This window comes from Celeribacter persicus (assembly GCF_003050785.1).
Lineage (GTDB): Bacteria > Pseudomonadota > Alphaproteobacteria > Rhodobacterales > Rhodobacteraceae > Celeribacter > Celeribacter persicus.
The window spans coordinates 55,850-111,503 of sequence record NZ_QAOH01000010.1 but is presented as its reverse complement, the minus strand read 5'-3'; the positions used below and the strand labels follow the sequence as shown (position 1 = coordinate 111,503).

The following is a 55,654-nucleotide window of genomic DNA, read 5'->3' as shown; positions in this document are numbered from 1 at the left end:
CTCGATCCGCGTCGCGCCCGCGTCGATGGCGTTTTCCACCAGTTCCTTGACGGCGGAGGCAGGCCGTTCCACCACCTCGCCAGCGGCAATACGGTTGATCGCGCCTTCATCGAGCTGACGAATGACGGGACGGGGTTGATCTTGGCTTATGTTGCGTGCGGGAGAGTTCATGACACCAGAGGTAGCATGGACCCTCCCGATTCGACCATGAGGAAATCTCAGTTGGTCTGAAGCCCCTCGGGCGAGCCGACTACGACGAAAGTCAGGGTCTCGGGGTTGTAGAGCCGCTTGATCACCCGGTTCACATCCTCAAGCGTCACCGCATTAACCAGATCGTTGCGGGTCTTGATGTAATCCGGCGACAGCCCGTCCATCTGCATACCCACAAGAATGCGCGCGATGGTGCCATTGCCATCGAACCGCAACGGATAGGCCCCGGTCAGATAGGTCTTGGTCAGATCGAGTTCCTCCTGCGTCAGGCCGGTTTCGGCGAATTTCACCCATTCGTCCTTCACCACATCCACCGCCTCGGCAACAACGCGGTTGCCAGAGGAAAACTGTCCCATGATCAGCTCGGCATGATCGAAAGACACGAGATAGGAACCGACGCCATAGGTCAGTCCACGTTTCTCGCGCACCTCCTCCATCAAACGCGAATCCCCGTGTCCACCCAGAACCTCATTGGCGACATAGGCCGGGATGAAATCCGGATCGTCACGCTTGATGCCCTTCTGCCCAAAGAGCACCACCGATTGCGGCGTCTCGAAGGGCACAACGGTCAGCCCGCCATTCAGCGCAGGTTCGACATTTTCCGGCATATCCGCGCCGCTCTCCGGCAAATCACCCAGAAGATTGTCGAGCAGGGCCGAAAGCTCTTCGGCGGAAATATCCCCCACAGCCCCGACATAAAGCCGGTCGCGGGTCATCACACGATCCTTGGCGGTGAACATGTCCTCGGAGGTCAGGGCGTCGACACTCTCGAACGTGCCATTGTCATCGCTGCCATAGGGATGCGCACCGAAGGCCATCTTGTAGAACACCTCGGAGGCGATATCGCCCGGATCGGTCGCCTTCGAGCGCAGAATGGATTTGACCTGCCCCTTCACCCGCTCCACCGCATCCGCATCGAACCGCGGCTGCATGATCGCCTGACGCAAAAGCGCCATGGCCTGATCCCGGTTCTCGGTCAGAAAGCGCGCCGAAATGCTCACCGTGTCCATGCTGGCATTGAAATTGAAACTGGCGGCAAGATCGTCGCGCGCTCCGGCAAAGCCCTGCGCATCCATGTCGCCTGCGCCTTCTTCGAGCGTCGCCATCATCAGGTTGACCTCACCGCGCTTCCCATCCCGGTCGAGCGCAGTGCCACCCCGGAACCGGATTTCCAACGCGGTAAAGGGGATGGAATGTTCTTCCACGAGCCAGGCCTTGATCCCACCGGGTGTCTCGACGGTCTGCACATCGACAGCGGCCTGCACCGGCAGGGTGAACCAGATCAGCGCCACGAGGGCAGCAACAAAGCGTTTCATCCATCCGCTCCTTCATTCGTTTCAGGCATCAGCCAGCCGGTCACGGCGCGGCGGCGGTCGAACACCTCATGGGCGGCGGCCATAACATCCTCGGGCGTCACCGCCTGCAAGATGTCCGGCCAGGCTTCGATATCCTCAAGCGACAGCCCGAGGGCCAGCTCCTCGCCATAGCGACGCGCAAGCCCTTCGACATTGTCCTCGGCATAGATCAGATTGGCGCGCAGCCTGGTTTTCAGCCGCTCGAATTGACCCGGGTCGATGCCGTCCTCCATGAATTGCGCAACCGCGCCGTCGAGCGCGTCTTCGGCCTCCTGCATCGACACGCCCGGCGAGGGCACGATCACAAGGCCAAAGGTGGTGTCGTCGATGCTCGCCCCATCGTAATAAGCCCCCGCATAGACTGCGGTCTGCGTCTCGAAGGTCAGTTTGCGCGCGAGGTAGGAGGTGGTGGAATTGCCGCCCAGAAGCGAGGCGAGAATCTCAAGTGCTGCGGCCTTCCCCTGATCGCCCGGATCACGTTCCGGGGCCAGATAACTGCGCATCACGGAGGGTTGCGACACGCGCGCATCCGTCATGGTCATGCGTCGCTCCGCCAATTGCGGCGGCTCCTGCGGACGCACACGCTCGCCCAGACCCGGCGTCGGCTCCAGCGGGCCGTACCATTTCTGCGCCAACTCATGAACCTCGTCGGGATCGACATCACCCGCCACCACGAGAATCGCATTATTCGGCGCGTAATAGCGATGGTAGAAATTGAATGCATCGTCACGCGAAAGCTGTTCCATCTCCTGACGCCAACCGATGATCGGGATGCCGTAGGGATGATTGAGATATTGCGCGGCCCGCGTCTGTTCCCGGAACAGAGCGCTCGGATCATTGTCGATCCGCTGGTTACGCTCTTCCAAGATGACCTGACGCTCGGTCTTCACATCGTCCTCAGTCATTTCCAGATCGCGCATCCGGTCGGCTTCCATCTGCATCATAAGCCCCAGACGATCAGCAGCCACCCGTTGATAATAGGCGGTGTAATCCCAGGAGGTGAACGCGTTGTCAGACCCGCCATTTCGGGTCACGGTTTCCGACAGCTCACCGGCATCCAGATCGTCCGTACCCTTGAACATCAGATGTTCGAGGAAATGCGCGATGCCGCTTTTGCCGAGCGGCTCATCCGCGGCCCCGATCTTGTACCAGACCGTGTGGGCCACGACGGGAGCGCGGTGATCTTCGAGCACCACGACCTCCATGCCATTATCCAATTCGTAATGGCTTACCTCGGCAGCGAAAGCCGGGGAACTCAGCGCGATCAGCGCCGCTGAGACAGCGTATTTCATGAAAACACCCTTGTGCGTCAGAACTGGCTCACTCTTGCGCCAAAGCGCGCGCAGGACAACAGGGGCTGACGCGGATGTGAACCGAAAAGATCAGGATTATCTGAAGACCCGGCGTCAGTCTTGCGGCGGTGCGCTCGGCACCTGGATACCAAGGGCGCGCAGGCGCAGCCATTCCTCATAAGAATCGAGGGCAAACCGCTTGTAAGCGCGCTCATAGCTACCTCGCCCGGTGCGCTTTTTCGCATCGTCCTCGGCCAGATCCGCGCGGATCCTCGGATCGACACCGTAGCGCGAGGCGTAGCTCACGATGCCGCCATCGACACCCCCTGTCGGCACACGCCCGCCAAGGGCAACAATCGCATCGGCATTGGGCGTCGCATCGGTGCGGTTGCTCCCGCCGGGCGTCGGCACGGGCAGATCATTGTAGCTCGCAGGTTTCTCAAGCGGTTTGGCGGGAACGATGGAGAATTCATCCGGCCCGGTTTTCACCCGATTCGGCACACGTTCACGGCCTTGGCCACAGGCCACGAGGGCGGTGACAGCCATGAGGCACAAACCCGTCCGGAACACATTCGAGACCATGAAAACCTTCCTCCGCCAAATCGCGTCAGAGCATGTTTAGACGATGGGCGCGCCGAGGTCACGCCCGGTTTTTCGTTTCACCGGTGAAAAGGATGAGACCGAAAGCCCCTGCAAAGATCGCGATATCGGCGACATTGAAGGAATAGGGGTTGGAAAAGCCGCAACAGGACATGTTGAGAAAATCCGCGACCGCGCCGTAGACGATCCGGTCGATGGCATTGCCCAGCGCTCCGCCGATCAACAATCCGGCGCTGATTTGTCCCAGTCGGGAAAAACTCTCCCGCCGCACCCAGATCATCACCCAGACGGAAATCACCACGGCCAGAACCACCCAGCCCCAGCGCAGAAGATCACCATGGTCGGACAAAAGTCCGAAATTGGCACCCCGGTTCCACGCCATGTGAAACACGAGATAGGGGGGCAGAACGTCGATCTGCCCCACCGTCTTGAGATCGAGAAACTGGACCACGGCCCATTTCGAGAGCTGGTCGATCACGAAAGTGATCAGCGCTGTCAGGGCTGTGATCCGCATCGTTGCCTCTTAGTGACGGAAGTGACGCATGCCGGTCAGCACCATGGCCAGCCCGGCCTCGTTGGCCGCGTCGATCACTTCCTGATCGCGCATCGAACCACCCGGCTGAATGACACAGGACGCGCCCGCGGCAGCGGCTTCGAGAAGACCGTCGGCAAAGGGGAAGAACGCATCAGATGCCACGGCGGACCCTTTGGTCAGCGGTTCCGGCAGGCCCATGGCCTCGGCCATACGCTCGGCTTTCTTGGCGGCGATCAGAGCGGAATCGAGACGCGACATCTGCCCCGCGCCCACGCCGACGGTGGCCTGATTTTTCACGTAAACGATGGCGTTGGATTTCACGTGTTTCGCAACTTTCCACGCGAACAGCAGGTCTTTCATCTGTTCGGGCGTCGGCGCTTTCTCGGTCACGACCTTCAGATCGTCCATGCCAACGAAACCCGCGTCCTTGTCCTGAAACAGGTAGCCACCCGCGACCTGCCGGATCGTGTTCGGCTTCGCCAACACGTTCGGCAGACCTTCCGTGGTCAGCAGGCGCAGGTTCTTCTTGGCCGCGAAAATCTCTTTCGCCTCGTCACTTGCCCCCGGCGCGATGACAACTTCGGTGAAAATCTCGGTGATCGCCTTGGCGGTCTCCGCATCGAGCGCTTTGTTCAGCGCCACGATGCCACCAAATGCGGAGGTGCGGTCGCAATCGAAGGCATTCTGATAGGCCTCAAGCAGCGTCGCGCCCTTCGCCACACCGCAGGGATTGGCATGTTTGATGATCGCCACGGCAGGCGTCTCCGCCGGATCGAACTCGGCCACAAGCTCAAATGCCGCATCGGTGTCATTGATATTGTTGTAGGACAGTTCCTTGCCCTGATGCTGAACGGCAGTTGCCACTCCCGGACGCTCGGAGCCATCGACATAGAAAGCCGCCGACTGGTGTGGGTTTTCACCGTAACGCAGGGTTTGCTTGATCTGACCTGCGACCACGCGACGACGCGGGGCCTCTTCGCCAATCGCGTCAGCCATCCAGTTCGACACGGCGGCATCATAAGCGCCGGTGCGGGCATAGGCGATCTGCGCCATTTTCTGACGGAAGGCATAGGAAGTCTGACCACCGTTGGCGTCCAACTCGGCAATCAGCGCCGCGTAATCTTCGACATCCACCACGGTGGTGACAAAACCATGGTTCTTCGCCGCCGCACGGATCATCGCCGGACCGCCGATGTCGATATTCTCGATCATCTCGTCATAATCCGCACCCCGGGCCAGAGCCGCCTCGAACGGGTAGAGGTTCACGACCAGAAGGTCGATGCCGCCGATGCCGTGTTCTTCCATCGCGGCGACGTGCTCGGCATTGTCGCGCAGTGCCAGAAGTCCGCCATGAACGCGCGGGTGCAGCGTCTTCACACGCCCGTCCATCATTTCCGGGAAGCCGGTCACCTCGGACACGTCTTTCACATCAAGCCCCGCCTCGCGCAGCGTCTTTGCCGACCCGCCGGTGGACAGCAACTCGACCCCCTTGGCGGCAAGCGCCTTGCCCAGATCAACAAGGCCGGTTTTGTCGGATACGGAAAGAAGCGCGCGCTTCACGGGATAGAGATCGGTCATGGTGGCAGTCCATCTTTGTGGCGGTCAGATCAGGGTCTCGTCGTCCATCTCAAGATCGCGGAGCGTCGTCGGCGTCTCCTGCGCCTTGGCCAATGTCCAACGGACACGGGTCGCATAATCCATTGCCGCCGCAGATAGAACCACTTGTTTCGCCGCACGCGGCTTTAAGCGGTTTTTTTCGAGGTAAACCGACCGCTCAAGGCTCAATTTCGCGCGACCGTCATGGCGGAACACCCAAATCTCACCGGATTTAAGCGCCAGCGATACCGCAGCGCCCCCCATGTCCAGCTCCGCATCGACATCGGGATGCAGGTGAAAGCGCACCTGAAACGGAATGCCCTGAAGCTTGAGCTTGTCCATCATCCGGTCGAACTGCCGCTCATCGGTCTCGGTGATCGTCGCCAGAGTGTCCTCCCCGGCAATGCCACGCCCGTCTTTCGACAGTTCGATCTGGCGAATATGGGTGAGCCCGTGGGTATGTGCATAACCGTTGTGTCCGGCCACGAACCCCGCACCGTCCTCGCCTCCGCGCAGTTCAAGACGCACATCATCGGGCACATCGACAAGCAATTCGCGCAGATGCCCGCCGATCATCTTTCTGGCTCCGAGACGGGAGGAGGAGAATCCCTCGATCCCCAACGTCGAATGCGACGGCGTCGCCCGTCCCGCCCGCCGCCACTCGGGGCCGAAACTGCCACCCGCACCGCAATTCACGATCAGCGGCCTGCGCCCGGAGGTCAGCTCAAAGGCAAGCGTCGAGGCATGGGCATTGAACGAGGCCTCCACCTTCGGCGGGGGGGCGGCATCGACAATGATCGAGGTGCGCCCGGCCGAGAGCCGCAGGAACCCCATGTGCAATCCCTGCCCCGGTGGTGTCTTGTTGCCCGAAGAGGCCAGCGCATGATCAAGGCGCCCTTCGACCCCGCGCCCGCCACCATGAAACCGTGCAAGCCCGCCGTCGGAATGGCGCAGCGCGCGCAACGTCGGCGCGATGCGTTCAATCGCCGCCAGATGTGATTCCTCTGCGATCCGCCCCGCTTCCGATAGGGCCGCCGCCGCCCAGGTCAAAAGCGTAAAGACCTCCAGAAGCTCTTCCGGATTACGGGTCGGAATGCCGCCTTCGGCGTCGATCTCGCTCTCGCATTCCTTCGCAAGCGCCTTCACCGCCGGCGCGACATGTTCCTCCATGCCGACCAGCGACAGACCGGCATAGATCAGCCCCGTGAGCGCCTCGAAGCGTGGCAAACCCGGACTGGCCGTTTGCCAGCGACGCGAGAGGAAAATCGTCTGCTGCCCAAGCGTCTTGTAGAAGGCGTTCGACACCTCCGTCTCCTGCCCCGACAGGAAAAACAGCGCGTGATGAATCCAGCGAATGAGCCGCCGCCCGGTCAAATCGGGCGTCCAGCCCGGCCCCTTGCCGCGTGCGTAACGCTCCATCCAGTCCCTGATCCAGTCCTGCGCACGACGTCGGGCATTGTAATCGCCCACAGCGGCCAAATCGTCGAGCCAGGCAAAACCATGAATTTCCTCGACAAATCCAGATGCCGGGGCCTCGATATCCCAGATAGAGGCATTCGGCGCTTCGACCAGATAACCCGCAAACAGGAAATTGCCGCCGATCAGTTGACGACCCCGAGCAAAAGAACCGATGGATTTGGGTTCGGGCTGGGAGACGAAGCCCAACGCAGGTTTGGCACGCGCCGCACGCAGCGCATGAAACCGGTTCATGCGGCGGACGTTCTTCGCGCGCCAATCCTCGCTTTGCGACATTGCCTGCCCCAGCCTGTCGGTTCGTTTTCGTTGTCTACGAAGATAGCGGTCGCGCTTCGGGATGTCATCGGGAAATCCCGGATCTTCATCCCCGTCGCAGCACCGTGATGAAGAATCCATCCATCCCGCCACGCTCCGCCCAGTAATCCGGACGAGTGCGCAAACCCTCCGCGCCGATCCACTCCGGATCGACGCCGAAAATGTTCAGCGCCTCAAGATCGACTCTCAGATCGGGGTGGCGCTCCATCGCATCGCGCACCTGCTCCTCACCCTCGTCGATGAGCAAAGAACAGGTGCAATAGACCAGTTTTCCGCCGGGTTTGAGCATCCCCAGAGCGCGGTCGATCAGGTGTTCCTGCAACTCGAAGAGACCCGGAAAATCCGATCCATCCTTGACATGCGGCAGGTCCGGATGCCGCCGGATCGTGCCAGTCGCGGTACAGGGTGCGTCGAGCAGAATCGCATCGAACTCCGCCCCCTCGTATTCCAGCGCATCGCCAATGGCGATTTCCGCCGACAGGCCGCAACGCGCAAGGTTTTCCTGCACACGCGCCATACGCGACTCGGAGATGTCGAGCGCGGTGACCTGCGCACCCATGGCCGCCAGTTGCATCGTCTTGCCGCCGGGTGCGGCGCACATATCGAGCACCCGCGCACCTTTTTCGGGGGCGAGGATTCGCGCGGGCAAGCTGGCGGCGGCATCCTGCACCCACCAATCGCCTGCTTCGAAACCTTCCAGTTTCGTGACCTGCACCGCCGCGCTGAGACGCACGGAGCCGTTAGGCAACAGCTCACCTCCGAGCTTCTCGGCCCAGCCTTCGGGATCGGTTTTGACGGTCAGATCGAGCGGCGCACCCTTGGCCTGCACCGCCTCCATCGCGCTGACCACTGCCTTTCCGAAATCTGCCACCAGAGGTTTGCGCAGCCATTTCGGCATCATCGGCGCGGGCAGCGTGTCCCATTTCGCCTTCTCGCCATCGACCTTGCGCAGCACCGCATTGACCAGCCCCTTGAAATGACTGGACTTCGGACGCTCCTGCATCAGCGTGACATAGGCGTTCACAACCCCATGCGCGGCCTCTCCCATGGCGCAGATCTCGAACACACCAAGGCGCAGCGCGTTCATCACATGCGGCGCGGGACGTTTTGCGAGATGCGGCCCGAGCATCCGGTCACAGCGGTCAAGCACCCGCAAGGCCTCCGTCACGAGACGTTGGGACCGTGCGCGATCCTCGGGCGAAAGGCCTTTGGTCCGTTGCAAAAGCACTTCGGACAGGAGCCGTTTCTCCACGAGAACGGCGTCCAGAAGGGCCAGAGCGGCCCGGCGGGCGGCAAGCCCCGCAACATCGGATGATCTTGTTTTCATGGTCCAACCCCGTATATCACAAGGGCAAGCCGGACAAGATCATCCGAAAGGAACGCCCGATGAGCGACGATACTCCAGATCGCGATATTTCCCACCTGCCCCCCGCCGCCCAGCGCGCGCTGGCCGAAGCAGAGGAACGTCGCAAGGCCCGCGAAGAGACGGTCAAGGCCATGCCCACCGAGCTTGGCGGCCGTGACGGCCCGGAACCTGTGCGCTACGGCGATTGGGAGAAAAAGGGCCTCGCCATCGACTTTTAAAGAAAAACCCGCAGTCACCTGCGGGTTTTATTTTGAGTATTTCGACCAAGAAGAATCTCAAAGGCCCAGCACGTCGAGCATATCGTATTCGCCCGGCTTCTGCCCCTGCCCCCAGAGCGCAGCTTTCAAGGCGCCCTTGGCAAAGAGCGAGCGGTCCGAGGCCACGTGGCGAAGAATAATGCGCTCCCCCTCGCCCGCGAACATCACGTCATGCTCACCGATAATGTCGCCGCCACGGATGGCGGAAAAACCGATGTCACCCTTCTTGCGCGCGCCGGTGATACCGTCCCGCCCCGAGTCACGTACGTCTTCGAGTTTCACACCCCGGCCATCGGCGGCGGCCTCGCCCAGCATCAGCGCGGTGCCCGACGGCGCGTCCACCTTGCGGTTGTGATGCGCTTCGATGATCTCGATATCGTAATCGGCATCCAAGGCAGCCGCGACCATTTTTGTAAGCTTTGTCAAAAGGTTGACCCCAAGCGACATGTTCCCTGCGCGGATGATCGTCGCATGACGGGAGGCAGAGGCAATTTTTTTGAGATCGTCTTCCGTCATGCCTGTGGTGCCGATGACATGGACGCAGCGCGCCTGCGCCGCCAACCCCGCGAATTCGACCGTCGCAGCAGGTGCGGTGAAGTCGATCACGGCCTGCGCATGGGCAAAGACCGCAAGCGCATCATCCGTGACGGTCACACCCAGAGGCGCACCACCCATGGCCTCGCCCACATCGCGCCCGATCCAATCACTTCCCGCACGCTCGACCACTCCCACCAGTTTGCACTTGTCCGACGCCACAACGGTCTTGATCAGCATCTGACCCATGCGGCCTGAAGCGCCGGTGATGACAATGCCGGGAAGCTCGCTCATGTTCTTCACTCCTGAATTCAGTCGCGCGAGCTTTAGCGCGTGAAAGCCGCTTTGGTAAAGCCCGCTTGCATGAAAGGTCAATCGGGACTATCTCGCGCTCATGGCAAAACGATCTCATTCCGGCGGACCTTCGGGTTCGCACCGTACCCTTCGCGTGGGCGAAGCCATCCGACGCCGTCTGTCCGAGATGCTGTCCCGGGGCGAAATCCACGACCCCGATCTCACCGCGATGTCGATCACGGTGGGCGAAGTGCGTGTGACTTCCGATCTGCGCATCGCGACCGCCTATATCCTGCCTTTGGGCGGAAAGTCGGCGGGTACAGCCTTGGAAGCGCTGCGCCGTAATAAGGGTGAGATTCGTCATCAGATCGGTAAGGCGCTTGGCATCAAGCATACGCCGGAACTGAAATTCGAGTTCGACGACACGTTCGACCGGATGGACGCCACGCGCAAGATGTTCTCCGATGAACGCGTTCAGCGCGACATTCATCACGACGCCGAGTCCGACGAAGAAGAATAACGGAGAAAATCAATGGCCCGACGCAAAAAGGGGCGCGCGGTTCACGGTTGGCTGATCGTGGACAAGCCCGCCGGCATGACCTCCACCTCCGTTGTCAACAAAGTGCGCTGGGCATTCGACGCCCAGAAGGCGGGCCATGCCGGCACGCTTGACCCGGATGCAACCGGCGTTCTGGCCGTGGCTTTGGGCGAGGCAACGAAAACCGTGCCGTTCATCACCGAAGCGCTGAAATGCTACCGGTTCTCCGTGCGGTTCGGGCAGGCGACGAACACCGACGACGCCGAAGGTGAAGTGATTGCCGAGAGCGATGCGCGCCCGACGGATGCACAGATTCTCGATGCCCTGCCACAGTTCGAAGGCGACATCATGCAGGTGCCGCCGAAATTCTCCGCCGTGAAGATCAACGGGGAGCGGGCCTATAAGCTGGCGCGCGATGACGAAGAATTCGAGATTGCCGCACGGCCGCTTTATGTCGAAGAGCTGAAATTCATCGAACGCGTTGACGACGATCATGCTCTGTTCGAAATGACCTGTGGCAAGGGCGGCTATGTCCGCGCGATTGCCCGCGATCTAGGCGAAGCTCTGGGCTGTTTCGGCCATGTGGAATGGCTGCGCCGCGAATGGTCCGGGCCTTGGGATGCCGAGGACGGGATTTCCATCGCCGAGATCGACGAGATGGCCAAGACCGAGGCACTCGACGCCTATCTGCGCCCCGTCGAAGAGGGGCTGTCTGATCTCGATGAGGTGGTGTGCACACCCGAGGGCGCGACGCGTCTGCGCAACGGCAATCCGGGCATGGTTTACCCGGCAGATGGTGTCGAATATGGCGATGAGGTCTGGGCTTCGTTCGAGGGTAAACCCGTGGCCGTGGGGCGTTACAAATCGGGCGAATTACACCCGTCGCGGGTCTTCAACCTCTGATCCCTTGATTTACCGGGTCGGAGCAGCCATTCAAAGCGCATGATCACACGCACCCATACCAAGGGCGACGCGCCCTCCACCGCCGTTTACTCCGATTGCGAACGCTACCGTTATTCGCTGGTCCGGGTCTGGGAGCCGGAGGGACGCAAGGCCCTGTTCGTCATGCTCAACCCCTCGACCGCCACCGAAGTGCAGAACGATCCCACCGTGGAGCGCTGTGAACGTCGCGCGCGGGCGCTTGGGTTCGGGTCGTTTTGCGTGACGAATATCTTCGCCTGGCGCGACACCGATCCGAAGAAGATGCGGGCTGCCGCCGATCCTGTCGGACCGGAAAATGACGCGACCATTCACGACTGGGCGCTTTGGGCGGATCAGATCGTTTGCGCCTGGGGCACCCATGGCGCACATCTGGATCGGGGGGCGCAAGTCGAGCAGGTTTTGCGCAACACCGGGCGCGATCTCTATCACCTCGGCCTTTCGAAAGCCGGGCATCCAAAGCACCCGCTTTACATCGCCTATACTCAGCAACCTGAGTTGTGGCCCTGATCAGGCAGACAATGCTGTAGGGCTCACCTCGATCGTAACATCGTCGAGCGTGACATTAGGTGCGCCGTAGAGCACAGCCACCAGATCGCCATTGACGATCACCTGACTGGAGAGGCCGTCCTCGATCTGACTGACCTCGACATCGAGCGCCCCGTCATAGCTTTCATCCGGATCGAGAGTAATGCGCAGCATGTCCGCGCCCTCGGTAAAATCGGTGATCTCGGCATGACCGACATCGGCATTGACGTCGTAATAGAGCCAGAATTCATCGGCCCCCGCCCCGCCCGTCGCGGTATCCTCCGCATCCATCAGGAACATGTCGTCGCCATCGCCGCCATAAAGCGTATCTGCCCCCTCATCCCCCGAAAGCACGTAGGACGACCCCGTATCGTTGCCCGCATAGATCACATCGTCCCCGGTGCCACCCGACAGGATCGCCGCACCATCGCCACCATAGATCGTATCATTCCCGTCACCCGCGTCGACAATCGCCGCATCGTCGCCCGTGGCGATCACATCATCACCCGCGCCACCGGTAACGATATTCAACGTGCCCTCGGTCACGATCACCGGCATGCCATTGTCGTCAAGGGCCAGAGTCGCATCCGTGCCGCCCTGCATCGCGTCATCGGCCAGAACGAGAGTGTCACCCTCATCGCCCAGCACATGGTCCACCATGTTTCCGATCGGCATTCCCGTGGTATCGCCCGCATCCTCATCCGGGGTCAGCGCCACATCCTCCGGGCCGCCATCGGGACCGGCTTCATCCGGGATATCCGGATTGTTCACTTCGATCACCTCATCGGCGGGATCGCTGTCGGGACCGGCCTCGTCTGGAACGTTGGGATCATTCGGTTCGATCGCATCGAAATCACCGAGTTCTTTCAAGGCATAAAGGTTGCTCCCTCCCGACTCGGGATCAAGCACCTCTACGGAAATATCGTCCACGGGAAGAGTATCATAGCCAAGGAAAGACAGGGTGGTTTCATCCTCATCCGTGGCATAGGACAAGCTCACACCGGTCTCATTTCCCGCCCCGTCGGTCAGCGGCTCAACGATGAAGTTCCCCGCCAGACCATCATCAAGTGTCAGAGTGACGTGATCTTCCCCCTCGGTGAAATTGGCAAACAGCGTTTCACCAGCCCCGGTCACAACCGCATAATCCTCACCCGCACCGTCGGTCCCGCCGTTTTCCTCAAGCATTTCACCGCCTAGAAGCGTCGCATCCGCAACCGTGTCTTCATCAGAGGCGGAAAACGTCGGGCCGGCATCAGCATCTTCTGAACTGTCAGACAGCAAATCACCTTCTCCGGTTTCACCCGAAGACGTCTCGGTTGCACTATCGGGATTTTCTCCATCGTCAGCGACAGGTTCTTCGGAACCTGCGCCGATCACGGCCACTTCGTTTAAGGCGAACGCAGCCGGCACGAGTCCCATCAACGCCAAAGCCCATAACATACGCCCATACCTCGCAAATTCCACACCCGCGCCAACTATACTCCAGCCCTCTTCAAGCGAAAGAAAATTATCTGGAAAACTTTATCTAAACATCTGTTAGAAAAGGTTAATTTTCATTCTTTGAAAATATGCTTAAAACTAGAGGCGACTCGGACAGGTGGAACAGGACATGGCGGAACAGGAAAACGAGTTCTCGAAGGACATCAGGGCGCTGACAGAAGAGCTCGACAGGCTGAACAATCACAATTTCATCCGCATCCAGAATTCAAAACTGCGCATGATGTGGTTTCAGTTCCTGCGGGGGCTGGCCTTCGGTTTCGGATCGGTGGTCGGCGCCTCCATCGTGGTATCTATCGTCGGCTATATGCTCAACCAGATGGAGGTCGTGCCGATCATCGGCGACTGGGCCAAGCAACTGGCCAGTGAGATCCTGAGCGAAACCCAACGGGTCGAGACCGGGCAGTAAACCCGGCAACAACCGGAAAAAGCTTTCCTTTTCAGGAGAATCCGGTTAAACGCGCGCATTCCCGGTCAGAGCATCGGGAAGATTCTCCAAGGGCCCTGCTGGACGACATCCCGGCTTGCGCCATAACCCTTTGTTTTCGAAAGGAGACCCCGATGTCGATTACGGTTGAAGAAAAAGCACGCCTGATCAAGGAATTCGGCACCAAAGAGGGCGACACCGGCTCCCCCGAAGTTCAGGTTGCCATCCTGTCCTCGCGCATCGCAACGCTCACCGAGCACTTCAAAACCCACAAGAAAGACAACCACGGTCGTCGTGGCCTTCTCAAACTGGTCGCCCAGCGCCGCAAGCTGCTCGACTACGTGAAAGGCAAGGACGAATCCCGCTACCAGTCCCTCATCGAGCGTCTGGGCCTGCGTCGCTAAGCCAGCGGTTGCGCCACAGCGCATCCCATGGACCGCTCTGGCGATCCGCATGTTTTTCGAAAGGCCCTCTTCGGAGGGTCTTTCCTTTTGCGGGGATCGTACCTTTCAGATCAGTGGGCGCTGCACCACGTCCTCTTCCTCGATCAGAGCATAGCCCTGCAATTTCTCCCGGTCGAGAATGTGCAACTCGCCTTCGCTCCACTTGGCCACCCTGCGCGACCGTAACACACCCAGCGTCTTGTTGGTGTGCACCAGAGACAGGCCCAGCGCATCCGCCACATCCTGTTGCCGATAGGGCAAGGGCGCACGATTGCCGTTTGCCAGCCCGAGATGCGACAGCCGGTCGAACAGTTTCAAAAGCGCCCAGGACACGCGCTCAAGCCCCTTGCGCTGTCCGACCGTCACGAGGCTTTGCCCGAGAAACGCCTCCTCGGACGCCGCCAGCCACACAAGGTCATAAGCCCGCCCCGGATGGTTCTGAAACAAGCGCCAGAGATCGCTCCGCCGGAACGTACAGAGCACCATCGGCGTCGTGGCCTCCACCGAATGTGCCGCCTCGCCCATCACACCGGCCTGCAAACCGACGAAATCCCCCGGCAGGATGAAATTGATCACCTGGCGGCGACCGTTTTCAAGCGTCTTGTAACGCACGCCCATGCCGCTCAGGATGGTATAAAGATGTGGCGTTTCAGAGCCTTCAATCTGGATCGTCGTCCCCGCATCCACGCTCAGCTCGCCGCTTTTGAAACCCTGCGTGAAGGCAAGCTCCTGCTGGGAAAAGGGTAGAAAGCAATCTTTCTTGCGCAAGGGGCAATTTTTACACTCGACAGTCACACAAACATCCTCCGGCTATGTCGTAGTTTAATTCCCCAAACCGCATTTTGGTTCATTTTACAGATGATTTTTCCAAACAGGTTTGCCCCGCCATGTTCTCCCATTCCGCAACCCCTGCCGTTCAGAGCGAGGTTTTTCTAATCGTTGCCGAAGAATACGCGTTGGGAGAGAGCCTGCATCTGGCCCTGCTGCGCGCAGTACCCGGCGCAGAGATCTACCGGGTCGCAACGCCGGGCGAGGCGATTGTCACACTCAGCCAGCTGTCCCATGTAACGGTCGCGTTTCTGGCCATGCCCGCAGCAGAGGTGAACGCCGGAGTTCTGGAACTCAGACTGTTGCAGCGTGGAGCACGGATCGTGCTTCTGATCTCTGTGCCACCGCACATCGAACCGCGCTATGAAACACTATTATGGCCACAGAACCTGAGTGCACTGGTTGCTTTTCTGCGACCGACCGCTTCGGATCAGACCTGAGCACTGCTCCGCATCAGCGCGTCTCATCCACTTGCCGGATCAGATCCGCGAGCTTCTGCCCGATCACTCGCGAGCCTTTTTTCGAGGGGTGAATCATATCCGCTCCGTGAAAGGAGCGGTCGCCTTCGGGCACAAGTCGCGACAGATCGAGGAAATACACCCCGTCCATCGCCCGCACCATATTCGCCACCCGCGCTTCGAACGCATCGCCGAGCTCACGACATGAGTCGATCATCGAGTCGACCCCCGGGCTGCGCAGATAACCGAGGTAGACCACCCGCGCCCCTTTCTGACGGATCTCATGGGTCAATGCCGGAATCGCCCCCGCAGTTCCGCCCGCCGAAATCATCCGGTTCATCTTGCGCTCGCAGGCCCCACAACCACAGCCCAGCCACAGGTCATTGCCACCGCCATTGATCACCACCCAATCCACAGCTTCGCCGCGATATTGCTTGGTGATGTTCATGCCAATGGCGCCAGAAATCGGCAGGCCATACAGGATGCGCGCGCCCCCCATCGCCCGGTTTTCCACCGGCTCTCCCAGCACCCGTCCCAGCACATCGGCGATGGAATTGCGTGACACCAGATGCCAGGCCATCATGGAATCCCCAAGCGCCAGAATGCGCGGCTCGCCTTCCCCACTGTCGATCTGTGGTGCGTCGTTCGCAGGCGCGGCTCGGGAGGTAATCTCGCTGCCATTCGCAGACGCAATTTCACCGGACACGATCACGGCGGACATGGTCAGAAAAAGAAAGGTCAGGATGGATTTCATTCGGGCATGTAACATGGACGACGCTCTTTGCACTCTGGCGACAAAAAAAGATTCGGTGGCCCACCCAGCCTTATCCTTCAGCAATGCCACAGCGACCCGCCACATGTGAACCGAAAAATTTTCATTCCGACAAATAGTCAAATACTCTAATGTTCTTCATTCGTTTTGGATTTTTTACTGACAAAGTCGCCAAACAGTCCAGTTTCACCTTATTTGCATGAGCATTACAGTCTTTTCTTGTCTCGAAATGTCACATCTGCATGCTCCCGGAAAAATTCCAACAAGGGGAAAATATAATGGAATTTGGAGTCTGGGTCAGTCTGATCCTCTATTTCGTGCTGATGCTCGCCATCGGCTTTTATGCCTGGCGCAAATCCACGGACACGGCTGAGGGCTATGTTCTGGGCGGGCGCAATCTTCACCCGGCCGTTGCAGCCTTGTCGGCGGGGGCGTCCGATATGAGCGGCTGGCTTCTGCTCGGTCTGCCCGGCGCCCTTTATGCCTCCGGCCTGATTGAGGCCTGGATCGGCATCGGGCTTTTCGTCGGCGCGCTGATCAACTGGATCGTCGTTGCACCGCGCCTGCGCGAACAGACCAAGCGCTATGACAACAGCCTCACCATCCCGGAATTCCTCGCCAACCGCTTTCCAACCGCGGCCACCACGCTGCGCGTCGTCTCTGCGGTGATCATCGTGGTGTTCTTCGCGGTCTACACGGCCTCGGGTCTCGTCGGTGGTGGCAAGCTTTTCGCTTCGGCTTTTGACGGCTCCTATATGACCGGCGTGATCCTCACCCTCGGCGTGGTGCTGGCTTATACCGTCTTCGGCGGCTTTCTCGCCGTGTCGCTGACCGACTTCGTGCAGGGCTGCATCATGATGCTGGCACTGATCATCATGCCGATCGTCATCCTCACCACCGGTCAGGGCAATGGCGTCGAACAGGCCGCCGAACGTCTCGCAACCGAGGTCGACCCGAATTACCTCTCGATGACCCACGGGCTGACCCTCGTTGGCTTCCTGTCCACCGTGGCATGGGGCCTTGGCTATTTCGGCCAGCCGCATATCATCGTGCGCTTCATGGCCGTGCGCACCGTCAAGGAAGTGCCGGTCGCCCGGAACATCGCGATGCTCTGGATGGCGATCTCTCTGATCGGTGCCATCGGTGTCGGCATCTTCGGCCGTACCTACATGGAGCGCAACGGACTGACGCTCGAAGACCCTGAAACCATCTTCATCGTGCTCTCCGAACTGCTGTTTCATCCCCTGGTGACCGGCTTCCTCTTCGCCGCCCTTCTGGCCGCGATCATGTCCACCGTGTCTTCTCAGCTTCTGGTGTCCTCCTCCTCGCTGACCGAAGACTTCTACAAAGTCTTCCTACGCCGCAACGCCTCCGAACATGAGCTTGTGAACGTGGGCCGAGTCTGTGTTGCGCTCGTGGGTGTGGCCGCGATCCTGATCGCCTCCGATCCCTCATCCAACGTGCTGGGCCTCGTGTCCAACGCATGGGCCGGGTTCGGTGCCGCCTTCGGTCCGCTGATGATCCTGTCGCTGACCTGGAAACGCATGACCGGCGCAGGGGCCGTGGCAGGTCTCGTCGTCGGTGCGGGCACCGTGGCGTTCTGGATCATGTCCGGGCTCAACAAAAGCTTCATGGATCAGGGCCTCTACGAGATCATTCCGGGGTTTGTCGCCTCCTTCATTGCGATCCTCGTCGTCAGCCTGCTGACCAAGGATCGGGGCGAATTCCGCCCAATGGAGACACCGGCCGAATAACGGACGAAGCGATCCGGTCACAATCCTTTGAGAAATGCAAACGGGCGGCCATGCGTCGCCTGTTTTCCTGTGTTTCACGCACAACTCGCGACTTGGCGCAGCGGTCATTTTGCTGTATGCGGCTCAGCATCTGAGACGTAACGCAACAGACCCCGGCGTTGTGAAGGTAAGATATGGGGTCGGCGGCAATGGGGCCGCCAGATAAACGGGAGACCCGAGAGGGCTCGGGAGTGCTCCCCAGTAGGATACACTTGATGTTCAACGAAGTGAAAAAATCGATCCAGTGGGGCGAAGAAACCCTTACGCTGGAAACGGGCAAGATCGCCCGTCAGGCCGATGGCACCGTCATCGCCACCCTTGGCGAAACCTCGGTGATGGCCAACGTCACATTCGCCAAACAACAGAAAGAGGGCCAGGACTTCTTCCCCCTCACTGTTCACTACCAGGAAAAATACTACGCCGCCGGTAAAATCCCGGGTGGCTTCTTCAAACGCGAAGCGCGTCCGACCGAGAAAGAAACGCTCACCGCACGTCTGATCGACCGTCCGATCCGTCCGCTCTTCGTGCCGGGCTTCAAAAACGAAGTTCTGGTGATGTGCACGGTGCTGTCGCACGATCTCGTCAACGACCCGGACGTGGTCGCAATGATCGCCGCCTCCGCCGCCCTGACCATCTCCGGTGCGCCGTTCATGGGCCCGATCGCAGGTTGCCGCGTTGGTTTCGAGGATGGCGAATACATCCTGAACCCGACCGTCGACGACATGCAGGACCTGCGCAACAATCCGGACCAACGTTTGGACCTCGTTGTCGCCGGTACCAAAGACGCCGTGATGATGGTGGAATCCGAAGCTTACGAGCTGACCGAAGACGAAATGCTCGGCGCCGTGACCTTTGCCCACGAACAAATCCAGCCGGTCATCGACCTGATCATTGATCTGGCCGAAGAGAGCGCGAAAGAGCCATTCGAATTCCAGTCCCCGGATTACTCTGCTCTCTACGAGGCGGTCAAAGCCGCTGGCGAAGAGAAAATGAAAGCCGCCTACGCGATCCTCGACAAACAGGAACGTGTCGCTGCCGTCGCTTCCGTCAAGGAAGAGATCAAAGCCGGTCTATCTGAGGAGCAACTTTCTGACGCGAACCTCGGCTCCGCTCTGAAGAAACTCGAATCCAACGTGCTGCGCTCTTCTGTTGTGAAAGAAGGCAAACGCATCGACGGACGTGCGCTCGATCAGGTCCGCCCGATCACCTGCGAAACCGGCCTCTTGCCGCGCACCCACGGTTCTGCTCTGTTCACCCGCGGTGAAACTCAGGGCCTCGTCGTGACCACGCTCGGCACCGGCGACGATGAGCAGATCATCGACGCGCTGCATGGCAACTTCCGCTCCAACTTCCTGCTGCATTACAACTTCCCGCCGTACTCGGTCGGTGAAGTGGGTCGTGTGGGCTCCCCGGGGCGTCGCGAAATCGGTCACGGCAAACTGGCATGGCGCGCCCTTCAGGCCGTTCTGCCCGCCGCCACCGACTTCCCCTACACGATCCGCGTTGTGTCCGAGATCACCGAGTCGAACGGCTCCTCCTCGATGGCTTCCGTCTGTGGCGGCTCTCTGTCGATGATGGACGCCGGTGTGCCGCTCAAATCCGCTGTTGCGGGCGTGGCCATGGGCCTCGTTTTGGAAGACGACGGTGAGTTCGCGGTTCTGACCGACATCCTCGGTGACGAGGATCACCTCGGCGACATGGACTTCAAAGTGGCAGGGACCGAAAAGGGCATCACCTCGCTGCAAATGGACATCAAGGTGCAGGGCATCACCCCGGAGATCATGAAGCAGGCTCTCGCTCAGGCGAAAGAAGGCCGCATGCACATCCTCGGCGAGATGAACAAGGCGCTCTCCGGTGCTGGCGAATTCTCCGCCCACGCGCCGCGCATCGAGACCATGCAGATCCCGACTGACAAGATTCGTGAAGTGATCGGCTCCGGCGGCAAGGTCATCCGCGAGATCGTGGAAACCTCCGGCGCGAAAGTCGACATCAACGACGACGGCGTGATCAAGATCGCCTCCGCCAATGGCGAGGCGATCCAGAAGGCTTACGACATGATCTACTCGATTGTGGCCGAGCCGGAAGAGGGCCATGTCTACAAAGGCAAGGTCGTCAAACTGGTCGATTTCGGCGCTTTCGTGAACTTCTTCGGCAAGCGTGACGGCCTTGTGCACGTCTCCCAAATCGAGAACCGTCGCCTGAACCATCCGTCGGACGTTCTGAAAGAAGGTCAGGAAGTTTACGTCAAACTTCTCGGCTTCGACGACCGTGGCAAGGTCCGCCTTGGCATGAAAATGGTCGATCAGGAGACCGGCGAAGAGGTCAAAAAAGAGGAAGAAGCCGAATAATCGGTTTCCCTTTCGCGAAATGGAAAAGCCCCGCTTTTGGCGGGGCTTTTTGTTTGAGTATTTGCGCACAAAGGAACCGCAAAACGTAAATTACCTCTGTCATTTCGTAACATGCGTCAGAGATACCCGGCAAAATCCGCCGATGGCCCATCAAAGACCGAAAACCGACTTTCTCCGCACCTCAGAAAATGGAATACAGGCTGGAAAGCCCTTCTTAGTTTTGTTTCCGAGTGCACCCATGACCCCGAACCGCCTTCATCAGCATCTTCACATTACCGTTGCCGCTCTGACCCGACGACGCCCCCAGATGGTACAGGCACTGATCGAGTCGTGGGGTGATAGACCTTCCCGCGAACTGCACCACACGTTGCCTCATCGTCGAAAACGACGAACAGCCTCACAGCCACCCCCTCGTCACCGCAACCCCGATTCTGCCGAATGGTGCCGAGATCAGTTATGTGCTTGAAACCGAAACTGGCATCCCCTTTGGCCGCAACCGTGCCGCGAAAGAGGCACTTGCGCAGGGGGCCGATCTGCTTGTTTTCGTCGATGACGACGAAACCGTCGCAAAAGACTGGCTCGTAAAACTGGTCGACGGGTATCGTCATAGCGAGTCGGTATTGTTGGGGGCTCCGCTGCGTGTTGCGCCACCCATCGCGCATATGACACCGCTTCAATCGGCAATATATGAAGGTCTGATCGAAAAATACCGAGAGAAAGAAAAGCGGGCGCTCGAAAAAGCCACGCTCAACACAACCCCGGGTATCACGGTTGTTACCAACAACTGGCTGGCTGAAACCCGGCTGTTTCACGATGAAAATATCTGGTTCGACGAAACCATGCGCTTTACCGGTGGAACCGATACAAAATTCTATGAAACCGTAAAAGGAAAAGGGTTCAAAACCGGTTGGGTCCACGACGCATATGCCTATGAAAGCATTCCGGTTCAGCGTCTGAGTTTTTTGTATCAGTACCGTCGCGCCCGCGATCAGGCAAATACGAATTTCCATCGCCATCTCATGAGAAAGCCACGAGCGCGCTACCAAATCTTGCTCCGAACCCCTGGCAAGATCATTCAACTGTGCTTATTGGCCTTGGCGATTCCATTCTCCCAGAGACATTCGCTTCTGAAACTGGCCCGTACCTCTGGCTCATTTTTTGGTAAACTGGGCGCTATATTCGGGACGCGTTCGAATCATTACATCAAGACATCCGGGCATTAAAATTTCAACTTCTTACGCTTTTTCTGAGCTGGCACGAAAGTCGTTCTTGAAAAATCTTTGACGATTTCGAGCCAGTACCCGGCAAGATTGGTTTTGCCCGGAACGATTTCGAAAACGGCCATACGGCCAACCCGCTGGGTCGGTTCTATGACTTTCTCAATCCAATGATATCGGCTGCGATCTGAATAGTCATCGAACAAGAGCAACACTGGAGCCTTGGCATTCAGGATTGTCGCCAGAACGCAGGCAGTGCGAAATCTGCCATCGACCAGAACAACATCGGGATGTTGAAAATCCTCACGCTCCCAGACAGCCAGCGCATAATTCGGAAAATTCTGTGACGCACTGTTGTCGTATGGTTTCCCCCAAAGCCCGACGGGGCCGATGTCTGAGTGAATGACTTTCGCGTGACCTCCAAACCCATGACGTCCGATGATCGTGTTTAATGAAGCGGCCCAAACCGGATCGCTTTCAATTGCGACAACGTGCTTTCCGAGCCGGGCTGCCAACATCGTCGAACCTCCGCTCCCATACTCAAGGATCGTACTGGCCCCCTCATAGGCAGACTCCAGAAATTTCTTTTCATCCTCCGGAAAGGTCAGCTTAAGCTCATCTACTGGCGCATGGCTCTTTCGTTCGACTTCGGTCATCTCTTTAAAATCCGAACTTGTGAAACATCTTACTTCCAATACAGGCTTACGTCCCTGCAAACCACCTTTTTGCCACCAGATCCTCCACACTCTCCGCCTCGATCTGATCGACCTTGCGCATCACGCGACGCATGTGATCTGCCTCGTTCTGCGTCATGTTCGAGCCGCGCGCAATCTTGGCCTGAAGTTCACTGTTCGAGCGAGTGTAATAGTGGTTGAGCTGGATATGGTCGGCGGAATAGAAGCCCGGCTTCTTGCGATCAGAGGCGGAGGCGCGCACACCCTTGTCATTCACACTCTCAGCCGATCCATCCGTCTCAATCGAATGCACCTTGAGTCCCGTCACATGACACGGGTCGACGATCATCTTGAAATTGCACATGCCTTTCAGCGGACTCATCGGGTCCGGGTGACGTCGGGTATAATTGGCAACGATGCCACCCTCGGGAGCCTCCTCGAATCCGTTGCGCCCGAACATGTGCCACGGGAGCGAGATATTCACCTCCCCCTCCAGATGCATCAGGCACTCCGGCAAGGTCTCCGCCGATTTCGGCACGAGGAATTCATCTACGTCAATGAAGGACATCCAGCGGAACTGATCGCCGAAATTCGCCACCGCATGAGCGTAGGCCAGCACCTGATTGTGAATCTCCACCCCAGCCCCGTCGCGCAGTTTCTGGTGCCACGGGATCACGGAGACATTCTCGATCCCCACCGCGGCAACCAGTTGCACCAGCGTCCCATCCATGGACCCGTTGTCATACACATAGAAATGCCGCACGCCCGCCTTGCGGTGAAACCGCCCCCATTCGCCGATATGGCGCTCTTCGTTGCGCACGATGAGCACGATCGCGATACCATGCCGATCGGGCAGCGGCGCGGGCGGATCGAGTGCGATGCGGGAGATGGATTTGGTGCGGCGCAGTGCTGAAAACATGAAAAACCCCTGTTCGCGGGCAGCCTAAAGCGTTTCGACTTTAACTTGATTTATCACGTAAAGTCGAAACGCTCACTCCGCTTGAACGTTGTACAGCGTTTCTGCTCAAACCTTGTGTCAGGTTTAAGCAGAAACGCTTTAATGAATTGGGCCACGGGCGAACAGGGGCGATTTTTACGGCGTTACGGCCTGAGCGCTCAGGCTTTCACGAAACGCAGGTACGGCAGCTTGATGTCCACCTCGCCGAATTTCTCTTTCGCCTCGTCATCGGACAACGACAGGGCGGCAATCACGTCCTGACCCACGGCCCAGTTGGCAGGCGTTGCGAGAGGCTTGCCGTAGGTTTTCTGCACACCGTCGAGCGCGCGGAGCACTTCGGCAAAGTTGCGGCCCACGGACATCGGGTAAAGCATGGAAAGCTGAAGCTTCTTGTCCGGGGAGATGATGAACAGCGCGCGCACGGAGGCCGCATCGGCTGCGGTCGCGTTTTCATCGAGATACGCGTCAGCCGGCAGCATGTCATAGAGCTTGGAGACGGCCAGATCGGTGTCGCCGATGATCGGGAAACCCGCTGGCGCGCCGGAGAAGGATTCGATGTCTTTTTTCCACGGGGTGTGCTCTTCGACCGGGTCGGTGGAGAGACCGATCACCTTGGTGTTACGCTTTTCCCATTCTGCGGAAAGCTGCGCCACGGCACCGAATTCGGTGGTGCAGACCGGGGTAAAGTCTTTCGGGTGGGAGAACAGGATGGCCCAACTGTCGCCGATCCAGTCGTGGAAGCTGATTTCACCCTGATCGGTTTTGGCGGTAAAGTCGGGAACGATGTCGTTGATGCGAAGACCCATGGTCATCTCCTCTGAATTAAGTGCGTCGTCTACTAACTTAGATACATTCTAAATATAGAATTTCCACCCTGTTTTAGGACGCCGCGACAAATTTACTCGGGTTTTAAAACGGACATTTCGCCGTAAAGGACAGCCCGGCCCCACCATCGGGATGACGCAGCCGCAATTGCTCGGCATGAAGCATGAGTCTTGGAGCAATTCGGGCTTCGCCGGTCGCATAGAACGGGTCCCCCATGATTGGATGCCCGATCGAAAGCATATGCACTCGCAACTGGTGCGAACGCCCGGTTTTGGGCATCAACCGCACCCGCGTCTGGTTTCCCTCGTAACGCACCACACGCCAGTTTGTGACAGCGGGCTTGCCGGTCTCATGACAGACCATCTGTTTCGGGCGGTTCGGCCAGTCGACGATAAGTGGCAAGTCCACCGTTCCCGTTTTCTCCGCGATATGACCATGCACCCAAGCGACATAGGTTTTCTTAGTCTGACGTTTCTCGAACTGAAGTCCGAGGTGGCGCTGCGCATGGGGTGTCATGGCGAAGACCATCACCCCCGAAGTGTCCCGGTCCAGACGGTGTACCAGCAAGGCCTCAGGGAAGGTCGCATTGATCCGCGACATCAGGCAATCGGCCAGATGCTCCCCCTTGCCCGGAACGGACAAAAGCCCCGAAGGCTTGTCCACCACGAGGATTTCGTGGTCCAGATGCAGAATGTTCAGCGGCTCTTGCGGGGGATTGTAATCGTCACTCATCGCGGTCTCTTTCGTCTCCCCGCGCGGGTATCACGACCGGCTCACATTGGCAAAGACACTGTCGAGAATTGCGCCCAACCGATCCGCATCCTCTTGGGTGAAGGCGTCGGGGAAATCGCTGTCGAGATCGAATACTCCCAGCAGATCGCCTTTCGCATTCTGGACCGGCAGAACGAGTTCCGAGCGCGTCGAAGAGGCGCAGGCGATATGTCCTTCGAAGGCCTCGACATCCGGGACAAGCTGCGCCTGACGCGTACGCGCGCAGGCGCCGCAGACCCCACGCTCGAACGGGATCACAAGGCATCCGTGCCCGCCCTGATACGGCCCGATTTTCAAAAGTCCCTCGGAAACAACACGGTAGAAACCCGTCCAGTGAAACCGGTCATCCGAGTGATGCACTTCACACACCAGCGTGGCCATCAGCGCGACCTCATCCGTCTCCCCCGCACAAAGCGCTGCGATGCGAGATGACAACCCATCATAATCCGGCATGTTTTTCTCCCTTTTCCTGCTCCGCGCAAACCCATTGGTAAGATTTCAGCCGTAGGATCAAGCCCGATACAGAAATAAAGGTACGGGATATGAAACTGACCCATCAGGATTTTGATGACGTGCGAATCGTGAGCGTCGTCGAAAACCGCATCGACGCGGCCTGCGCCATCCAGTTCAAGGACGAGATGCGTGCGCTGAGCGACAGTGGCCCCGCGCGGATTGTTCTCGACCTCGAAAATGTCGAATTCCTCGACAGTTCCGGCCTCGGCGCCGTCGTCGGCGCGCTCAAAGCGGTCCGCCATGGGCAAAGTCTCGAACTTGCCGCGCTGCATCCCACCGTACAACGGGTCTTTCACCTCACGCGCATGGATACCGTTTTTTCCATTCACACCAGTGTCGCCACCGCAGTCGAGGGCATTGCGAATGCGTCCTGAGGGCAATCTCAGCCGTCAGGAGACCTGGGAGGTTCCACCCCAACCGAAAGAGCACACGTTGAGAATCATCCTTCCGGCAACCGAAGCCGCGGTGCGTCGCGGGTTGGAAAGCATCAAGAGCGGGCTGGGATCGGTCGGCTATGGCCAAGATGAACTTGCAAGCCTTGAGATCGTGCTGGCCGAGGCGCTCAACAACATCGTCGAACATGCCTATGCGGATCATTCCGATGGGATGATCGAAATTCATTTGTCCCAGACCGCGAAAGGTCTTTGGTGCACGATCCTCGACAATGGCCAGATGATGCCCGGAGGCGAACCACCTATTGGACGGAGCGCCAATCTCGATTGCGAGGTCGCGGACCTGCCGGAGGGGGGCTTCGGCTGGTTCCTGATCCGGGAGTTGGCGCATGAACTGGAATACGTCCGCGAGGGTGACCGCAACCGCCTCTGCTTTCGCATGTCCATCGGGCATATGGCCTGACCAGGCAAGGGGCTGCCCCCTCCTATATGCCGGTCAGATCAGTTCAACTGAAAATGTAGCGGATAGGCGCCGTCCTCGAACGGGCCGAAAAGATCGTCCAGATCGGGATGCTGGATTGGTTCCCCGGAGTAATCCGCCACGAGATTCTGCTCGGACACGTAAGCCACGTAATAGCTCTGATCGTTTTCCGCGAGCAGGTGATAAAAGGGCTGGTCCTTGCTCGGGCGCACGTCCTCGGGAATGGCGGCATACCATTCCTCGGTGTTGGAGAACATCGCATCGACATCAAACACCACCCCCCGGAAACTGTGCTTCCGGTGCCGGACAACCTGTCCCAGATGATATTTGGCGCGTGTCGACATCATAATATTGCAACCCCCATTCTTGGTTAGTAGACCTTTCAAACGGTCTCTGTCCACGGGGGGCGGCCCGAGAAATGGGAAACAGTCTGTGAACCTTGTTTTGACAGTGCTCGAAATCGTCGCACCGGTGTTTCTTCTGGCGCTGATCGGCTTCACATGGGTCAGGACCGGCCACGAGTACCGGCTCGAATTCGTCACCAAGCTCACCATGACCCTCTCGGTCCCCGCGCTGATCTTCACCGCGCTGGTCAAGGCCGATATCGAACCCGCCGCGCTCTCTGCCCTCTCACTTGCCTCGGTCGTGGCCTATGGCGGTGTCACCATTGCGGCCTGGCTCGTCGTCAAGATGATGGGGCTCGACAGCCGCACCTACCTCGCGCCCTTGATTTTCGGCAACACCGGCAACCTCGGCCTACCGCTTGCGCTTTTCGCCTTCGGCGAAGCCGGTCTGAGCTATGCCGTCGTCGTCTTCGCCGCCATGGCGCTCTGGTCCTTCACCTTCGGCGTCTATGTCACGGCGGGCGGCGGATCGCTCGGCAAGGCGTTTAAAGAACCGCTGGTCTGGGCCACCGCCCTCGGTGCACTGTTCCTGTGGCGGGGCTGGACACTTCCCCCCTTCGCGATGAACACACTGTCGCTTTTGGGCCAGATCGCCATCCCACTCATGCTGATCACACTTGGCGTTGCCGTTGCACGGTTGCACCCGCACGGGCTCGGTCGCGCTGCCCTCATGTCCTTGGGCAAGGTCGTGCTTTGCGCCGGGATCGCCGCCCTCGCCGGCCTCTGGTTCAACCTCGCCCCCGTACCCTTCGCCGTCCTCGTCGTCCAGGTCGCCACCCCGGTTGCGGTCACCTCCTACATGCTGGCTGAAAAATACGGTGCGGATTCGGATGCGGTCGCCGCCTTGGTCGTCTCCTCCACACTTCTGTCGGTGATCTATCTGCCGGTTCTGCTGGCCCTGCTGATCTGAGCCACCGAGCCGCGCCCACGTTCACAGGAATGCCATTTCACAGCATCGTCAAATCCGGTATGCTGGCCGGAAATATAAAGCGAGAGGCAGTTATGAGCAGACGTCTTCGCGCACTTGCAGTCTTTCTCCTGCTGGCAGCCTGCGGCGGAGGCTATAACAGTGCGCCCAGAAATCTCGACAACGCATGTTCCATTCTGGATCAGCGCCCGACTTATTTGCGCGCGATGAAGAAATCCGAACGCAAATGGGGCATTCCGGTCCATGTCCAGATGGCGACCTTCTATCAGGAAAGCAAATTCGACGGCGATGCCCGCACCCCCTTCCAGTTCGTCCTGAACGTGATTCCGATGGGACGGCAAAGCTCGGCCTTCGGCTATGCTCAGGCGCTGGACGCCACATGGGACGAGTATCGCGAGGAACAGGGACGCCGGGGCGCGAAACGCACCCGGATCGAAGACGCTACCGACTTCATGGGCTGGTACATGGCGGAGTCTTCGGAAAAGCTTGGCATCTCGAAATACGACGCGCGCAACCAGTACCTCGCCTATCACGAGGGCCGCAGCGGTTACGCTCGCGGCAGTTACAATTCGAAAGCTTGGCTAGTCCGCGTCGCAGGTTCCGTTGCCGACCGCGCCGAGATTTATCGCCAGCAACTCACCGCCTGCGGCAAAATCTGAACCGGATCAGTCGAGCGGCGTTCCACGTCGCTTGGCTTCCGTTCGGATATTGAACTCCCCATCGGACACCGATCCGCCCAGTTTCATCTTGGTGAGCTGAACCGTGGTGGAACCGCCCGTCTCATCATGGATCACCCAGGCCTTGAGCACCGGGGTCGGGCTGAAGATCATGTCGATGGAGCCGTATTCCGGATGGTCCGGGTCCTGTGCCCGCACCACCGTATCGCCGTTCTGTTCGGTGTGAGAAACGACCATCTTCGCCTTGCTCAGGTCGATATTGCGCGCCAGCATCAGCGACAGCGGCGTCTGCGACAGCGGGAAACGTTGCGGCGGCTCGTTGGAACCGGGATCGAAGATCGCCACCTGCCCGCCTCCGACCATCACCAGCGCATCGTTAGCCCCGCCATAGTCGAGCCGCATCCGCCCCGGCCGTTTGATCGTCACCGAGCCTTGCGACCGGGAGCCATCGTCATTGATCTGGGTGAACTCGGCCTCGACCGTCCCGAGACCGTTGAGGTAATTCGAAAGCGTCGAGAGCGGCAATTTCTCCGCCGCCGCAGGAACGGCGAGGGACAGGGTAACAAGAGCAGGCGCAAGGGCCTTGAGAGGGGCCCGGAGAGAAGCTGTGAGAATCTGTTTCATGCCTGAGATATAGCCGCTCGCGACACCAGTTCCACCTCTCGGCACATCACAGCTCACGGAATTTCGCGTGAGCTTATTGCTCCGGCACCAGAATCTCGCGTTTTCCGACATGGTTCGCCGGAGACACGACCCCCTCGTCCTCCATCTGCTCCACCAGACGCGCGGCCTTGTTGTAGCCGATCGCCAATTTGCGCTGGATGTAAGAGGTCGAGCATTTGCGATCCTTGATCACGATGGCCACTGCCTGATCGTAAAGCGCATCCTCGCCGGAGGTATTGCCGCCAACCCCAAGCCCCAGAACCGCGTCGATATCGGCGGATTTCTCGTCATCCGGCCCCTCGACCACACCGCCCACGTAATCCGGCGGCCCATAGGCCTTGAGATAGGAGACGACCTTTTCGACCTCTTCATCGGAAACGAACGGCGCGTGGCAGCGCTGGATTTTCCCGCCGCCTGCCATGTAGAGCATATCACCCATGCCCAGAAGCTGTTCCGCCCCCTGCTCACCCAGAATGGTGCGACTGTCGATTTTCGAGGTCACCTGGAAGGAAATCCGGGTTGGAAAGTTCGCCTTGATCGTGCCGGTGATGACGTCCACGGAGGGACGCTGCGTCGCCATGATCAGGTGGATACCCGAGGCCCGCGCCATCTGTGCCAGACGCTGGATACAGGCCTCAATCTCTTTACCTGCCACCATCATCAGATCGGCCATCTCATCGACGATCACCACAATATAGGGCAGCGCCTCGGGCTGGAATTCCTCGGTCTCGAAGATCGGATCGCCGGTCTCGTCGTCAAATCCCGTCTGCACCGTGCGCGAGAACAGCTCGCCCTTCGCGAGCGCCTCTTTGACACGCCCGTTGTAGCCGTCGATGTTACGCACGCCCATTTTGGACATCTTGCGATAACGGTCTTCCATTTCCGCCACGACCCATTTGAGCGCCACCACGGCCTTTTTCGGGTCGGTCACAACCGGCGAAAGCAGGTGCGGGATGCCGTCATAGACCGAAAGTTCGAGCATCTTCGGGTCGATCATGATCATCCGGCACTCTTCCGGCGTCAGCTTATAGAGCAGCGACAGGATCATGGTGTTGATCGCCACGGATTTGCCGGAGCCGGTGGTCCCCGCAATCAGGAGGTGCGGCATCTTTGCTAGGTTCGTCACCACTGCGTCGCCGCCAATATCCTTGCCCAACGCCAGCGGCAGGGAATGCTTGCCGTCGCCATAATCGCGCCCCGACAGGATTTCGCGGAAGGACACCATTTCACGATGTTCGTTCGGCAGTTCGATCCCGATCACCGAACGCCCCGGCACGGTCGACACGCGTGCCGACAGCGCCGACATCGAGCGCGCAATGTCATCCGCCAGACCGATCACGCGGCTGGCCTTAAGACCCGGCGCGGGTTCGAGTTCATACATGGTCACGACCGGCCCCGGTCGCACCGAAACGATCTCGCCCTTCACGCCATAATCGTCGAGCACATTCTCCAGCATCCGGGCGTTCTCTTCGAGCGCCTCGTCGGACAGGGTGTGCCGCACGATATTGACCGGATTATCCAAAAGCGACAGCGGCGGAACCTCGTATTCGGCCTCTTTCGGGTCGAATTTCAGGCTGGGTTGCGCCTCCGCCTGCGCCTGTTTCGAGGGCACGACAGGTTTACGCACCGGATGCTGCACCACGCGCTTCGCCTCGGGGGAGGCGGGTTGCGCATGCTCGAAACGAGCGGGCTGCGGCGCCACGTAATCCGGCGTTTCCACCGGCTCATAGGCATTCTCATAAGACTCTTCGTAGGCTTCGAGCGGCGCATAGTCCGTCTCGAACTCCTCCACGTCAAAGCCATCATAAGACGCATCATAGGCCTGCAACGTCTCCGCCTCAGGCCCCGTCATGGCAGGCGTCGTATCGAGGATCATCGGGCGCGGACCCTTCTTGTACTTCGCAACCGCCTTTTGCGCGGCGGTCAACGGCGGCTCCACACGGCTCGCCCCCGGCACAACCGCACGCGACCCGGCACGGGCACGCGAGTTGATCACATTGGCGATTTTCGAGCGGATACGATCATCCTGCCCCGGCAACGTCTCCACATCGGGGGCCAGATCCGGCTCGATCAGTTCGGGTTCCGGATCCTCAATCGCATTGCGTTTGAGAAGCGTCGGCATCTTGGCGAAAAGCGAAGGCTTGGTTTCCACTTCCGACGTGGGCATCGGAGCGGTAACCGGCGCGGACATGGGAACCTCCCGCGCATCGGCCCGGATCACCCGCGACCCATAACGCGGCTCCTGCATCTGCGCGGCAAAGGCGGCCTGTTCCTCGGCAATCTGACGGCGTTCCTCACGACGCTCCTCACGCCGCACCGCCGCCTTCTCCGCCATACGCTGCCCGAGATGCACAGACCCGCGCGCACTGCGTCCCATCACATGCAGCATCAGAGCATAAAGCGACACCAGCCCCCAAAGCAGGAAACGCCCCAGGTCCAACATCTCGGAGCGGGTGAAACCAAAGGCAAAAAGCGCCAGCATCAACGCCCCGAAGAACGACATCACCGCCAGAAGTTTGAGACTGAGCGCAGCCCCAAAGGGCACAATCTGGATCAACGCTGCCAGAACCGTGTCGCCAAACAGCCCGCCAAAGCTCTGCGGCGCGCTGGAGGCATGGGTCGAGGCATAGACCGCCGCCACGGCAATGGCGATCGGCACGAACACCGCCCGCGCCAGCGCCCGCTCGGACCCGCGGTGCAAAATATAACGCAGCCCCCAAGCCAAAAACCCAAGCGCAAATCCCCAGGAAGCCACGCCGACAATGATCATCAACGGCGAAGCAATCGAGGCCCCGAACCGCCCGAGAATATTGTTCACGGGCGCTTCCGTCGCCGACAGCCAGCTCGGGTCCTCAGGTGTGTAGCTCCCGAGCAGCAGGGCAAAGATCAGCCCGACCGCCAAAAGGCCGAGCCCGATCAGCTCCCGCCCCCGGCGTTCCAGCAATATCTGGGTGTTTTTGTCGAACAGCGGATCGCGACCACGTGCCTGATAGGATGCCATGCCTGCCTCTTTTTAACCGTACAAACAGTCGCGGAGCCTGATCAGCCCGCGCTGTGTCTCTTCTTTTGGGGCCACCAGAGCGACCCGGATGTAATGCTTGCCGGGGTTTTCCCCGTTCACCTCGCGCGACAGATAGGCTCCGGGCAGCACCCGAATGCCGGTTTCCGTCCAAAGCTTCATTGCCGCCTCTTCGCCATCCGTGACCGGCAGCCAGAGGAAAAACCCCGCCTGTGGGGCCTCCGCACCCTGAATGCCCGAGAACACCTCATCGGCCATATCGAATTTCTCGACATAGAGTTGGCGCGAGGCGGCGACGTGCTCCTCATCCGCCCAGACCCGCGCGGACACCGCTTGGATCGGACCGGGCAACGGCGCGCCGGAATAGGAGCGAAGCCGCTGGATGCGCAACATGTTTTCGGGACCCGAGGCCACGAACCCGGAGCGCAGCCCCGGCAGGTTCGAGCGTTTCGACAGCGAGTGGAAAATCACCACGCGCTCCGGGTCCGCCCCCATCTCACGCGCCACTTCGAGCGCGCTGACAGGCACCTCGTCACGGTAAATCTCGGAATAACACTCGTCGGAAAACACTTTGAAATCGTGTTTTTCAGCCAAATCAATCAGATCACGCAGATAGTCACGCGAGGCAATCGCCCCTTGGGGGTTTGACGGGCTACAGATATAGGCAATCGCCGTGCGGTCCAAAACCTCCGTGGGCAGACCCGCATAATCCGGCAGGAACCCTGTTTCGTGCGTTGCGGGCACGAACACCGGCTCCGCCCCGATGGTCGTCGCGGCGACGGCGTAAACCTGATAAAATGGATTAGGCGTCAGCACGACCGGCTGTTTGCCGTTTTTCGTCTCAGGACAAAGCGCGATACAGGCGTTCATCAACCCTTCACGCGTGCCGTTCAATGCCATGATGTCGGTCATCGGATCGACCGTGACACCAAAACGCCGTTCCAGCCAGCCCGCAATCGCACCCAAAAGCTCATCCGAGCCGTTGTTATTGGGATATTTCGCGAAGCCCGCGATATTCTCCGCCATCACCTCCGCCACGAAAGACGGCATGGCATGGCGCGGCTCACCGATGGTCATATGCATGACCTCGCCCCCCGGCGCATGCGCGTCGAGAAGGCTCCGCAAACGCGGAAAGGCGTATTCCGGCAGGTTGGAAAACCGCTCAGGGAACATCATGAAACTGCTACTGCCTCTGTATTTCCGGATCTTTTCGCCCGGGTGATTACGATCAGGATAACCGCGCCGCACCAATTGGTCCAGAAAAAGACGGAGGCGTCTGCGCCCCTCGCGCAAAGGTTGTGACTTTTAGGCCAGCGCCGCCTCCGCCGCCTTGCCCAGACGCAAAAGCCGCGCCTCGCTCATCGGCGGGGTTTGCAAGGTCACACCACAGGAGGGAATACCGGTCGGAAGTGTCAGAGCCGCAAGCCCCATCAGATTGCCGACCCGCGTGTTGCGCAGGGTCAGCAGGTTTTCCGTGACGTAATATTCCGCATCCGTCATCAGTCGATCCGCTTTCGGCGGCAAGTTTGGCGCGGTGGGCAAAATGACAGCATCGAAACCCACTGTCGCCTTTAGATAGTCTGCGCGCAGACTGGCCAGCTTTTTCCAGCCTGCCACGTAATCCACGCCACTGAATGCCCCGCCCGAACGGAACCGCTCAAGAATGCGCGGAAACATCAGGTCGGGAGCGGCCTCGATCACCTCGCGCCATTCGGCATAGGCTTCTGTCGTGAAGAGGATACCGGCAAGTTCCATCGCATCCGTCACCGCCGGAAGCTCGGCCCGAATGATCTCGGCCCCGGCCTCGCGGAATTTCTGCACCGACGCCTCGAACGCGTCCAGAGGCGCGTCGCGAATGTCATCGAATACCACGTTTTCGAGCACCAAAAGCCGTTTGCCCTTGAGCGTCGCGCCTTTCAGATCCGGCGCGGGCGAGCTGTCAAGAATGGCAAAAACCTCGGCCGCATCTTCAACCGTCTTGACCAGAGGCCCGATGGTATCGAAAGCCGCCGCCAAGGGCACCACCCCATCGAGCGGAATACGCCCAGACGTGGTTTTCAGCCCCACAAGATCGTTCCACGCCGCAGGGATGCGCACAGACCCGCCAGTGTCCGACCCGATCGCCCCAGATGCCAACCCAAAGGCCACCGACCCCGCCGCCCCCGAGGAAGACCCACCGGACACCGCATCCAGATCGTTTACACAAGGCGTCGTCGCCGTGACCGGGTTGAGCCCCAGCCCGGAAAACGCCAGTTCCGACATATGCGTCTTGCCCAAGGCCACCAGCCCGGCATTCGTTGCACGCCGGAGCACTTCGGCATCCTTCGTCGGCACGCGGTCTTTCAACAAAGCCGACCCCGCCTCTGTCGCCACGCCCGCCGTATCGAACAGGTCCTTCCAGGACACAGGCACACCGTCCAGAAGCCCTCGCCGAACACCGTCACGGGCACGCGCCCAAGACGCCTCGGCCTCGGCCATGGCGCGGTCCTCCATGAGCCGGGCATAAATCCGGTCGGACAGCGGGTGCGCTTTTGCCATGTCGAGAAACGCTGCCGCAAGATCGCGCGGGTCGACATCGCCCGCACCGATGGCCCGCCCCAGATCGCACATGCTCATTTCTGTATATTCGACCATTGCCTGCCCTTTCCTGTTCCGTCGTAAGGTAGCGGCGCAGGAGCGCATGGACAATCCTGTCTCGCGCGTCATATTTGCGGCTAAGGAGGCTCTCATGACCCGGAACACTACACGCAAAAGCGATCTCATTATCGTCGGCGGCGGGCTGAATGGCCCCGCTCTGGCGCTGGCCTCCGCGAACGCGGGTCTGACCGTGACCCTGATCGACAGCCTCCCGAAAGCCTTGCGCATCGGCGATGAATTCGACGGGCGCGGCTATGCGCTTTCGCTCGGCTCCTACAAGCTGATGAAAGCCATCGGCATCTGGGACAAGGTTGCTGCACATGCTCAGCCGATCCTCGATGTGAAAGTCACAGATGGGAAACCCGGAGAAGGCCCCGCCCCCTTCATGCTCGAATTCCGCGACGGCGAGATTGATGAGAGTCCGATGGGCTATATGGTCGAGGACCGCTACCTGCGTCAGGCGTTCCTTGAGGCACTCGACGGACATCCCAAAATTACCCAGATCGAAGGCGAAGTGGTTGCCCAGGATGTCGATCTACATGGTGCAAAGGTGACGTTGAGCGATGGCACGGAGATTGAGGGCAAGCTCATCGTCGGCTGCGATGGGCGCAAATCCGGCACCGCCGCCCGTGCGGGGATCAAGCGCACCGGCTGGGGCTATGGCCAGACCGCTCTGGTCTGCGCGATCTCCCATGAACTGCCGCACCACGGTGCCGCGCATCAGTATTTCCTGCCTTCCGGCCCTCTGGCGATCCTGCCGCTTCCGGGCAATCAAAGCTCCATCGTCTGGACCGAAAAGGATGCGCTCGCCGCCGAGATTCAGGCGCTCTCCGATGAAGATTACCTCGCCGTATTGCGCCCACGTTTTGGCGATTTCCTGGGGGAGATTTCGCTGGCCGGAAAACGGTTTACCTATCCGCTGAACATAACGCTGGCGAACAGTTTCACTGCCCCGCGCGTGGCCCTTGTCGGCGATGCGGCGCATGGCATGCATCCGATCTCGGGACAGGGTCTAAACGCCGGCCTCAAGGATGTCGGCGCATTGACCGAAGTTCTGGTCGAGGCGCATCGCCGTGGCGAAGATATCGGTCGCGAGGACGTTCTGGAACGCTACGCACAGTGGCGGCGGTTCGATGTGGCCACGATGGCGCTGATGACCGACAGCTTCAACAAGCTGTTTTCCAACGACAATCCGCTCCTGCGCGTGGCGCGGGATATCGGCATGGGCGTGGTGAATTCGATGGGCGGGCTAAAACGCGCGGCGATCCGCGAGGCGACGGGTGTCAATGGTGACATACCCAAACTGCTGCGCGGCGTGGCGCTTTAAATTTTGAGTATTTTCACCAAGAAGAAGACGAGGCGCTCAGTCGTCGAGTTTGCGCGCCTCTGAGACCAGCATGATCGGGATACCGTTGCGGATCGGATAGGCGAGCCCCGCGGTTTTCGAAATCAGCTCCTGCTTGTCCGCATCATAGGTCAGAACACCATGGGTTTGCGGGCACACCAACGCCTCAAGCATACGGCGGTCAAAAGTCGGTTGGGCATCCATCACATCATATCCTCGTCAGAGCCGCCATGCAGCGCGAATTCCATCAGCGTTATAAGCGTTTCGCGGCGGGTGGAAAGGGAGGGCGCTTCCAAAAGCGCCTGTTTGTCCTCGGGACTGAACGGGCAGAGCATGGAAAGCGAATTGATCAGCAATTCATCTTCGGCCTGACCGAGGCTTTCCCAGTCCGTGCGCAATTCCTCTTCGCAAAAATAACGCTTGAGCAGATCCATGAACGGCCTACGCATCAACCCCGGATCGTGTTCCGATGCCCCGAGATCGGCCACGAAATCGGACCAGTCCACGGTGAACTTGCGATAGGGGCAAAAACCCGTAGTCTCGGCCAAAAGGCGAAAGCGCGATACACCGGTGAGCGTGATCATGTAGCGCCCGTCTTCCGTTTCGGAGAATGCCGTAAGCCGCCCGGCACAACCGATGGTGTTGAGCTTGCCCGTCCCTGCCCCGCCACGCGGTTGGATCATGCCGATCAGACGCGTGGGTGTCTTCATGCAATCCTCAAGCATCTGCAAATAGCGCGGCTCGAAGATGTGCAGAGGCAGGCGCGACCGGGGCAACAAAAGTGCCCCAGGCAGTGGAAAGACGGGGATCGTCTCGGGAAGATCGGCTGCGCTCAACATCTCCTAAAACTAGAACGCCCCGACGATCAGGCAAATATCATCGAGGACAATTTGCGACGGCCATTGAGCACAATCGGATCGTTGGGTTTGAGGCTGTCGAAGATTTTGAACAGCTGATCGCGGATCGCGCCATTGTTCCAGTCACGGTCGATCTTGAACGCGGCCAGAAGCGTCTCGACCGCCTCTTCGACCTGACCGGCGGCATGTTGCGCCACGGCGAGGTCGAGACGCGCCTGCATGTCGGCGGGATCGTCTTCGACCTTGGCGGCCAGTTCGGCCACGGGACCAGCATTTTCGGCCTCACGGGCCAGCGCGATTTGGGCATGCACGGCTTCAAGCGCTGCGTCATGCGAGACCTCTGCGGGCGCACCGTTCAACACGGCTTCGGCTTCGTCTATCTCGCCCTTCGCGAGATGACATTTGGCAAGTCCGGCATAGGCACCGGCCAGTTTGTCGTCTTCTTCGAGGATCGCAGCATAGGTTTGCGCCGCATCGTCGAACTCACCAGCTTCGAACATTTCATCGGCAGCGGCAACCGCATCAGACAGGCTTTCGTCCACGTTCAGAGCAGCCACCTTGGACACGAATTCCTTGATTTGCGAAGGCGGTAGTGCGCCCTGAAACCCGTCCACCGGCTGTCCTTTGAAAAAGGCATAGACCGTCGGGATCGACTGCACCCGCATCTGGCCCGCGATCATCTGGTTCTCGTCGACGTTCACCTTGGCCATCTTGACCTTGCCACCGGCGGCTTCGACCTCGGCCTCAAGGGCCGGGCCGAGCTGACGGCAGGGGCCGCACCACGGGGCCCAGAAATCGACAATCACAGGGGTTTCCTGAGAGGCATCCACCACTTCGGCCATGAAATCGGCTTCAGTAACATCTTTCACATATGCGCCATGCGCGGCGCCGTTGGCTTGTCCGAGATCCATTGTCGGCTCTCCTCTATCTATTTGGCGCTATATATGCGCCTTCGTGCATGAATTTTAAAGATCGAAGGTGGCAAAGACCGGCGCGTGATCCGACGGCTGCTCCCAACCGCGCGCATCTCGCAGCACACGACTGCCATGTGCGGCGTTCGAAATATCCGGCGTCGCCCAGACATGATCGAGCCGCCGCCCCTTGTCCGCCTCGCTCCAGTCCCGTGCCCGATAGGACCACCACGAATAAAGCAACCCTTCGGGAATGTCCTGCCGCGTCACATCGACCCAATGACCCGCATCCTGTGCGGCACAGAGATGCTCGACCTCGACCGGCGTATGCGACACGATCTTCAACAATTGTTTGTGGTTCCAGACATCGTCCTCACGCGGTGCGATGTTGAGATCGCCCACGAGAATGGATTTTTCCGGCTTCTCCGCATAAAACGCATCGCGCATTTCGGTCAGATAATCGAGTTTCTGCCCGAATTTCTCATTGATCTCCCGATCCGGCTTGTCGCCCCCCGCAGGTACATAGAAATTGTGGATCGTCACCCCGTTTTCCAGTTTCGCCGCCACATGGCGCGCGTGACCGAGACCGGCGTAATCCACCGCCCCCATATCCCGAAGCGGCAGTTTCGAGAGGATCGCAACCCCGTTGTACCCTTTCTGCCCCCGCGCCACGATATGGCTGTAGCCCAGCGCCCGGAAACGCTCCATCGGGATTTTCTCCACCGGCGATTTACACTCCTGAAGGCAGAGCACATCGGGCCCCTCTTCTTCGAGCAGCTTGCAGACGATGGGTTCACGCAGACGCACGGAATTGATGTTCCAGGTGGCAAGGGTAAAAGACATGGCAGGTCCTCGGATCAGATTTGCGCCAGAGCCTATCCGCCCCGCCCGGATGACACCACCCGAAAGCCGCGCAAACCACTTCTCAAAAAAACGCCCGGCACAAAGGCCGGGCGACAGTCAGGGACGAGGGACTGCACATCTTTCCCCCGATGTGCGAGGGGTCTTCACGGTAGAGAACGCAGGCAAGGCCAAAATAGTTCCTGCACCAGCGTTATTTTTCAGGATGCCAGACGATACCCACCCGCCTCGGTCACAAGGATGCGTGCATTCGAGGGATCGGGTTCGATCTTTTGCCGCAGACGATAGATATGGGTCTCAAGCGTGTGTGTGGTCACACCGGCGTTGTAACCCCAGACCTCGTGCAGCAGCACATCGCGGGGCACCACGCCTTCGGTGGCGCGATAGAGGAATTTGAGAATATTCGTTTCTTTTTCGGTCAGACGGATTTTCTTGTCGTCTTCCGTCACGAGCATCTTCTGCGCCGGTTTGAACGTATACGGCCCAAGCTGGAACACGGCCGCCTCCGATTGCTCATGGGTGCGGAGCTGGGCGCGGATACGGGCCAGAAGCACCGGAAATTTGAACGGTTTGGTCACATAATCATTCGCACCGCTGTCGAGGCCGAGAATGGTATCTGCATCCGTATCATGCCCCGTGAGCATCAGAATCGGACATTTCACGCCGGATTTACGAAGCCGTTTGCAAAGCTCGCGCCCATCGGTGTCCGGCAAACCCACGTCGAGAATGATTAGGTCGTAATGACCTTCCTTCGACTTTTCGATACCGGATGCGCCACTGTCGGCTTCGAAGACGTCGAAATCCTCGGTCATCACCAGTTGTTCGCTCAATGCCTCACGCAGATCGTCATCGTCATCGACGAGCAGGATTTTCTTGAGAGTGGCCATCACCGTGACCTCCTTTTGTTGTGCCTTGCCCGTGATCTGTGCGTGACCGATCAAAAGGACAAGATTTGCAACAAAGCTCTCACGCAAGCGTGTGAAATGACCGGGAAATGTTTCACTTTGTGACAAAGATCGCTACATCAGAGCCCTGACATCACGACGGACCACCTCCATGAGCCTTGCCCCGACCCTTTCCGAGATCATCGCCCGCGCCCGTGCGGACATGCGTATGGGCGTGCCGGTAATGCTCCGCTCCGAGACCGGTCATGCGCTGGCCGTCGCAGCCGAGGACCTGTCAACCGAGCGCCTGAGCGATCTGCGGGAGCTTGGCACGACCTATCTGGCGATCACTGCACGCCGGGCCGAAACCCTCTCCGCACGCGCCTATGACGAGGATCTCGCCCGCCTCGTCCTGCCTTCTGAGGCCGATGTTGCGTGGATCGACGCCGTGGCCGACCCCGCCGACGATCTCACCCATCCGATGAAAGGGCCATTCCGGTCGCTGCGTGGCGGCAATGCGATCTGTGCCCGCGCCGCGATTGCCCTTGCGAAATCGGCACGCCTTCTGCCCGCTGCCGTCATGGTCGATGTCGAAAATGGCTTTGAGATCGCAAGCACCAACGGGCTGACCGTCCTTCCGGTCGAGGCCGCCCTGCCGCTGATGGCCGATCTCGCCCCGCTGCATGACATGGTCCACGCCCGCGTCCCTTTGGTCGCCGCCGAAAAGAGCCGCGTCCATGTGTTTCGCCCCGAGGACGGTGGCGAAGAGCATTATGTGGTCGAGGTCGGTCGTCCGGATCGCAGCAAACCGGTTCTGGCCCGTCTTCATTCCGCCTGTTTCACTGGCGACATTTTCGGCTCGCTGAAATGCGACTGCGGCCCGCAACTCCATGCCGCACTGGCGCAGATGGGCGAAGAGGGCGAAGGCATTCTTCTCTATCTCAATCAGGAAGGTCGCGGCATCGGCCATGCCAACAAGATGCGCGCCTATTCGCTTCAGGATCAGGGATTCGACACGGTCGAGGCCAATCACCGGCTGGGCTTCGAGGACGACGAGCGCGATTTCCGCATCGGGGCAGCGATTCTCAAGGAGATGGGGTTCAGCGCCGTGCGTCTCCTGACCAACAACCCGAAAAAGATCGCCCGGATGGAAGATCAAGACATCACTGTCACCGAACGCGTGCCGCTCAAAGTCGGGGAGAATCGGTTCAACGAAGCCTATCTCGCCACCAAGGCGCGCAAGTCGGGGCACCTTCTATGATCAAGCCGACCGACATCGTCGTCACCCGCTGGGGGGCGCGTTTTCTTGGACGCCGCTTTCCCTGTTCCATCGGCAAGGGCGGGATCACAGACGACAAACGCGAAGGCGACAGGGCCAGCCCGCGCGGCATTCATACGATGCCTGCACTTTATTACCGGGCAGACCGAATCCCGGCACTGGCCGGAGAAAAGATCAAACCGGGCGATCTCTGGTGCGATGCGGGCGATCATCCAGACTACAACCACCTCGTGCGCGCGCCCTTCAAGGCCAGTCACGAGAAAATGCGCCGCGCCGACCGTCTCTATGATCTGGTGATCATCACCGACTGGAACTGGCCCATGGCCACGCCCGGCAAAGGTTCCGCCATCTTTGTCCACCGCTGGCGCAAACCGCGCCATCCGACCGAGGGCTGTGTTGCGTTTCGGGCCGACCATCTGCGCTGGATCGCGGAGCGCATCACGCCTGCGACGCGGCTGGTCATCCGGTAAAGAAGCCACCCAGAGGTCAGACAGAAGTCCGACACTTTGTCGGCCTTCCCGAATCGTCAGGAATAATCCCGTTCGCCAAAGATCGCGGAACCGACCCGGACGTGAGTCGCCCCCTGCGCAATCGCGGTTTCGAAATCCCCGGACATGCCCATGGACAGGCCTTCGATCCCGTTGCGCTCTGCGATCTTCCGGAGCAGCGCGAAATGCAGGGAGGGCTCTTCCTCTGCAGGCGGAATACACATCAGCCCCTCGATGACGAGCCCGAGATCACGGCATTCCTTGATGAAATCGTCCGCTTCAGCGGGCATAACCCCTGCCTTTTGTGGCTCCTCACCGGTGTTCACCTGAACGAACAACCTCGGACAATGGCCCAGTTCTTCGGACAAACGCGCGATGGTTCTGGCAAGTTTCGGACGGTCCATCGTGTGAATCACATCGAACAATTCCATCGCCTGCCGCGCCTTGTTGGTCTGCAAGGGGCCGATGAGGTGCAACTCGACGCCTTCGAAGCGTTCCTTGAACGCAGGCCATTTCCCGGCCGCTTCCTGCACCTTGTTCTCCCCGAACACCCGCTGGCCTTCCATGAGGACAGCCTCGACCCGTTCATTCGGCTGAACCTTGGAAACGGCGATCAAAGTCACGCTCTCCGGTGCCCGCCCGACGCGTTTTGCCTCTGTCGCGATCCGATCCCTGATCTCGGCAAGCCCCATATCTGCCTCCTTAAAAGGTACAACACACATTCCTTGGATTTCTTATGCCGCAGGACACAGCCCGTGCAACAGGTGTGTGGCTTAGTTGCATCATTTTCCAGAGAGCTATCCCACAAGCTGTGCGATTTCTTGACCCAAAGCGTGCTTCGGCGCATTTCTCTGGCCATGTGTCGGGTAAGCCGGCATGCCTGATATTCCAATTCCACGAGGGAAAAAATGAAAAAGATCCTTCTTTCTTCCGCTGCGATCGCCCTGCTTGCTGGCGCTGCTTCCGCTGAGATCAGTTGGACCGGCCAAGCCGAACTCGGTTATAACGACGACTATGAAGATGGCTTCTATATCGACGCCGACATCGACATCACGGCGTCCCAAGAGCTGAACAACGGCTGGACCGCGGCTCTGACCTTTGGCCTCGAGCTGAACGACACCAACAACGCCGACGACGAAGAAGACCTCTTCAACGCTGACAACAACCTGACTGTCAGCATCTACAACGACGTCTTCAAATTCACCTACGGTGACATCGAATACGCTCCGGTTTCCTACTGGAGAGGCGTGTCCGACATGGTTGCTGACGGCTTCAACGAGTACGACGACGAATCCGTGCTGCGTTTTGACGTCGACTACGGCATGTACAAAGGTGGTATCTCCGCCACCGTCGACAACGACACCGGCGATCTCTACAGCGTCGGTCTCGGCCTCGAAGCTGACTTCGACACCTTCTACGTGTCCTTCGGCTACCAGGAAGAAGATGATGATCTTTTGGCCATTGTAGCTGGCGATTCTTCCGCCCCAGGTCAAACGATCACGGACGATGACATCCTCGCCAACGCAGACGTTAACGGCGGCGACCTGAACGGTCACGAGATTTACGCTCTGGCCGTGGGCACCTCCCTTGCTGGCGCCGACATCCGTCTGGCCTACGCCTCCAACGAAACTCTCGACAGCGAGTCCATCGGCATCCAGGTGTCCTACCCGGTTGGCCCGGTGACCCTGACCGGTTACTACGTTTCCGAAGACAAAGATCGCAGCTATGGTGACGACTATACCTATGGCTTGACCGTAGCATACGAAGAAGGTCCGTTGAGCGTTCTGGCTCACTACGAGTCTTACGGTGGTGAAGAAGAATACAACCTCGAAGGTGCCTACGACTTCGGTTTCGGTCTGGTTGTGACCGCCGGTTACATCGACGGTGACGACGATGGCGATGACGACTTCGCATCCTACATCGTGGCTGAGTATGACCTCGGCGGTGGCGCTTCCTTCCTCGCCTCCTACGCTGATGCGAACTCGACCGCAGCTGAGTCCACCGACGACATCGACACCGGTCTCGGCGGCTACGAACTGTACTCCGGCGCTACGCTGGCTCTGAACCTCCAATTCTAATTCCTAGAAGTTCAGAAGAGTAAAAGATTGGGCCGTCCTTCGGGGCGGCCCTTTTCTTTTCTCATCCTTTTCCCTGCACTTGGGGCCTTGTCCCTTTGCGCGTCGGGCGATACGGTTGCCGCGATGTCTTGAGAGGGAGCGTTTGATGTTTCGCCCAACCCATGTACTGGCCGCCTCGCTGGCCGCGATGCTGACGCTTTCGGGCTGTGGCGCGTTTGACTCTGTCGGCTCTGTCGGGGACAGCTTCGGCTCCCTGCCGTTTTCCGGCGGCAAGAAAGAGACCGTGGTCACCACCGACGGTACGACGCAAACCATTGATACGAAATCCACCGGACAAGTCGTCGAGATTCCGAATGGCGAAACCATCGTCATCGAAAATCCGAACCGTCGCACGATTTTCGGCGGCGGTCGCGGATCGGTCTCCGACACTGTTCAGGTCAACAAATACATCTGGAACGCAGCCCTTGATGTGCTGTCCTTCCTGCCCGTGCAAGAGGCCGATCCGTTCACGGGTGTGATCATCACCGGTTATGGCACCCCGCCGGGTGGCGGTCGCGCCTATCGCGCGGTGATCCATGTGACCGATCCGGCACTGGATGCGCGCACGCTGAACGTCGCGCTCTACACCAAAGGTGGCGCGGTCAGCCAGGAGACCGTTCAGGCCGTCGAGGATGCGATCCTCACCCGCGCCCGCCAGTTGCGCACGAGTAAGTAAGCCTGTGAAATGAGCACAGAGAAATAAGGCCTCTGGACCCCGGAGAGCCAAGGATTTATGACCACGCCGGGCCTTTCAACAGCCCGGCGTTTGTCTGAGACGAAGGATGCAACCATGAGCCGCTACGCGCCCAGCGAGATCGAACCGAAATGGCAATCTGCCTGGAATGAGGCGGAGGTGTTCCTCGCCAAGCGGGATGAGAGCAAGCCGAAGTATTATGTGCTTGAGATGTTCCCCTACCCGTCGGGCCGCATCCACATCGGTCACGTGCGCAATTACACCATGGGCGACGTGGTGGCGCGGTTCAAATCCTCGACCGGGCATAACGTGTTGCACCCGATGGGCTGGGACGCTTTCGGCATGCCAGCGGAGAACGCCGCGATGGCCTCCGGCGGACATCCGGGCACATGGACCTATCAGAACATCGACACGATGCGCGATCAGATGAAGCCGCTGGGCCTGTCGATCGACTGGACCCGCGAATTTGCCACCTGCGACCCGGAATATTACGGCCAGCAACAGGCGATGTTCATCGACATGCTCGACAAGGGGCTGGTCTATCGCAAGAACGCCACGGTGAACTGGGACCCGGTCGATATGACGGTTCTGGCCAACGAACAGGTAATCGACGGTTGCGGCTGGCGCTCCGGCGCGCCGGTGGAACGACGTGAGTTGACCCAATGGTTCTTCAAGATTTCCGACTTCTCCGAGGATCTGCTTGAGGCCATCGACGGGCTGGACAACTGGCCCGAGAAGGTCAAGACGATGCAACGCAACTGGATCGGTAAATCGCGCGGTCTTCAGTTTGCTTTCTCCATCGTCGATGCGCCCGCGCATCACGACCGGATCGAGGTGTACACCACCCGCCCCGACACATTGATGGGTGCGTCCTTCGTCGGCATCTCCGCCGATCACCCGCTGGCCAAGGAATTGGCCGCCGAGAACCCGGAGATCGCTGCCTTCTGTGAGGAATGCCGCAAGGGGGGCACCACGGAGGAGGCCATCGAGAAGGCCGAGAAGCTCGGGATGAACACCGGGCTGACCGTCCGCCATCCGTTCGACACAAGCTGGGAACTGCCGGTCTATATCGCCAACTTCATCCTGATGGATTACGGCACAGGCGCGATTTTTGGTTGCCCGGCACATGACCAGCGCGACTTCGATTTCGCCACCAAATATGGCCTGCCGATCAACTATGTGTTCGAGCCCGCCGATGGCGCGCTCAATGACAAAGAGGCTTTCGTCCCGCTCAAATCCGAGAAGGTGAACTACATTCGCGGCTTCGCGGGCGAGGAGGTTCAGACCGGCGAAGAGGGCGTCAACAGCGCCGTCGATTTCTGCGAAGCCAATGGTGTCGGCCATGGCGTGACGAAATTCCGCCTGCGGGATTGGGGCCTGTCCCGTCAGCGCTATTGGGGCTGTCCGATCCCGGTGGTGCATTGCGAGGCTTGCGGCGTGGTGCCGGAGAAGAAAGAGAACCTTCCTGTGCGTCTGCCCGACGATGTCACCTTCGACAAACCGGGCAATCCGCTCGACCGTCATCCGACCTGGCGTGATTGCACCTGTCCGAAATGCGGTGCACCGGCAAAACGCGAGACCGACACGATGGACACGTTCGTGGACAGCTCGTGGTACTACGCCCGCTTCACCGCGCCCCACGCCACGACGCCGACCGTCAAGGAAGACGCCGAATATTGGATGAACGTCGATCAATATATCGGCGGCATCGAGCACGCGATTCTGCACCTGCTCTATTCCCGTTTCTTCGCCCGCGCGATGAATGAGACCGGACACCTGCCGGACAAAAGCCGCGAACCGTTCAACGCGCTGTTCACACAGGGCATGGTGACGCACGCGATCTACGAGAATGCCGAACGCAAGAACGAGAACGGTCGCACGATCTACCACTACCCCGACGAGGTGGAGGAACGTGACGGTGATGTGTTCGTGAAAGCAACTGGCGAACGGATCAAAGTGATCCCCTCTGCCAAAATGTCGAAATCGAAGAACAACGTGGTCGATCCGGTGGCGATCATCCAACAATACGGCGCCGACACGGCGCGCTGGTTCGTGCTGTCCGATTCTCCGCCTGAGCGCGACGTCGAATGGACCGCCTCGGGCGCCGAAGCGGCGAGCAAGCACCTTGCCCGCGTCTGGCGTCTGGCCGCCGAGGTCGGGAACGCGCCGGAGACCGGCAAAGGCGACGAAGAGCTTCTGCGCGCCACCCATAAGGCGATGTTCGAGGTCACCCAAGGCATCGAATCATTCGGCTTCAACACCTCGATCGCGAAGCTTTACGGCTTCACCAACACCATCTCGAAATCGCAGGCCGGGCGCGAGGCAAAACGCTTTGCGCTCAAGACCATGGCCCAGCTCATGTCCCCCATGACCCCGCACCTCGCGGAGGAAATGTGGTCCATGCTCGGCGGTGAAGGCCTTGTTGCACAGGCCCCGTGGCCAGTACCGGACGAGGCGATGCTGGTCGAGGACACGGTGACGCTTCCGATCCAGATCAACGGCAAACGGCGCGATGAAATCTCGGTTCCGAAGGATATGCCGAAGGAAGAGGTTGAAAAGCTGGTGCTGGAAAACGATGCTGTGAAAAAGGCGCTCGATGGCGGGTCGCCGAAAAAACTCATCGTTGTACCGGGCCGCATCGTCAATGTCGTCATTTGATCGCAGACACTTCCTGATCTCGCTCGCAGCCCTCACGGGCTGCGGCTTCACCCCGGCTTACGGACCGGGGGGCACGGGCGCTGCGCTGCGCGGCAAGGTCGACATCGACGCCCCCTGGAATCGCGAAAGCTACAATCTGAACAAACGGCTGACCGAGCAATTCGGTCCGTCGGAAATGCCGCTCTATCGTCTGTCCTACAGAATCTCGACGGATGAGAAACAGATCGGCATCACCCGCGATCAGGAAATCCTGCGTTATCATGTCACCGGCAAGGTCAGTTACACGTTGACCGAGATCGCAACCGGAAAGGTTCTGACCGAACACAACGTGTCGGGCTTCACCGCCTATTCCGCCACCGGCTCCTCGGTCGATACGCTGACCGCGTCTCGCGCTGCCTATGCACGCCTTATGGTGATCCTTGGCGATCAGATGGTGAGCCAGATCATCGCCACGACGACACCATGAAACTCGCCGCCCGAGACGCCCTGTCCTATTTCGCCAAACCCGATCCGGGCAAGGCCGGGGTACTGCTCTATGGTCCCGATGCCATGCGCATTGCGCTCAGACGTCAGGAGGTGATCGAGGGGCTGATCGGCCAGCAGGGTGAAGAGGAAATGCGCCTCACCCGCATCGCTGGCGGGGAGTTGCGCAAGGACAAGACGCTTCTGCTCGATGCCATCAAGGAACAGGGCTTCTTTCCCGGTCCCCGCGTCGCCTTTGTCGAGGACGCGACCGACCAGATCAGCGACACGGTGAAAGACGCGCTGTTCGACTGGCGCGAGGGCGATGCCCAGATCGTCGTGACGGCGGGGCAGCTCAAGGCCACGTCGAAGCTGCGCAAGCTGTTCGAAGGTCACCCCTCCGCCTATGCCATCGCGATCTATACCGATCCGCCGTCCCGTGCGGAGATCGAGGCGACGCTCGGCAAGGCCGGGGTGAGCAATATCTCACGCGAAGCGATGACCGATATCGAGGCTCTGGCCCGCGTGCTTGATCCCGGCGATTTCCGCCAGACACTCGACAAACTCGCGCTCTACAAGATGGGCGACCCTGGCCCGGTCACCAGTGAAGATGTGCAGAATTGCGCCCCGGCCACGACAGAGGCCGAAGTGGACGATGTGCTGAACGTGGTCGCAGAAGGGCTGGCGAATGAGCTTGGCCCGCTGATGGTGAAACTCTCGGGGCAAGGGATCGACCCGGTGGCACTGTCGATCTTCACCATGCGCCATTTCCGAAGCCTCCATGCTGCGGCTTCCCATCCGAACGGCGCCGCTGCGGGTATCGCCGCCGCCCGCCCGCCGATCTTCGGACCGCGCCGCGACCGGATGACCCGACAGGCCTCGAACTGGGGCATGTACAAACTTGAAACCGCGCTTGGCATTCTGACCGATACGGACCTGACCCTGCGTTCGGCATCGCGCGCCCCAACCATGGCGGTGATGGAGCGCGCTCTGATCCGGCTTGCCATGTTGGCGCAACGGCGCTGACCGAAAATGCGGATTGTTTTGCGCTGAGATCATCCCAGATTGAGCGAAAAGGAGCCACAAAATGATCCCTTATTCCCTGCTTGATCTGTCTCCCGTCCCGGAGGGCGTATCCACCGCTCAGGCGTTAAAGAATTCCGTCGATCTGGCACAACATGCCGAAATCTGGGGGTTCAACCGCTATTGGCTGGCTGAGCATCACAATATGCCGGGGATCGCCTCCGCCGCCACCCCCGTCGTGATCGGGCATATCGCAGGGCATACGTCGCGCATGCGGATCGGCGCAGGCGGGATCATGTTGCCAAACCATGCACCTTTGCAGGTGGCCGAAGCCTTCGGCACCCTGCGCGAACTTTACGGCGACCGGATCGACCTCGGCGTCGGACGGGCACCGGGGACGGACATGGCGACCGCACGGGCGCTCAGACGCAATCTCATGCCCGGTCACGCCAATGGCGAGACTTTCCCGCAGGATGTGCAGGAACTTATGGGCTATCTCGGCGACATGCCCGAAGACGCCCCCGTCCGTGCCTTCCCCGGCACCGGCACCCATGTGCCGGTCTGGATGCTAGGCTCCTCGACCTATGGTGCGGAACTGGCGGCATTGCTGGGTCTGCCCTATGCCTTCGCCTCGCATTTTGCACCTGCGGCTCTGGATCATGCGGTCAAGATCTATCGCGATCTGTTCCGTCCTTCCGCCTATCTGGATGCGCCCTATTTCATGCTCGCCACCAATATCTTTGCCGCCGAAAGCGCGGAAGAGGCGGTCTATCTGCGATCTTCGATGATGCAGACCTTCGCCAATCTGCGCATGGGCAAACCAGGAAAACTACCGCATCCGGTCGAGGATATTTCCTCCGTCGTACCCGCCCGGTTCATACCCGCGCTCGACGCGATTTTCGCGGTCTCCGCGACCGGAACGAAAGCGATGGTCAAGGACAAGATCGGGGCTCTGATCGACCGGTATCAGCCGCAGGAAGTGATCTTCGCGGCCAATATTCACGACCACCAGAAACGGCTCAGATCCTTCGAGATTGCGGCCGAAGTCATGAAAGCTTCGTAAGCGCACCCTGCCCGGCCAGACGTCCGGTGGCCGGACAGGCGGTCAGGAGATAGCCGCCTGTCGGCGCATCCCAGTCGAGCATCTCCCCAGCAAAGAACAATCCCGGTTTTATGCGGGATTCAAGCCTTTCCGTGAGGCTTTCGAACCGTACCCCACCGGCGGTTGAAATAGCCTCATCCATCGGGCGCAATTGCGCAGCGGTGATTTTCAGCGCCTTGAGAGCTGTCATGAGATCATTGGGCTGTGGACCGGCACATTCCATCACGAGCGCGATTTTTTCCGGTGTAAGGCGCAGCGCACGTTTCAGAAACTTCGTCAGGGTTTCTTTCGTTTTCCTCTGTATTAGAGCCTGTTTGACCTTCTCCTCATCCCAGTCCGGCAAGAGGTCGAGCGTCAATGTCGCACCTTCGCGCAACCCGCGTGTGACGGCGTATATTCCGCCGCCTTCCAATCCACGTTTGGAAATCACGAACTCCCCACGGCTCTCAAACGCCCCTGCGGTCAGCTTCACACCTTTCACGGGCCTACCGAAATGCCGTGTCATATGTGGTGTCCAGTCCAGCAAAAGCCCGACATTCGACGGCGTGAAAGGCGCGATCTGCGCGAAAGGAGAGACCATGTCGACCCAAGCCCCATTCGATCCCAATCTTGCCCAACTCGCGCCGCCAAGGGCGAGAATGACCGTTTTGGCCTGCATGCAGACGGGCCCTTCCGGCGTATCGAATTCCGTGACATTGCCAAGCCCAACCATGCGCCAGTTGCGCCGCATGGTAACCCCCCGCGCCTCCAGCCGCGCCAGCCACGCACGCAACAGCGGCGAAGCCTTCATCGCCTTCGGAAACACCCGGCCCGAGGACCCCGTGAAGATGTCCTGTCCCAGCCCCTCGGCCCATGCGATCACCTCCTGCGGGCCAAAAGCCTCCAGAGCGTTTCGCAGTGTCGGATGCAGGGGCGCGTAAGCGTCCAGAAAGCGCTCCATCGGCTCGTTCTTGGTCAGGTTCAACCCCGATTTGCCCGCCATGAGAAACTTGCGCGCAGGCGAGGGTTTGGCCTCCGCAACCAACACATCATGCCCCGCTGCGGAAATCACTTCCGCCGCCATCAGCCCCGCGGGACCGGCCCCGACGACCAAGGCGTCGATCTCGATCCTTTCACTCACGGGCGGATCAGCGCCTTGATCCCGGCGATGTGTTCGCCGGTGGCCGCCAACGGGGCTTCCGTCAATTCCGCAATGGCGCTGGCCTGCTCTGCGGCCGGCACCAACCGGTCCACCAACCCCCAGGACAACGCCTCATCGGCAGCGATCTTCTGCCCTGCCATAAAAATCATCTTGGCGCGCGCCGGGCCGATCAGCGCGGTCATGCGTTTCGGGTCGGACGGTTGCGGCAGGAATCCGAGCTTCATCACCGGGTAAAAGAATTTCGCCCCCGGATCGGCAATCCTCAGATCGCAGGCCAGTGCCATACCGAACGCCCCGCCCGCCAAAGTGCCATTCAGCGCTGCAATGGTGAGGCAGGGCAGAGCGGCGATGGCCGTTGACAATTCTTCCCATAAGGGGGAGGTGGCAAGCCCCGCGCGCGCCTCATCGAGATCGGCGCCTGCGGAAAACACTTTGCCTGTGCCTGTGAGCACGAACGCCTTCGCCTCGGTCCGCGCTTCATGTGCGATCCCGATCAACTCGGCCAGCATGGCGGAGGTGAGCGAATTGGCCTTCTCCGGTCGGTTGAGAGTCACGGTCCAGAGCGCATCCTCGCGTGTTACGTTTATCATACGATCAATCCAAGTTGCCGGCGGAACCCTTCGTCCCGCAGTTGCAGTTCCTCACCCAGATGGGCGTCCGCCTCTTCTCCACACATCCACAAAAGCGCCTGCGCAGGCCATTCGGGCGGAATATGCTCCGACCAGTCGAGCTGGCTCACGGCGTTGATGCCCGACGCCTTGATCTCTCGCTGCATTTGGGTCGCAACCGTCCCCGGCGAAAGCCCCATGGCGCGGATACCATGGCCGCGTTCCTCAAGATCGAGCATGGCGGTCAACATCGCCGCCCCGGCTTTGGAGGCGCAATAAGCGCTCCACCCCTCAATCGGGCGATGTGCCGCTCCCGAGGAGACGGTCAGAACCGTCCCGCCCCCGCGCGCGACCATGTCCGGCACGATCCGACGCATGGCGTAGAACACGCCTTTGACATTGATGTCGATGAGGCGCGACCAATCGTCCGGGTCCACTTCGGTCAACGCACCGATCGGGTCGATCACACCGGCGTTGTTCACCAGAATGTCGATGGGACCGAGACGCTCTTCGACCCGCGTCACCGCCTGATCCAGTTCGGCATAGGAAGAAATATCGCAGGGCACCGCCAGAGCTTGCGGCCCGATTTCCCCGGCGATCCACGCAATCTTCGCTGCACTGCGCGCGATGAGCGCAACTTTCGCACCCTCTGCGGCAAAAAGCCGTGCGGTCGCCTCTCCGATCCCCCGGCTCGCCCCTGTGATCAAAGCGGTTTTCCCAGTAAGTTGCGACATGATCCGGCCTCCCTTGTGTCAAGGGGGAGCTTATGTCGTGAAGTGACCGGGTTCCAGTCTTGACCCCCCTGCCAAAGCACGAAAATGTGTGCGCGACTGTTTCAGGAGATTTATCATGCGTTCCATGTTTTTAGCTACCGCGCTCACCACCACCTGCCTCACCGCCGGTCCCGTTTTCGCCGATGTCACACCGGAAGATGTCTGGGCATCTTATCATGACATGATGGCCAGTATAGGCATGGAACCCAAAGCCGAGGTGAGCCGCGAAGGCGACACTCTCGTCGTGCGCAACATGATCTATGGCATGAATATCGAGATGGGCGAGGCGTCGATCACGGACACCACCACAGCGCCGGAGATTCGTTTTCAGGAGCGACAGGGCGGCACCGTGGCCGTGTGGTTCCCCCAGCCGCTCACCTCGATCATGGTTGCACCGAGCGAACCTGGCACGGAGAACGGTGACACGGTGGAGACCCGCTCCACCGTAACCTATATCGGCGAAGCCATCGTGTCCGGCACCCCAGACGACATACTCTACACCGTCGACAATGCCGCAATGACGATGGTCACGGAGCCTGTCATCGTCGATCACGTGACCATCCAACCGGGTGTTAGCGCGAAATTTGCCGGTATTTCCGGCACTTCCACCATGGTCCACAACCGAGAAAGCCTTTCCTCGGAGATGGACATGACCGCCGCGACGCTGACCTATGAGGTCGATCAGATCGACACCGAGGAAGACGGCACCGTGGAGATGGGGTTTGTCGGCAACACGCTTTCGATCAAGGGCGCGATCCTTTTGCCGCAAACGGACAGTGACAACATGCTTGCGACCCTGCTCGGCCAGAGCACCATGGATGTCACGATGGACATGCAAGACAGCGCCTCTTTTGTGACGGTCACCGGAAAAGAACCATCCTCGAACATGGACATCCGTGCCGCAACCGGGCTTTCGACACTGGATATGACCCTCAAGGGCGGTGCGATCGGCTATGATATCTCGGCGGGCGATCTCGACATCACCGTTGCGGGGCCGCAAATCCCCGGCGGGCAAGTCGCTCTCTCGATGGCGGAATACTCCGGCGCACTCTTTTTCCCGCTGGCCGCCTCCGAAGACGATCAGCCGTTCAGTGCCAAGATCGGACTCAAGGACCTTGTCCTGCCCGAGATCGCCTGGATGATTGCCGATCCTACTGGTCAATTGTCGCGTGATCCGGCGAACCTGCGTCTGGCTTTCGAAGGGACGCTGAAAAGCGATGTCGATCTGTTTGACATGAATGCACTGATGGCGCTTGAGGAAGAGGGCGCGGAAGAAATGCCCTTTGAGGTCAAAACCCTTGCCCTGCCGGACATTTACCTCGCGCTTGCGGGGGCCACTGTGGCTGGCAATGGGGCGGGGCATTTCCTCGATCAGGAACCGGCGATCCCCGGCGGCATGCCGCCGTTCACCGGCAAACTGAACCTGACTCTGAACGGTGTGACCGAGTTGATCGACAAACTGTCCGCGTCCGGCATCATGCCGCAGGAAACCGCCATGTCGGCGCAGATGATGCTCGGCCTCTTTGCGCGTCCGGGCACGGAGCCCGGTGAGTTGGTGTCCGAGATCGAGATGACCGAAGACGGCGCGATCATCGCCAACGGCCAACCGCTGCCGTTCTGACCCATCGGGCCGCTTGCGTGACGCGCGCAGGCGGCCTAATTGCATCTGCATGAGATGCACAATAGCGAGATATGGAGGCACGCCATGGCAGGAAATCTTTCAGAACTGACCGGGGCGTTGCTTGAAGCGGCGAAAAAGGCCGGGGCCGACGCGGCCGATGCCTTGGCGATCGACGGCACTTCGCTTTCCATCGGTGTACGTCAGGGTGCACTGGAACAGGCGGAGCGCTCGGAAGGTATCGACATCGGTCTGCGTGTGCTGATCGGGCGGCGTCAGGCCTGTGTCTCCGCCTCCGACACCCGGCCCGAAACCCTTGCCACCATGGCCGAACGTGCGGTCACCATGGCGCGTCTCGCGCCCGAAGACCCGACCGCCGGGCTGGCCGATCCCTCGCAGATCACGGAAAATACCGATATTTCCGCGCTTGAAATGTTCGATCCCTCGGCGGAACCCTCGCCCGAAGCGCTCAAGGACGACGCCTTGCGCGCGGAGGCGGCGGCGCTGACGTTTGACGGGATCACCAAGGTCGAAAGCTCCGCCGCCTATGGCAAGCGGCGCATTCATCTGGCCGCCACCAATGGATTTTCCGGCGGCTACACCCGCACGGACCGGATGATTTCAACCGTCGCCATCGCGGGCGAAGGCACGGCCATGGAGCGCGATTATTATGGCGACAGCCGGATTTTCGGCGCGGATCTGCCCTCTCCCGAAGAGATCGGCAAGCTGGCCGCAGAACGCACTCTGGCCCGCATGGGCGCGAAGAAACCCAAGACCGGGGCCTATCCCGTGCTGTTCGATGAACGGATTTCCTCGTCGCTCGTCGGGCATCTTCTGGCCGCGATCAACGGCACGGCGATTGCGCGTGGTGCGAGCTGGCTGCGCGATGCGATGGGGGCGGATGTGCTTCCCAAGGGGATGTCGTTGATCGAGGACCCGCATCGCCCGCGCACCTCCGGCTCGAAACTGTTCGATGCCGAGGGGCTTGCGACCTCGAAACGCGCTTTGGTTGATAATGGCGTCTTGCAAAGCTGGGTTCTGGACCTCGCCACCGCACGCAAGCTCGGGCTTGAAAGCACCGCGAATGCATCCCGTGGCGTGTCCTCTCCGCCCTCGCCTTCCGCAGGCAATGTGGCTCTGACACAGGGAGAAAAAAGCCGCGAGGAATTGATCCGCGAGATGGGCACCGGGCTTTTGGTCACCGGCATGATCGGTGCCTCCATCAACCCGACCACCGGCGATTACTCCCGTGGCGCGAGCGGGTTCTGGATCGAGAATGGCAAGATCGCCTATCCGGTCAACGAATGTACCATCGCGGGCAATCTGCGCGAAATGCTGATGACCCTGATCCCGGCCAATGACGCCCGTCTGCACCTGAGCCGCGTCGTGCCCTCGCTTCTGGTCGAAGGAATGACCCTTGCCGGTGACTGAGGGTGTAACCGAGGATCTGGAGCTTCTGATCGAGGCCGCGCGCAACGCGGGTGAGATCGCCAGACCCTATTGGCAGGCAGACCCGCAGGTCTGGGACAAGGGCGGCGGGCAAGGCCCGGTGACCGAGGCCGATCTGGCCGTGGACCGGATGCTGCATGAATATCTGCTGTCGGAACGACCCGATTATGGCTGGCTCTCGGAGGAAACCGTAGACACCACATCGGAACGGCTCGGCAGGGAACGCGTGTTCATCGTCGATCCGATCGACGGCACCCGCAGCTTCATCCATGGCGACCGCAATTGGGCACATTCTCTGGCCATCGCCGAAGAGGGCGAGGTGATCGCCGCCGTCGTGTTCCTGCCCCTGCGGGAGCGACTCTTCGCGGCGGTCAAAGGTGGCGGGGCCTTTCTCAACGAAGCGCCTTTGCGGGCGGGGCGGCGTTGCGATCTCGACGGGGCGACGGTTCTTGCCCCGCGTCAGCATCTGAGTGACGAAAACTGGCGCGGCGGAGCACCGAAATTCATTCACAAATTCCGCCCCTCTCTGGCCTACCGGCTCGCGCTTGTGGCGCAAGGGCGGTACGATGCGATGTTCACCTTTCGCAAGACCTGGGAATGGGACGTGGCCGCCGGGACGCTGATCCTGACGGAAGCCGGCGGTCAGGTCACCGATCTCAAGGGCCAGCAACCGGTATTCAACCAGCCTGTGCCGCAACTCGACGGTATGGTGGCAGGATGCCCCGATCTGGCGCAGGGCATCCTCGCGCGGCTCAAGTAATCACTTGTACTCGTCCATATCCTCAGCCACGGCCCGCGCCATGGCGGCGATGATGTCCGGATCG

At 59.8% G+C, this 55,654-nt stretch carries 58 protein-coding genes (2 of these 58 cut by a window edge); 26 read left to right on the top strand and 32 right to left on the bottom strand.

Translation table 11 applies throughout. From position 1 onward, the window contains the following. The 8 genes from mutL to C8N42_RS13665 all read right to left on the bottom strand — a co-directional run. Positions 1–171: the start of a DNA mismatch repair endonuclease MutL gene (gene mutL / locus C8N42_RS13700; protein WP_107817131.1), read on the bottom strand. 1,719 nt of this gene lie to the left of the window's left edge; the window shows 171 of its 1,890 coding nt (coding positions 1–171); it begins with the start codon at positions 169–171; its stop codon lies off the left edge, out of view. Between the two features lie 47 nt (positions 172–218). Beyond that, the gene (locus tag C8N42_RS13695) at positions 219–1,526 is read right to left on the bottom strand and encodes a M16 family metallopeptidase (protein WP_107817130.1); all 1,308 of its coding nucleotides are present in this window, start codon (positions 1,524–1,526) and stop codon (positions 219–221) included. After that, positions 1,523–2,857 carry a M16 family metallopeptidase gene (locus tag C8N42_RS13690; protein ID WP_107817129.1) on the bottom strand — a complete coding sequence of 445 codons (1,335 nt, stop codon included), beginning with the start codon at positions 2,855–2,857 and terminating at the stop codon, positions 1,523–1,525. Before C8N42_RS13690 ends, C8N42_RS13695 begins: the two co-directional genes overlap by 4 nt. Positions 2,858–2,971: 114 nt before the next feature. After that, positions 2,972–3,403: a DUF3035 domain-containing protein gene (locus C8N42_RS13685; RefSeq protein ID WP_107817159.1), complete on the bottom strand. Its 432-nt coding sequence runs from the start codon at positions 3,401–3,403 to the stop codon at positions 2,972–2,974. A gap of 94 nt (positions 3,404–3,497) precedes the next feature. After that, positions 3,498–3,971 (bottom strand): signal peptidase II, encoded by a 474-nt coding sequence (gene lspA, locus C8N42_RS13680; protein ID WP_107817128.1) that lies wholly within the window; start codon positions 3,969–3,971, stop codon positions 3,498–3,500. Positions 3,972–3,980: 9 nt separating this feature from the next. Further along, a complete protein-coding gene (purH, locus tag C8N42_RS13675) occupies positions 3,981–5,570 on the bottom strand; it encodes a bifunctional phosphoribosylaminoimidazolecarboxamide formyltransferase/IMP cyclohydrolase (protein WP_107817127.1) in 1,590 nt (529 codons plus the stop codon). 24 nt (positions 5,571–5,594) lie between these two features. Further along, on the bottom strand, positions 5,595–7,340 hold the full coding sequence (locus C8N42_RS13670) for a heparinase II/III family protein (protein ID WP_107817126.1): 1,746 nt from the start codon (positions 7,338–7,340) through the stop codon (positions 5,595–5,597). An 85-nt stretch (positions 7,341–7,425) separates the two neighbouring features. Then, positions 7,426–8,706, bottom strand: coding sequence for an RsmB/NOP family class I SAM-dependent RNA methyltransferase (locus tag C8N42_RS13665; RefSeq protein ID WP_107817125.1), 1,281 nt, complete (start codon positions 8,704–8,706; stop codon positions 7,426–7,428). 59 nt (positions 8,707–8,765) lie between these two features. Here C8N42_RS13665 and C8N42_RS13660 point away from each other — a divergent pair, with 59 nt between their 5' ends. Continuing rightward, a complete protein-coding gene (locus C8N42_RS13660) occupies positions 8,766–8,963 on the top strand; it encodes a DUF1674 domain-containing protein (RefSeq protein ID WP_107817124.1) in 198 nt (65 codons plus the stop codon). Positions 8,964–9,020: 57 nt separating this feature from the next. Here C8N42_RS13660 and dapB read toward each other — a convergent pair whose 3' ends face one another. Next, positions 9,021–9,830 (bottom strand): 4-hydroxy-tetrahydrodipicolinate reductase, encoded by an 810-nt coding sequence (gene dapB, locus C8N42_RS13655; RefSeq protein WP_107817123.1) that lies wholly within the window; start codon positions 9,828–9,830, stop codon positions 9,021–9,023. A gap of 100 nt (positions 9,831–9,930) precedes the next feature. Here dapB and rbfA point away from each other — a divergent pair, with 100 nt between their 5' ends. The 3 genes from rbfA to C8N42_RS13640 are packed head-to-tail and all read left to right on the top strand — an operon-like array spanning position 9,931 to position 11,817. Beyond that, entirely contained in the window at positions 9,931–10,350 is a 420-nt protein-coding gene (rbfA, locus tag C8N42_RS13650; protein ID WP_107817122.1) for a 30S ribosome-binding factor RbfA, read from the top strand. A 12-nt stretch (positions 10,351–10,362) separates the two neighbouring features. Continuing rightward, positions 10,363–11,271 (top strand): tRNA pseudouridine(55) synthase TruB, encoded by a 909-nt coding sequence (truB, locus tag C8N42_RS13645; RefSeq protein WP_107817121.1) that lies wholly within the window; start codon positions 10,363–10,365, stop codon positions 11,269–11,271. A 39-nt stretch (positions 11,272–11,310) separates the two neighbouring features. Further along, positions 11,311–11,817 carry a DUF1643 domain-containing protein gene (locus C8N42_RS13640; protein WP_107817120.1) on the top strand — a complete coding sequence of 169 codons (507 nt, stop codon included), beginning with the start codon at positions 11,311–11,313 and terminating at the stop codon, positions 11,815–11,817. Here the strand turns inward: C8N42_RS13640 and C8N42_RS13635 are convergent, their stop codons facing one another. Further along, positions 11,818–13,254: a calcium-binding protein gene (locus C8N42_RS13635; RefSeq protein ID WP_146168275.1), complete on the bottom strand. Its 1,437-nt coding sequence runs from the start codon at positions 13,252–13,254 to the stop codon at positions 11,818–11,820. A gap of 190 nt (positions 13,255–13,444) precedes the next feature. On the opposite strand from C8N42_RS13635, the gene C8N42_RS13630 reads away from it, so the two are divergent. Then, positions 13,445–13,741 carry a DUF5665 domain-containing protein gene (locus C8N42_RS13630; RefSeq protein ID WP_107817118.1) on the top strand — a complete coding sequence of 99 codons (297 nt, stop codon included), beginning with the start codon at positions 13,445–13,447 and terminating at the stop codon, positions 13,739–13,741. A 152-nt stretch (positions 13,742–13,893) separates the two neighbouring features. Then, positions 13,894–14,163 (top strand): 30S ribosomal protein S15, encoded by a 270-nt coding sequence (gene rpsO / locus C8N42_RS13625; RefSeq protein ID WP_107817117.1) that lies wholly within the window; start codon positions 13,894–13,896, stop codon positions 14,161–14,163. A 105-nt stretch (positions 14,164–14,268) separates the two neighbouring features. Here rpsO and C8N42_RS13620 read toward each other — a convergent pair whose 3' ends face one another. Continuing rightward, complete coding sequence (locus C8N42_RS13620) at positions 14,269–14,997, bottom strand: Crp/Fnr family transcriptional regulator (RefSeq protein ID WP_107817116.1); 729 nt, start codon at positions 14,995–14,997, stop codon at positions 14,269–14,271. A 92-nt stretch (positions 14,998–15,089) separates the two neighbouring features. Here C8N42_RS13620 and C8N42_RS13615 point away from each other — a divergent pair, with 92 nt between their 5' ends. Beyond that, complete coding sequence (locus C8N42_RS13615) at positions 15,090–15,470, top strand: hypothetical protein (protein WP_107817115.1); 381 nt, start codon at positions 15,090–15,092, stop codon at positions 15,468–15,470. 13 nt (positions 15,471–15,483) lie between these two features. On the opposite strand, the gene C8N42_RS13610 is transcribed toward C8N42_RS13615, so the two are convergent. Further along, on the bottom strand, positions 15,484–16,257 hold the full coding sequence (locus C8N42_RS13610) for an SGNH/GDSL hydrolase family protein (protein WP_245890136.1): 774 nt from the start codon (positions 16,255–16,257) through the stop codon (positions 15,484–15,486). Between the two features lie 281 nt (positions 16,258–16,538). On the opposite strand from C8N42_RS13610, the gene putP reads away from it, so the two are divergent. The 3 genes from putP (at position 16,539) to C8N42_RS13595 (ending at position 21,624) form a co-directional block, all read left to right on the top strand. After that, positions 16,539–18,014 (top strand): sodium/proline symporter PutP, encoded by a 1,476-nt coding sequence (gene putP, locus C8N42_RS13605; RefSeq protein WP_107817114.1) that lies wholly within the window; start codon positions 16,539–16,541, stop codon positions 18,012–18,014. 254 nt (positions 18,015–18,268) lie between these two features. After that, positions 18,269–20,401 carry a polyribonucleotide nucleotidyltransferase gene (gene pnp, locus C8N42_RS13600; RefSeq protein WP_107817113.1) on the top strand — a complete coding sequence of 711 codons (2,133 nt, stop codon included), beginning with the start codon at positions 18,269–18,271 and terminating at the stop codon, positions 20,399–20,401. A gap of 335 nt (positions 20,402–20,736) precedes the next feature. Further along, on the top strand, positions 20,737–21,624 hold the full coding sequence (locus tag C8N42_RS13595) for a glycosyltransferase family 2 protein (protein ID WP_245890134.1): 888 nt from the start codon (positions 20,737–20,739) through the stop codon (positions 21,622–21,624). On the opposite strand, the gene C8N42_RS13590 is transcribed toward C8N42_RS13595, so the two are convergent. The 5 genes from C8N42_RS13590 to C8N42_RS13570 form a co-directional block, all read right to left on the bottom strand. After that, on the bottom strand, positions 21,621–22,274 hold the full coding sequence (locus tag C8N42_RS13590) for an SAM-dependent methyltransferase (protein ID WP_211309194.1): 654 nt from the start codon (positions 22,272–22,274) through the stop codon (positions 21,621–21,623). The genes C8N42_RS13595 and C8N42_RS13590 overlap by 4 nt on opposite strands. A gap of 46 nt (positions 22,275–22,320) precedes the next feature. Further along, a complete protein-coding gene (locus C8N42_RS13585) occupies positions 22,321–23,211 on the bottom strand; it encodes a glycosyltransferase family 92 protein (RefSeq protein ID WP_107817112.1) in 891 nt (296 codons plus the stop codon). 197 nt (positions 23,212–23,408) lie between these two features. Further along, entirely contained in the window at positions 23,409–24,056 is a 648-nt protein-coding gene (locus tag C8N42_RS13580) for a peroxiredoxin (protein ID WP_107817111.1), read from the bottom strand. Positions 24,057–24,159: 103 nt separating this feature from the next. After that, positions 24,160–24,807 carry an RluA family pseudouridine synthase gene (locus C8N42_RS13575; protein ID WP_107817110.1) on the bottom strand — a complete coding sequence of 216 codons (648 nt, stop codon included), beginning with the start codon at positions 24,805–24,807 and terminating at the stop codon, positions 24,160–24,162. 30 nt (positions 24,808–24,837) lie between these two features. Then, positions 24,838–25,299, bottom strand: coding sequence for a GAF domain-containing protein (locus tag C8N42_RS13570; RefSeq protein WP_107817109.1), 462 nt, complete (start codon positions 25,297–25,299; stop codon positions 24,838–24,840). An 89-nt stretch (positions 25,300–25,388) separates the two neighbouring features. On the opposite strand from C8N42_RS13570, the gene C8N42_RS13565 reads away from it, so the two are divergent. Continuing rightward, positions 25,389–25,733, top strand: coding sequence for an STAS domain-containing protein (locus tag C8N42_RS13565; RefSeq protein ID WP_107817108.1), 345 nt, complete (start codon positions 25,389–25,391; stop codon positions 25,731–25,733). 58 nt (positions 25,734–25,791) lie between these two features. Continuing rightward, positions 25,792–26,214, top strand: coding sequence for an ATP-binding protein (locus C8N42_RS13560; protein ID WP_245890132.1), 423 nt, complete (start codon positions 25,792–25,794; stop codon positions 26,212–26,214). Between the two features lie 38 nt (positions 26,215–26,252). Here C8N42_RS13560 and hspQ read toward each other — a convergent pair whose 3' ends face one another. Further along, a complete protein-coding gene (gene hspQ, locus C8N42_RS13555; RefSeq protein ID WP_107817106.1) occupies positions 26,253–26,579 on the bottom strand; it encodes a heat shock protein HspQ in 327 nt (108 codons plus the stop codon). Between the two features lie 85 nt (positions 26,580–26,664). On the opposite strand from hspQ, the gene C8N42_RS13550 reads away from it, so the two are divergent. Continuing rightward, positions 26,665–27,546 (top strand): AEC family transporter, encoded by an 882-nt coding sequence (locus tag C8N42_RS13550; RefSeq protein ID WP_107817105.1) that lies wholly within the window; start codon positions 26,665–26,667, stop codon positions 27,544–27,546. 92 nt (positions 27,547–27,638) lie between these two features. After that, complete coding sequence (locus C8N42_RS13545) at positions 27,639–28,223, top strand: transglycosylase SLT domain-containing protein (protein WP_107817104.1); 585 nt, start codon at positions 27,639–27,641, stop codon at positions 28,221–28,223. 6 nt (positions 28,224–28,229) lie between these two features. On the opposite strand, the gene C8N42_RS13540 is transcribed toward C8N42_RS13545, so the two are convergent. From C8N42_RS13540 to C8N42_RS13525, 4 genes are all read right to left on the bottom strand, one after another. Then, the gene (locus C8N42_RS13540; protein WP_107817103.1) at positions 28,230–28,865 is read right to left on the bottom strand and encodes a LolA family protein; all 636 of its coding nucleotides are present in this window, start codon (positions 28,863–28,865) and stop codon (positions 28,230–28,232) included. Between the two features lie 73 nt (positions 28,866–28,938). Continuing rightward, positions 28,939–31,905, bottom strand: a complete 2,967-nt coding sequence (locus C8N42_RS13535; RefSeq protein WP_107817102.1) for a DNA translocase FtsK — start codon at positions 31,903–31,905, stop codon at positions 28,939–28,941. 12 nt (positions 31,906–31,917) lie between these two features. Next, the gene (locus C8N42_RS13530; RefSeq protein WP_107817101.1) at positions 31,918–33,099 is read right to left on the bottom strand and encodes an aminotransferase class I/II-fold pyridoxal phosphate-dependent enzyme; all 1,182 of its coding nucleotides are present in this window, start codon (positions 33,097–33,099) and stop codon (positions 31,918–31,920) included. A 129-nt stretch (positions 33,100–33,228) separates the two neighbouring features. Continuing rightward, positions 33,229–34,557 carry an amidase gene (locus C8N42_RS13525; protein ID WP_107817100.1) on the bottom strand — a complete coding sequence of 443 codons (1,329 nt, stop codon included), beginning with the start codon at positions 34,555–34,557 and terminating at the stop codon, positions 33,229–33,231. A gap of 94 nt (positions 34,558–34,651) precedes the next feature. On the opposite strand from C8N42_RS13525, the gene C8N42_RS13520 reads away from it, so the two are divergent. Then, positions 34,652–35,887: an FAD-dependent monooxygenase gene (locus tag C8N42_RS13520; protein ID WP_245890130.1), complete on the top strand. Its 1,236-nt coding sequence runs from the start codon at positions 34,652–34,654 to the stop codon at positions 35,885–35,887. 36 nt (positions 35,888–35,923) lie between these two features. Here the strand turns inward: C8N42_RS13520 and C8N42_RS13515 are convergent, their stop codons facing one another. The 5 genes from C8N42_RS13515 to C8N42_RS13495 all read right to left on the bottom strand — a co-directional run bounded on the left by C8N42_RS13515 (position 35,924) and on the right by C8N42_RS13495 (position 39,421). Beyond that, positions 35,924–36,109, bottom strand: a complete 186-nt coding sequence (locus C8N42_RS13515) for a Trm112 family protein (protein ID WP_107817098.1) — start codon at positions 36,107–36,109, stop codon at positions 35,924–35,926. Next, complete coding sequence (locus C8N42_RS13510) at positions 36,109–36,744, bottom strand: LON peptidase substrate-binding domain-containing protein (RefSeq protein ID WP_107817097.1); 636 nt, start codon at positions 36,742–36,744, stop codon at positions 36,109–36,111. The genes C8N42_RS13515 and C8N42_RS13510 overlap by 1 nt, the downstream gene beginning before the upstream one ends. A gap of 26 nt (positions 36,745–36,770) precedes the next feature. Further along, positions 36,771–37,673, bottom strand: coding sequence for a thioredoxin (trxA, locus tag C8N42_RS13505; protein ID WP_107817096.1), 903 nt, complete (start codon positions 37,671–37,673; stop codon positions 36,771–36,773). Positions 37,674–37,727: 54 nt separating this feature from the next. Next, complete coding sequence (locus tag C8N42_RS13500) at positions 37,728–38,516, bottom strand: exodeoxyribonuclease III (RefSeq protein WP_107817095.1); 789 nt, start codon at positions 38,514–38,516, stop codon at positions 37,728–37,730. A gap of 218 nt (positions 38,517–38,734) precedes the next feature. Further along, entirely contained in the window at positions 38,735–39,421 is a 687-nt protein-coding gene (locus C8N42_RS13495) for a response regulator transcription factor (protein WP_107817157.1), read from the bottom strand. A 169-nt stretch (positions 39,422–39,590) separates the two neighbouring features. Here C8N42_RS13495 and ribA point away from each other — a divergent pair, with 169 nt between their 5' ends. Further along, positions 39,591–40,679: a GTP cyclohydrolase II gene (ribA, locus tag C8N42_RS13490; protein WP_107817094.1), complete on the top strand. Its 1,089-nt coding sequence runs from the start codon at positions 39,591–39,593 to the stop codon at positions 40,677–40,679. Continuing rightward, a complete protein-coding gene (locus C8N42_RS13485) occupies positions 40,679–41,167 on the top strand; it encodes a L,D-transpeptidase family protein (protein WP_107817156.1) in 489 nt (162 codons plus the stop codon). The genes ribA and C8N42_RS13485 overlap by 1 nt, the downstream gene beginning before the upstream one ends. 56 nt (positions 41,168–41,223) lie before the next feature. Here the strand turns inward: C8N42_RS13485 and C8N42_RS13480 are convergent, their stop codons facing one another. Then, positions 41,224–41,877 (bottom strand): YggS family pyridoxal phosphate-dependent enzyme, encoded by a 654-nt coding sequence (locus C8N42_RS13480; protein ID WP_107817093.1) that lies wholly within the window; start codon positions 41,875–41,877, stop codon positions 41,224–41,226. Between the two features lie 216 nt (positions 41,878–42,093). On the opposite strand from C8N42_RS13480, the gene C8N42_RS13475 reads away from it, so the two are divergent. The 6 genes from C8N42_RS13475 to C8N42_RS13450 all read left to right on the top strand — a co-directional run bounded on the left by C8N42_RS13475 (position 42,094) and on the right by C8N42_RS13450 (position 49,202). After that, positions 42,094–43,263 (top strand): porin, encoded by a 1,170-nt coding sequence (locus tag C8N42_RS13475; RefSeq protein ID WP_107817092.1) that lies wholly within the window; start codon positions 42,094–42,096, stop codon positions 43,261–43,263. A gap of 145 nt (positions 43,264–43,408) precedes the next feature. Further along, entirely contained in the window at positions 43,409–43,978 is a 570-nt protein-coding gene (locus tag C8N42_RS13470; protein ID WP_245890128.1) for a DUF3576 domain-containing protein, read from the top strand. A gap of 114 nt (positions 43,979–44,092) precedes the next feature. Continuing rightward, positions 44,093–46,654: a leucine--tRNA ligase gene (gene leuS, locus C8N42_RS13465; RefSeq protein WP_107817091.1), complete on the top strand. Its 2,562-nt coding sequence runs from the start codon at positions 44,093–44,095 to the stop codon at positions 46,652–46,654. Further along, complete coding sequence (locus C8N42_RS13460; RefSeq protein ID WP_107817090.1) at positions 46,641–47,120, top strand: hypothetical protein; 480 nt, start codon at positions 46,641–46,643, stop codon at positions 47,118–47,120. Before leuS ends, C8N42_RS13460 begins: the two co-directional genes overlap by 14 nt. After that, a complete protein-coding gene (gene holA, locus C8N42_RS13455) occupies positions 47,117–48,142 on the top strand; it encodes a DNA polymerase III subunit delta (RefSeq protein ID WP_107817089.1) in 1,026 nt (341 codons plus the stop codon). Before C8N42_RS13460 ends, holA begins: the two co-directional genes overlap by 4 nt. 61 nt (positions 48,143–48,203) lie before the next feature. Continuing rightward, a complete protein-coding gene (locus tag C8N42_RS13450; protein WP_245890127.1) occupies positions 48,204–49,202 on the top strand; it encodes an LLM class flavin-dependent oxidoreductase in 999 nt (332 codons plus the stop codon). Here C8N42_RS13450 and C8N42_RS13445 read toward each other — a convergent pair. The 3 genes from C8N42_RS13445 to C8N42_RS13435 are packed head-to-tail and all read right to left on the bottom strand — an operon-like array spanning position 49,186 to position 51,724. Continuing rightward, positions 49,186–50,343 carry a BaiN/RdsA family NAD(P)/FAD-dependent oxidoreductase gene (locus tag C8N42_RS13445; protein WP_107817153.1) on the bottom strand — a complete coding sequence of 386 codons (1,158 nt, stop codon included), beginning with the start codon at positions 50,341–50,343 and terminating at the stop codon, positions 49,186–49,188. The genes C8N42_RS13450 and C8N42_RS13445 overlap by 17 nt on opposite strands. 14 nt (positions 50,344–50,357) lie before the next feature. After that, the gene (locus tag C8N42_RS13440; protein ID WP_107817088.1) at positions 50,358–50,972 is read right to left on the bottom strand and encodes an enoyl-CoA hydratase/isomerase family protein; all 615 of its coding nucleotides are present in this window, start codon (positions 50,970–50,972) and stop codon (positions 50,358–50,360) included. Further along, positions 50,969–51,724, bottom strand: coding sequence for an SDR family oxidoreductase (locus C8N42_RS13435; RefSeq protein WP_107817087.1), 756 nt, complete (start codon positions 51,722–51,724; stop codon positions 50,969–50,971). Before C8N42_RS13435 ends, C8N42_RS13440 begins: the two co-directional genes overlap by 4 nt. A 115-nt stretch (positions 51,725–51,839) precedes the next feature. Here C8N42_RS13435 and C8N42_RS13430 point away from each other — a divergent pair, with 115 nt between their 5' ends. From C8N42_RS13430 to C8N42_RS13420, 3 genes are all read left to right on the top strand, one after another. Next, positions 51,840–53,384, top strand: coding sequence for a DUF2125 domain-containing protein (locus tag C8N42_RS13430; protein ID WP_107817086.1), 1,545 nt, complete (start codon positions 51,840–51,842; stop codon positions 53,382–53,384). An 84-nt stretch (positions 53,385–53,468) separates the two neighbouring features. Next, positions 53,469–54,812, top strand: coding sequence for a TldD/PmbA family protein (locus C8N42_RS13425; RefSeq protein WP_107817085.1), 1,344 nt, complete (start codon positions 53,469–53,471; stop codon positions 54,810–54,812). Continuing rightward, a complete protein-coding gene (locus tag C8N42_RS13420; RefSeq protein ID WP_245890125.1) occupies positions 54,799–55,590 on the top strand; it encodes a 3'(2'),5'-bisphosphate nucleotidase CysQ in 792 nt (263 codons plus the stop codon). The genes C8N42_RS13425 and C8N42_RS13420 overlap by 14 nt, the downstream gene beginning before the upstream one ends. On the opposite strand, the gene C8N42_RS13415 is transcribed toward C8N42_RS13420, so the two are convergent. Continuing rightward, on the bottom strand, positions 55,591–55,654 hold the end of the coding sequence (locus C8N42_RS13415; RefSeq protein ID WP_107817084.1) for a glycosyltransferase family protein. It continues 1,157 nt past the right edge of the window; 64 of the gene's 1,221 nt are visible here — the last part of the coding sequence; its start codon lies off the right edge, out of view; it ends in the stop codon at positions 55,591–55,593. It lies immediately after the preceding gene.

Bases quoted from the DNA above. Each gene is read 5' to 3' on its own strand.
- C8N42_RS13695 (WP_107817130.1), bottom strand. From the start codon at position 1,526: ATGAAACGCTTTGTTGCTGCCCTCGTGGCGCTGATCTGGTTCACCCTG.
- C8N42_RS13690 (WP_107817129.1), bottom strand. From the start codon at position 2,857: ATGAAATACGCTGTCTCAGCGGCGCTGATCGCGCTGAGTTCCCCGGCT.
- C8N42_RS13685 (WP_107817159.1), bottom strand. From the start codon at position 3,403: ATGGCTGTCACCGCCCTCGTGGCCTGTGGCCAAGGCCGTGAACGTGTG.
- lspA (WP_107817128.1), bottom strand. From the start codon at position 3,971: ATGCGGATCACAGCCCTGACAGCGCTGATCACTTTCGTGATCGACCAG.
- purH (WP_107817127.1), bottom strand. From the start codon at position 5,570: ATGACCGATCTCTATCCCGTGAAGCGCGCGCTTCTTTCCGTATCCGAC.
- C8N42_RS13670 (WP_107817126.1), bottom strand. From the start codon at position 7,340: ATGTCGCAAAGCGAGGATTGGCGCGCGAAGAACGTCCGCCGCATGAAC.
- C8N42_RS13665 (WP_107817125.1), bottom strand. From the start codon at position 8,706: ATGAAAACAAGATCATCCGATGTTGCGGGGCTTGCCGCCCGCCGGGCC.
- C8N42_RS13660 (WP_107817124.1), top strand. From the start codon at position 8,766: ATGAGCGACGATACTCCAGATCGCGATATTTCCCACCTGCCCCCCGCC.
- dapB (WP_107817123.1), bottom strand. From the start codon at position 9,830: ATGAGCGAGCTTCCCGGCATTGTCATCACCGGCGCTTCAGGCCGCATG.
- rbfA (WP_107817122.1), top strand. From the start codon at position 9,931: ATGGCAAAACGATCTCATTCCGGCGGACCTTCGGGTTCGCACCGTACC.
- truB (WP_107817121.1), top strand. From the start codon at position 10,363: ATGGCCCGACGCAAAAAGGGGCGCGCGGTTCACGGTTGGCTGATCGTG.
- C8N42_RS13640 (WP_107817120.1), top strand. From the start codon at position 11,311: ATGATCACACGCACCCATACCAAGGGCGACGCGCCCTCCACCGCCGTT.
- C8N42_RS13635 (WP_146168275.1), bottom strand. From the start codon at position 13,254: ATGGGACTCGTGCCGGCTGCGTTCGCCTTAAACGAAGTGGCCGTGATC.
- C8N42_RS13630 (WP_107817118.1), top strand. From the start codon at position 13,445: ATGGCGGAACAGGAAAACGAGTTCTCGAAGGACATCAGGGCGCTGACA.
- rpsO (WP_107817117.1), top strand. From the start codon at position 13,894: ATGTCGATTACGGTTGAAGAAAAAGCACGCCTGATCAAGGAATTCGGC.
- C8N42_RS13615 (WP_107817115.1), top strand. From the start codon at position 15,090: ATGTTCTCCCATTCCGCAACCCCTGCCGTTCAGAGCGAGGTTTTTCTA.
- C8N42_RS13610 (WP_245890136.1), bottom strand. From the start codon at position 16,257: ATGTTACATGCCCGAATGAAATCCATCCTGACCTTTCTTTTTCTGACC.
- putP (WP_107817114.1), top strand. From the start codon at position 16,539: ATGGAATTTGGAGTCTGGGTCAGTCTGATCCTCTATTTCGTGCTGATG.
- pnp (WP_107817113.1), top strand. From the start codon at position 18,269: ATGTTCAACGAAGTGAAAAAATCGATCCAGTGGGGCGAAGAAACCCTT.
- C8N42_RS13590 (WP_211309194.1), bottom strand. From the start codon at position 22,274: ATGACCGAAGTCGAACGAAAGAGCCATGCGCCAGTAGATGAGCTTAAG.
- C8N42_RS13585 (WP_107817112.1), bottom strand. From the start codon at position 23,211: ATGTTTTCAGCACTGCGCCGCACCAAATCCATCTCCCGCATCGCACTC.
- C8N42_RS13580 (WP_107817111.1), bottom strand. From the start codon at position 24,056: ATGGGTCTTCGCATCAACGACATCGTTCCCGACTTTACCGCCAAAACC.
- C8N42_RS13575 (WP_107817110.1), bottom strand. From the start codon at position 24,807: ATGAGTGACGATTACAATCCCCCGCAAGAGCCGCTGAACATTCTGCAT.
- C8N42_RS13570 (WP_107817109.1), bottom strand. From the start codon at position 25,299: ATGCCGGATTATGATGGGTTGTCATCTCGCATCGCAGCGCTTTGTGCG.
- C8N42_RS13565 (WP_107817108.1), top strand. From the start codon at position 25,389: ATGAAACTGACCCATCAGGATTTTGATGACGTGCGAATCGTGAGCGTC.
- hspQ (WP_107817106.1), bottom strand. From the start codon at position 26,579: ATGATGTCGACACGCGCCAAATATCATCTGGGACAGGTTGTCCGGCAC.
- C8N42_RS13545 (WP_107817104.1), top strand. From the start codon at position 27,639: ATGAGCAGACGTCTTCGCGCACTTGCAGTCTTTCTCCTGCTGGCAGCC.
- C8N42_RS13540 (WP_107817103.1), bottom strand. From the start codon at position 28,865: ATGAAACAGATTCTCACAGCTTCTCTCCGGGCCCCTCTCAAGGCCCTT.
- C8N42_RS13535 (WP_107817102.1), bottom strand. From the start codon at position 31,905: ATGGCATCCTATCAGGCACGTGGTCGCGATCCGCTGTTCGACAAAAAC.
- C8N42_RS13530 (WP_107817101.1), bottom strand. From the start codon at position 33,099: ATGATGTTCCCTGAGCGGTTTTCCAACCTGCCGGAATACGCCTTTCCG.
- C8N42_RS13525 (WP_107817100.1), bottom strand. From the start codon at position 34,557: ATGGTCGAATATACAGAAATGAGCATGTGCGATCTGGGGCGGGCCATC.
- C8N42_RS13520 (WP_245890130.1), top strand. From the start codon at position 34,652: ATGACCCGGAACACTACACGCAAAAGCGATCTCATTATCGTCGGCGGC.
- C8N42_RS13515 (WP_107817098.1), bottom strand. From the start codon at position 36,109: ATGGATGCCCAACCGACTTTTGACCGCCGTATGCTTGAGGCGTTGGTG.
- C8N42_RS13510 (WP_107817097.1), bottom strand. From the start codon at position 36,744: ATGTTGAGCGCAGCCGATCTTCCCGAGACGATCCCCGTCTTTCCACTG.
- trxA (WP_107817096.1), bottom strand. From the start codon at position 37,673: ATGGATCTCGGACAAGCCAACGGCGCCGCGCATGGCGCATATGTGAAA.
- C8N42_RS13500 (WP_107817095.1), bottom strand. From the start codon at position 38,516: ATGTCTTTTACCCTTGCCACCTGGAACATCAATTCCGTGCGTCTGCGT.
- C8N42_RS13495 (WP_107817157.1), bottom strand. From the start codon at position 39,421: ATGGCCACTCTCAAGAAAATCCTGCTCGTCGATGACGATGACGATCTG.
- ribA (WP_107817094.1), top strand. From the start codon at position 39,591: ATGAGCCTTGCCCCGACCCTTTCCGAGATCATCGCCCGCGCCCGTGCG.
- C8N42_RS13480 (WP_107817093.1), bottom strand. From the start codon at position 41,877: ATGGGGCTTGCCGAGATCAGGGATCGGATCGCGACAGAGGCAAAACGC.
- C8N42_RS13475 (WP_107817092.1), top strand. From the start codon at position 42,094: ATGAAAAAGATCCTTCTTTCTTCCGCTGCGATCGCCCTGCTTGCTGGC.
- C8N42_RS13470 (WP_245890128.1), top strand. From the start codon at position 43,409: ATGTTTCGCCCAACCCATGTACTGGCCGCCTCGCTGGCCGCGATGCTG.
- leuS (WP_107817091.1), top strand. From the start codon at position 44,093: ATGAGCCGCTACGCGCCCAGCGAGATCGAACCGAAATGGCAATCTGCC.
- C8N42_RS13460 (WP_107817090.1), top strand. From the start codon at position 46,641: ATGTCGTCATTTGATCGCAGACACTTCCTGATCTCGCTCGCAGCCCTC.
- holA (WP_107817089.1), top strand. From the start codon at position 47,117: ATGAAACTCGCCGCCCGAGACGCCCTGTCCTATTTCGCCAAACCCGAT.
- C8N42_RS13450 (WP_245890127.1), top strand. From the start codon at position 48,204: ATGATCCCTTATTCCCTGCTTGATCTGTCTCCCGTCCCGGAGGGCGTA.
- C8N42_RS13440 (WP_107817088.1), bottom strand. From the start codon at position 50,972: ATGATAAACGTAACACGCGAGGATGCGCTCTGGACCGTGACTCTCAAC.
- C8N42_RS13435 (WP_107817087.1), bottom strand. From the start codon at position 51,724: ATGTCGCAACTTACTGGGAAAACCGCTTTGATCACAGGGGCGAGCCGG.
- C8N42_RS13430 (WP_107817086.1), top strand. From the start codon at position 51,840: ATGCGTTCCATGTTTTTAGCTACCGCGCTCACCACCACCTGCCTCACC.
- C8N42_RS13425 (WP_107817085.1), top strand. From the start codon at position 53,469: ATGGCAGGAAATCTTTCAGAACTGACCGGGGCGTTGCTTGAAGCGGCG.